Here is a 57,671-nt window from a genome sequence, read left to right on the forward strand (position 1 = left end):
GGGATGTTCTGCTGGCAACTTCCCGGAAGCTTTTCATCCGGAACACCGAACGGTCGTCCGCCAGGATGATCCTGACAGGATGGAAATGAATGCCTGTGATAAGCCTGATGTTGGCTTCGTCCCGTGTATTGGTGATCGTACCGTTCGATAGGGTAGCATCGCTTCTCTGGAACCTGTTGGGTATCCATGCTACGCCCAGGCTGGAAGTGATGAAGTGGGGTTTGGCGGATTTGTAGGAATCCGTTGTTTTTACGACCGTTTCACCGGTCTTTTTATCGGTGATTAGCGGTTCAAGACTGTTCTTCTGCGGCGTCTCGGTGGTAGCGAGCGTTTCATATTGATTTCTGAAAGCTGGTATTGTATCCGCTTGAGCTTTGAATATGGCGGGCGGTAGTATGTATTTGGGATATCCAAAGAATGTGCCTGCTCCGTTCAGGAATTGTATGCGGGCAAGAATCGTATCTGAAACGGCCTGTGTATTTCTGTCGAAGTATTTTGCATGTATCTTCTCCATGATTCCGTTCACCTGAATTCTTAGCTGTTCTGCAGTCTTATAAAACGCCAGTTCTGCTTCCTCGAACAGGAAGAATGTTTCTGAAGTATCGTTCCTGATCTGCTGCTGCATTTCCTCCATGATATCATTCCTTACTTCATAGCAATATGTGCGCATTACTTTCCACATGGAATCTGCAATATTTACTTTGTGTATCAGTCTTCCTCCGGTACCGGTTTCCAGGAGAATGAGCTGGTTCCTTCCTTCATTGTGTACCCGCACACGAAATGACGGCTTGCTTTTAAGAAAAGTAGCTTCGGGTATATGAGGTGCTGCGGCCCCTACGGAGGGAGTAGCAAGGAAGCCTACCCGTATGCTGGATGGCTGAGGGGAAGGAGGACTGCTGATATTTATCATCTGCGTCCATCCCGGCACCGCACTGTTAGCGGCCGTTAATGCTGCTTCCGCAATGCTGCCGATGTTGTCAAGTTCGCTGATCACGCTGGATTTGTCGGGTATCGGGGAGCTGCTTTGCTTTACCTGGAATTGCTGGCCGGCGGCGATATTGTAAGCCATGGCCTCTGCCGTTACATCAGCGGTATAGGTGATTGTTTTGCTATGGGTGCTACCTTTCAGCTTGTTCGCCGCATTATAGGACAACAATAGATATAGGTGGGGCTTCCTGCCGGAGACTACCCGCATCGTGCTGCTGTTGATTGTGTGCAATACTTTCTGACCTGTGGCAGCGCTTTCCTTGTTTCTCGTTTCTTGTGCGCTGTTCTGGGCAGCTTCCCCGAAAAGTTCTTCCCCTTTCCCTTGCAAGCGCAGCAGGCTATCCATCAACCTGTAATTTATTTTCGCTTCGTTCAGTTCGTTCGAGTGGATCATCAACTGTTTGGCAGACTGAACATACGCATTGTAATCCTTCACTTTATTGGTGTCGCCTTTTAGTACCGGCAGCAATGCCTTGTCGGTAAAACCCAGTGGGTTGAGCCGAAGGTCGCCCGCCATATACCAGGTCCAGCAGAGGAGCCATTTTGTCCGCAGTATCCTGATCAGCGTGTTGGCGTAAAATTGTTCGTTAAGCTTTCTGAAGCGGTTCAGCACGTCGTCATCACAGATAAAAGGCCCGTCTTCTTTTTTGACTTCCTTCAGCAAATCCTCGTATTTTTTAGACATGCCGCCAGCGGCGGGTAGTATGTCATCATAGAAAACCCTGGGTCTCATTCCGTCGATCAATGGGGCAATGGTATCCCTGCTGGCGGTGAAATAGGCGCGAATGAACTGCTTTTTCATGTCGGCTACCAGGATGGGAAGCCTGACATTTTCATCTACTGTGGTAATGGTGGTGTCCAGCACAGCTTTTTGATCAAAAGGCAGGGAGATGTCTTTTTTCCCAAAACGGAGGGTGAAAATAGTGCCAAAGAGCTGCTGCGTCAGAAATGCTTTTCCAAGGAGACGGTCAAAATTATGTGGACTGTTTTTCAGGGCTTCCTGGACATCTTCTTCGTCTAGGATATCCGCAAGCGCCCATAGCTGTGCTTTGAGCGTATCCAAGTCGGCCCGGCCATACAGATCGACATAAATATGTAGGGTGGACAGTTGCTTGTTATCGAGTATCTCATAAGCAGCAAGGCATTGCTCTCGCAAGTATTTAAGCAGCGCTTTGTGTGCGGTGTGCGGCGAATCTACGATAACCCGTATGTTGTAGGACCTTTTTTCCATCAGCGCAAACCCCGCAGGAGGAGGCGCTTTGATCTCTCCCTTTTCGTTGATCTGAATAAGGATCAGCGGAGTATCGTTTTTCTGCAACCAGTATTTGCGGGAAGCATCGTGGCCCCGCAATGGGTGGGCTGACTGCGCTGTTACTGTCTTCACGGACAGCCACAACAGCAGCATACATAATACCAATAGCGGTCTATAAGCTGGGATGTGCATATTGTTTATTTGAGGGTAGGGAAACGTCATATATTCAAGGATGCGCGTTATATGCATGAAACATCCTGCTTCTGGTTTTAGAAGATTGAGATCACGTATCCATATGTGCAAGAATTAAGTTTTGTGCGCTCTACATCGCTTTTTTAGATATAAGGAAATAAAAAACATTTATCACCATCTTTTGGGGCTGTCTTCTCTCTGCTGGAACTAGCCGGTCTTTGGAGTGACTTGCTGATCACAATTCTAATAAAGATTTGCCAATTAAACAAATACATGATCCGGTTCCAACTTTTTTAAAGTGAATATTTTGTATTTCAAATCCGCCAGTTTCCAGCTGCAGCTGAATCTGTTCCGCCATGCCTTTCATCCCGGCCACGTTCCCGCCGGGCAGCGACTGGTAGAAAACATATAACAAGCCTCCCGGAGAAAGCAGCTTCCTTATCCGCTGCATTTCCACGCCGGGAGGCTTTTGAAAAATGTTCACGTTGAACCCGAAAATGATATCGTACCGTTGGCGGAGGAGAGGTACGTCTGCAAATCCACCGGTGAGCAGGGCCGCTTTGTTCCCGGCATTCCGGGTTGCAGCCTTCGCGATCATCGCGGCGGACTTGTCTACAGCCGTGATGGAGCCGGTAGTGAGCAGGGGCGCTATCATGGATACCGCGATGCCATGCCCGCAACCGATCTCCAGTACGTGTGCGGCGGGCGGTATGTCCATCACGGACAATGCCCAGCTAAAACGTTCATCAGGAGCCATCATACTGTAAAGAAACGACTTTCTGCGGATGATAGCCGTGATGGACCGTGCTGTCGTACCGGCAACCATGCCCGTAACGGTCACGCCAGCCTGCATGGCCGAAGCGCATCAGGAATACGTTGGACATGAAGAACAGTACGATGGCCAGGATGGCCGCTATTTTTGTGAGGGTCCGCAGCACCGGGCGCTTTGAAAAGGAACCGAACACAAAACCGATAATGAATACCATACAGGCGGCAAAAAGTATCCGTATGATAATGATGAATGCAAATCCCATGATCTTCAGTTTTATTGGTGAGAAAAACATCGTTGCTATCCCAAAACTAAAACACTGTATCGTGCGGAATTTGCCACGTAGACAAGGCGGGGAATTGTTGCGATGAAGCGGGGAATTTACGGGCGGCGGAGCAGGCGGGTCACATTATCTTTATAAAAATCACTCACGGGTATTTCCTTTTCGCCGATGCATACCAGGTCGCGTTTAACAGCCGTGATCCTGCGCACGGCCACGAGGTAGGACTTGTGTGTACGCACGAATGCGCCGGGCGGCAGCGCTTCTTCCGCCGCTTTCATCGTCATTCGTGTAAGCACCGGGTACGGCGCGGAGGAGAGGTGTATCTTGATGTAATCTTTCAATCCTTCAATATATTCAATATCCGATACCACGATCTTCACCAGGGTATATTCCACGTTCACGAAGAAGTACGGCTCTTCCTGCATGGCAGGCTGCTGCTTCAGGCGGAACAGCTCATAAGCTTTGTTGCAGGCTTTGAAGAACCGCTCGAAGGGGAACGGCTTTACGAGGTAGTCCAGCACGTTGAGGTTATACCCTTCGAGGGCGTATTGCTCGTATGCCGTAACGAGGATGACCATGGGAGGATGGGGCAGCGTTTGCAGGAACTGCAGGCCGTTCATGCGGGGCATCTGTATGTCCAGGAACATCAGGTCCACCTGTTCCCGTTGCAGGATGTCCGCCGCTTCCATGGCTGTTTTGCAGGTAGCCACCAGTTCCAGGAACGGCACCTGCGCAATGTTGTCGCTCAGCAGCTCGCGGACCAGCTGTTCATCATCGATAACAATACAACGCATCATCTGGTTTTCAATGTGAGGGTGATATGAAAAAGACCGTCGCGGTCATGGATGATCAGTTTGTGCCTGTTCCTGTATAGCAGTTCCAGCCGGGCTTTCACGTTGGTCAGCCCGATGCCCGAGCTTTCATCTTTGCCGGTGGATTGCGGCTGATACCGGTTGATCACTTCAAAGCGCAGCTCATCGCCGTCAACCGCCAACCGTATGCTGATCTCCGGTTGTGCAATATAGTCTATTCCGTGTTTAAAGGCATTTTCGATGAAAGGGATCAGGAGCATCGGCTCGATCGTATAGGGGTGATCGTTATCGCCGGCGGACAGGTCGCTGTAGATCTCCACGTCACTGCCGAAACGCAGCTTTTGCAGGGCGATGTAGCTTTCGAGGTATCCGATCTCTTTCTGTAGCGGCACTTTTTTCCCCTGGGAATCGTACAGCATGTACCGCATCAGGTCGGAAAGCATGATGAGCGCGGGTTCCAGTCGGTCGGACTTTTTCCTGGCAAGCGCCACGAGGTTCGTCAATACATTGAAAAGAAAATGAGGGTTCACCTGCGAGCGCAGGAATTTCAATTCTGTCTGCAATTGCGCGGCCTGCCGTTCTTTCTGTTCTTTTTCTGCTTTGAACTTGTTGAGCACATTCCGGTAAACGATACTGATGATGAGCGCTCCCACGGAGGGGGCGTAGATAAACCTGGCGGTGCGTTCGTTTATCCTGATGTCCGGGAACCATACCGTTGCCATCAGGGATTTCAGCCCGAAGGAGAGTGCCAGCAGCAACGGGAGCGATAGCAGGTACAGCCACCATAAACGCCGGTTATACAGCTTCGGATAGAGGTAAAAGGCATGGCCGTAAAAAATGCCCATATGTATCAATCCAGATAAAGTGAAAAACAGTCCCGGCACAGGACCTATGCGGTAGTCGCTTTGCGGTGTTGAAATAAAATAGGGAAGCAGCAGGAGAGAGCCCCAGATCAGTACATGCAATGAAATATTGAAATATCGCATCCTCCAATTTAGCAACTTGCGGCCATAAGACCGCAAAGAATAGACAACAGCGGCAAATGTGCAGACATCCCGCGATGGACGTTTCCCATTAATGGACGGCACCCGTCCGGAAATGAACAGGGCTATTTAATATGTTATATTTGATAATATATAAATGTTCAATTCTGATCCATCTGTACACAAAGAGAAATATGGCAGTTTTATTGCACAAAGACCGGAGTGAAACAAATGCATCATGCTGAAGAATTATTTCCTGACCGCTTTTAGAAATCTCAAACGCCGGAAGGCTTACACCCTTGTGAACATTACCGGGCTTACCCTCGGCATTTCCGCTGCCATTCTCATTTTCAGCCTCGTAAAATACCATTTGAGCTTTGATGATTTTCACCAGCAGAAAGACAGGATTTACCGCGTGGTCACGGAAGAGAAGACCGGAAAAACGGGTTGCGGCGCCGGTGTACCGCCCCCGCTGGGCAAGGCTTTCCGGGAAGATTATGCCTTTGCTGAAAAAGTAGCCCGCATCGCCACTTTCGGGGATCTGCCGGTAGCGGCGCCGTTTTCCGGCGATGGCCTGAAGTTCCAGGAAGAGCATGGTGTGTCCTTTGCGGAGCCGGATTTCTTTTCCATTTTTAATTTTCCGCTCCTGCGCGGTGATCAGCAAACCATCCTCACCGAACCGAATACGGCCATTGTTACGGAAAGGATCGCGCAAAAATATTTTGGCGATGCGGACCCCATCGGCCAGGTGATCCGCCTCACCAACCGCTTCGATAACACCCGGCTGGACTTCCGCATCACCGGCATCCTCCGCGATCTGCCCGTTAACACCGACCGCAAACAGGAGATCTACGTTTCCTACGACAACCTCGATGCTTTCCACGGCTCTTTCGATGATACCAACTGGTACCAGACGAGCAGCATCCTGCAATGTTATGTGCTGCTGAAACCCGGCGTGGCGCTGGGCACGGTAGATAACATGCTACCCGCGTTCTCTGAAAAATATTATAACAGGAGCAGGGCCGGCTTCCATTTCAGCTTTCAGCCGCTGCGGGATATTCATTTCAATACGGAGATAGACGGGAAGGTGGACAAACAGAACCTCCTGGCGCTGGCTTTTATTGGTCTGTTCCTGATCATCACGGCCTGCATGAATTTTGTGAACCTTGCTACGGCGCAGGCTTTGGGCCGGTCAAAGGAGATCGGCGTGCGCAAGGTGCTGGGTGGCCGGCGGGCGCAACTCTTCTGGCAGTTCATCGCGGAAACGGCGGTGATCGCTACGGCGGCGCTGGTGCTGGGGCTTATTCTCGCACAGCTGGCCCTGCCGGCGGTGAACCACTATTTTGGGTTGCAGCTGAACATTGATCTGCTGCATGACGCGCAGCTGCTGGCTTTTTTAGCAGTGCTGCTGCTGGTGGTCATATTTTTATCGGGTTCCTATCCCGGCCTTGTGCTGGCAGGCTTTCAGCCCGTGGTGGCCCTTCGCGGGAAATTGACCCAAAAGCACATCGGTGGTTTCCCGCTGAGAAAGGGACTGGTCGTTGCCCAGTTTGCTATTTCGCAATTGCTGATCATCGGCACGCTGGTGATCGCTCACCAGATGCGTTTCGCGAAGCAGGCGGATATGGGATTCCATAAAGAGGCGGTCGTTATGCTGCAGGTGCCGGTGCGTGAATCCGCCACCGTCAGCACCCTACGCGGCCGTCTCGCACAGATCAGCGGCGTGGAAGACGTGAGCTTCTTCGCGGAAGAGCCCGCGGGCAACGAAACCTACAGCGCGCGCATCATCTACGGTGGCCGCAGCAATCCCGAAAACTTCGATATTTACTACAAGGCCGGCGATGACCGGTACGTTCCCACTTTCGGCCTGCAACTGGTCGCCGGACGCAATATGTTTCCCTCGGATACCGGCCGCGAATTTCTGCTGAATGAAACCGCCGTAAAGAAGCTGGACGTTCCCTCGCCGGAAAAAGCGATCGGCCAGCCCGTCCGCATCAACGGCAGAAAAGGTACAGTAGTGGGCGTTGTAAAAGACTTTCACAACAAATCCTTTCACGACGCTATCAACCCGCTGTGCATCATCACCGGTATTAACTGGTATGGCAGATGCGCCGTGAGAATTCATGCCGGCAGCCTGAAACCGGCGCTGGCGGCCATTGAAGAAGCATGGAACGCATCCTTCCCCGATCATGTGTATAAATATGATTTCCTGGACGAGCGGATCGGGCGGTTTTACCAGGAAGACCGGATGCTGCTGAACCTTGTGCAGGTCTTTGCTTTCATTGCGATCGTGATCGGTTGTTTGGGGTTGTATGGACTGGTATCTTTCATGGCGGCGCAAAAGAACAAGGAAGTGGGCATCCGCAAGGTGCTGGGTGCCAGCGTCCGGAGCATTCTCTGGCTGTTCGGCAGGGAATTTACCTGGCTGCTGCTGATCGCCTTTGTGCTGGCCGCGCCGCTGGCATGGTGGGTGATGAACAACTGGTTGCAGAATTTTGCTTACCGCGTGGAGATCGGCGCCGGCATCTTTGGCCTGGCGATACTTATCACATTTGTGGTGGCGGTGATGTCTGTTGGGTACCGGTCGGTGAAAACAGCGCTGATGGACCCGGTGAGATCGCTGCGGACGGAATGATTGGTCCCCGCGCTCATGAAACCGCTCCCGCCTGGAATGCCGTATATCTTTTCACCGCTTTCTCCAATGCTTTGCGTTTGGCGTCGCTCAATGCAATAAAAGGTATTGTAGTGATCCCGTTCTTCGGCGCTTTCTTCCAGCTTCCCGCAATCCTTCCATCTACCACCATGCAGTGATCGAACACGCCGTTCACATGCTCCGGCGGCATCAGCGCTTCGCGGTCTTTATAGCTCATGCCGTATTCATCGTAATCCGGCATGATGAAAGTGGCATTCTTCAGTTTTTTATCGGGACTGATGGGCAGGTAAATATATTCGCGTCCATCGATCATTTTGCGGATGAAGGTGGAAGGCAATTGTGCGGCGCCATCCTGGGCATCTTTAACGGTGAGGCCGGACCAGTAAGCAAAATCCTGTACCGTAGCTGGCCCGCGCGACGTGAAATACCGGTTGACGAACGCGGCCAGCGCGTCTTCACGCGCCAGTGGCTTCACAGCGGGGGCGCGTTCTTCCAGCAGGGCGTAGGTGAATTGTTTCCCTTCCCGCGGGCCGCTGCAAACCAGTCCTTCCAGCTCGGCATAGATCATGATGTAGGCCAGCCGCACGCCGCTTGCAATGATCTTCCCCTTCCGCAGCGCTTCCTGCAGCACGGTGCGCGTGGCATATTGATGGCCTTCGAGCGTTTTAGCGATGATCTTGTGCGCTTTATGGAAGATGCCCGCATCAAGGTCGGCCTGCCGGTAATAGTACGCGCTTAGCTGGTGAATGCGCGGAGCCGTGAGCTGCAGCAGCCAGCGGATATCTTCCGGGCAAACGAAATGCCAGGTAGGGCGCATGACGTGCGTGCGCAGGATCTTGCCTTCATTAAAAGCCTGCTCCACATCCGCATCGCGCAGGCCGGGAACGCGCAGGCCGATGGCCCATTTTGCCTGTGCATATTCCTGCGACTGCATGGCAGTCAGCCATGAAACGATCTGTTCAGGTTTTGTAAAGGCAGTGGCCGCGATCTGCTGGTGATAAAGGCGGTGCAGCAGGATGTCTCCGGGTTTCATATGCTAATACCATCTGTCGGCATGCGCCATTTCATAATCCTGTTTATACTTCTCCGGAATCTTGTTGTTCAGTATGCAGCTTGGTTCCAGGGAAGGGAAAATATCTTCGAAGGTGCGCACTTCATTCATGAAAACGCGGCGGTAGATATGCGAGCGCGTGAGCTTCTTGTAATCCTCTATACCGGCGGCGCCCATCAGCTCCACGAAAGTGCGGAGGGTGTCTTCATGATAATTGGCCACCCGCTGTTTTTTGTCGGAAACCACGAGGCCGATCGTCAGCGCCGGGTCTTGTGTAGCCACGCCGGTAGGACATTTATTGGAATTGCATTGCAGGGCCTGGATGCATCCGAGGGCCATCATCATGGCGCGCGCGCTGTTGCAGGCATCGGCGCCGAGCGCGATGGCGCGGATAAGGTGGAAACCGCTCAATATCTTGCCGGAAGCGATGATCTTGATATGATGACGGATGTTAAAGCCGGTGAGCATGTTATGCACGAATGCCAGTCCGTCCAGCAGGGGAGCGCCCACATGGTTGGAGAATTCCTGCGGCGCCGCGCCGGTACCGCCTTCACCGCCATCCACCGTAATGAAATCCGGATACAGGTCCAGTTCGATCATCGCTTTACAAATACCAATGAACTCGCTTTTCCTGCCGATGCACAGTTTGAAACCTACCGGCTTGCCGCCGGACAGCTCGCGCATTTGCTGCAGGAACAGCACCAGCTCTTTCGGGCTGTTGAACGCGCTGTGGAAGGGCGGGGAGTAAACAGTGGTATTCGGCTTCACGTGGCGGATGGCAGCGATCTCCGGCGTATTTTTCTTTGCGGGCAGAATGCCGCCGTGGCCGGGTTTTGCGCCTTGCGACAATTTCAATTCGATCATTTTGATTTGCGGAAGCGATACTGTTTTGGCGAACACTTCGGGAGAGAAGTTCCCGTCATCATCGCGGCAACCGAAGTACCCGGTGCCCACCTGCCAGATGATATCGCCGTTGTGCTTGAGATGGTAGGGGCTGATGCCGCCTTCCCCGGTGTTGTGGGCAAAGCCACCGATCTTTGCGCCGGCGTTCAGCGCCTCGATGGCGTTGCTGCTCAGGGAGCCGAAGCTCATGGCGGACACGTTGAAGATGCTGGCGGAATAAGGTTGCCTGCAATCCTTGTTGCCGATGGTTACGCGGGGATTATGATCGAGCTTGTGAAAATCTTTGGGAGAAATGGAATGGCTCATCCATTCATATCCTTCTTCATACACGTCCAGCTGCGTGCCGAAGGGCATGGTATCCATTTCCTGCTTGGCGCGCTGGTAAATGGTAGAGCGGTCGATCCGGTTAATAGGGCGCCCGTCGATGTCCGATTCCACGAAATACTGGTACATTTTCGGGCGAAGGGCCTCCATCCAGTACCGCATGCGGCCGAAAACAGGGTAGGTGCGCATGATGGAGTGTTTCGTCTGCATCATATCGTTAATACCCATAATAAAAAGCGCTACAATCATTGCGAGCACTACATACCACCACGGGCTGGCATACCATCCGAGGAGGCTTGTGCCAATGATCCCTATCAGCCCGCTGACAATAAATCCTTTACGCATTGCTAACTTATTTTTTGACCAATGGCAAATGTAGGCAATAAAGCATTACGGCTGTTTAAAGGGGATGATCATTTTGTGACTGTTCTGCCAGATAGATGTGATTGCATTTGTCCGCCAGCTCGTGCAGCATGGCGTCCATATCATTGGTTAACCGTTCGATGAAGCCGAGGAGGCGTTCATTCTCGGGATTGGCGAGGTTTTCCTTGTCCATCAGCGCCATTACGCCAAGCATGGACGCAACGGGCTTCCGCAGGCGGTGGGAGCTGATGTAGGCGACTTCCATGAGCAGCTTGTTCTTTTCCTGCAGCTGCTCCACGATCTTTTTCTTTTCGGTGATATTGGTCTGTATGGTGATGAGGCGCTCCAGTTTCCCGGAAGCATCCATCACGGGCGTGATGTCCATCAGCACCCAGTAGGGCTGGCCCACGCTGCTGTAATTGAGTATTTCCACCACGCAGGGCTGCGCTGTGGCCAGCTTTTCCTGTATTTCCTGCATCGTAGCCTCCTGAGTTTCCGGTCCGTGCAGGAACGTGCTCGGCTGCAGGCCCCGCACTTCTTCCAGGGTATAGCCGGAAAGGTCTTCAAAGCTTTTGTTGACCCATTCTATCCGCGCTTCGGGATCGGAAATGATCACGGGGTTGTGGGTCATGCTGGCGATGAGGGAGAGTTTGCGTATTTCTTCCTGCTGCCTGACCTTGTCTTCCACGTCCATTAACGCTCCGATCAGGCGGAAGGGCTCTCCTTGTTCGTTATAGAGGATATAGCCGCGGCTGACCACATGGCGGTACTGGTCTTTCAGCCCGAGGAGACGGTATTCGGCCTGCCAGCGGCGTTCTTTCCGCCATATGGCTTCCTCGATGGTGCGTATCACTCTTTCCCTGTCTTCCGCGTGGATACGCCCCTGCCAATAGGAAACATCCGCACCCGTACCGCGGAACCCGTAGCATTGCTGCATTTTCTCGTTCCAGGTGATCACATTCGAGGCAAGATCATAATCCCATGTGGCGTCGTTGGTGGCGAGCGACAGCAGATCATACCGTTCCAGCGCTTTTTTGAGCTTCAGCTCGTTTTCCTTGTTCTCTGTTGCATTCCACGCCTGGCAAGCGACGCCGATGATCTTTTCCTGATGTATGATCGGTTCAAAAGACAGCCCAGCATATTTCCATTTTTCGTCGTTGCCCGGAATGACATATTCAAACAGCTGCCGCTCGCCGTTCAGGCATTTCCGGTAATATTCCTCCCAGAACGGCGCGGGTTCGTTGATACCGGTAAAAAGCCCCGAGTGATGCCGGAAAGAATTGTTCAGGGCGATCAGCTGCAATTGCGTATTCACGGCCCATACCATGTTTTCCGTACTGTTGATCATCGCTTTCAGCAACTGTTCCTGTTTGTTCAGCGCTTCATCGGCCATGTATTTATCGGTAATGTCGAATACGCTCACCACTTCCGAAGGATGCTTGTCGTACATCGTTTCAAACGCCTGGATGCGTACGTATATGAGCGTGCCGTCCTTTTTATAATGCCGCCACTGTCCGCCGGAAGTTATGCCACCGCGAAATTCTCCCTGGTTTTGCTGCAGCTTCGGGATATCCTCCGGCGGCCGGATGTCCAGTATCGTCATCCGCAAAAACTCTTCGCGGCTGTAACCGTAGAGGTTGACCGCGGCGTCGTTCACTTCCAGGAAGCGGAAATTTTCTGTGGAGAAGATCCACATAGGCTGCGGGTTCTCGCGGAACATCCGCATGTAGGCCTTCTGCGAAAGCTCCAGCCGCGCCATGTTCCTTTTGATAAGTCCGTACAGGAGGAAACTGGATAGTAAAATGTAGAGGACGCCTTTGAAATGCTGTCCCAGCCACAGCCGGTCGAAAGACATTTTCCAGGGAAGCTCGATTAGCAGTGTATCGGTAGCGAGAATCCATACGATGCCGCATATAGCGTACACTATAACAGTTGTAGTAGGTGTGATCGGTCGTTTCATAAAATGGTTTTTCAGGCTAACCCGCAACCATTCCTGAAAATAGAAAAAATCGCTGATGCTTCAGCGATTTTTTAATGGTAAAAATATTCTACGGTCTGCGCTTCCCATATGGCAGGCACTTCCAGCTTACGGACGAGTTTTTCCAGGGCGGATGCCGGTACTGCTGTTTCGCGGTTTTTATTCTGATGAAGCAGCTGCGCATAGGGTACTTCCACATACACGATCTTCACTTCGGCCTTGTAATCCAGGAAAAGGCTGATCAGCTGGCTCCGCATCTGGCGTGTGGTATTGGTCGCGTTCCATACGAAGCTTTTCTTCTGCCGCAGGAGTTCCCGCGCTTTTTCTTTGGCGGCCTGTATCGCCTGGCCGTTGCCGGTTTTATCGGTTGCGGGCGTTCCGCGTTCCTGCCGGATATCGTCCAGGGAAATCACCGGCAGGTCCGGGAAGTTTTTCCGGACGAAAGTGTCTTTACCGGCGCCGGGAAGCCCGCTCATCAATATCACTGTTGCCGCGGGTACGTCAAAGGGCACGTAATCCGGGTAGCCGTCTTCTTTCTGCACGTAGTGCAAACGGGCCTGGCCGGAAGCGAAGGGGCGGGGCGTGCCCCAGCAGCCATGCTCTTTACAGAACTCCGAGAAGCAGTCGATCCGGTACAAGAGGTCTGCCTGATCATGGCAGGTCCTGCCGAGCACATCGGACCTCGCCAGCAGCGCCAGCCATTCGGTGTTCACTTCCAGGCTGGCGAGAATGGCCGTTTTCAGCGGGTCGCGCCGCTCCAGGAGCCACAGCGGCAGGCTGTGGTGTTTCACCAGGCCGTATATCTGCTCACGGATGGGGAATGGCGCGGGCACATCCCGGTAAAGAATGCCCCGTGCCGTCTGCGCCCCCTTGCGGGCGTGGCCGGCGGAAGTGATCCTGCCGTCCGGTTCGGTGACCGTGGTGCTGCGTTTTTCCACGTCATGAAGGAGGGCCGCGGCCCAGAGGGTTTCACGGTCCTGCGGAGAAAGGGATTGATAAAAGCGGTCCTGCTCCAGCGCCGCCAGCACCATGCGGGTATGCACGTCCACATTCCCTTCGGCATGATGCACCGGGTCCTGCGGAATGCCCCGCATGTCTCTCACCCAGTCGAATTGCTGTTCGAGCTGTTCCCAGGATTTATTGTTGCTGATGGTCCACATAATTACCTCCTTTCATGGTTTAAGCGGGCCCGTTTCCAGTTGCGCGTCCAGTGGGAATCCGTCCGCACGTGCCCGTTGCGGGATCTCCTGAAGGTAACGCCAATAATCGTGCTGAATGCGGTCATCGCTAGTGGTGCCGGGCGAAAAGGGATAGTGATAGGTGCGGCCGTATTTTTGTGAAACAGTTATTTCCCCAGAGCTGCCAGCTATCCAAAAAATCCGGCCAGATACCAAATACCGGTTTTATGAAAGAAAAAGGCATAGCATCTTTGTGTCATCAAAAGAGATTTATCAAACGCTCCTCATCCATTACACCCCAAAATAGTCCGTTTGCACCCCAAAAAGCATCCCGTTGCTGACCCCAAAAAAGAAGGAGCACAATTGACAATGAACGACCCCGTACTGTTAAGGTACGGGGTTTTGTAATTCAGGCTTGAGCTTTGCGGGGAAACTTTCTATCTTTACCCCACACCGGATCACACAATCACGCATCAATCAATGAATGAACAGGCGCTCGTGCAGCAACTTATTTCCGGCGATCCCGCAGCCTTCCGTACGCTTTACGAGCGTTACGCTCCGCGCCTCGCGGCCTTCTCTGCAAAATTTCATGCCAGCAACGCGGAAACGGACGAGATCGTGCAGGAAACATTTATCCGCACCTGGGTGCACCGCCACCGTTTAGATCCCGGCCAGCCTTTTGAAGCATATATTATTACCATCGCAAAGAACCTCATCTATAATCATGTGCGCAAGATCGGGCACCAGCAGAATTATTTCCGGGAAGTCAGCGCCCATGCCGGTAAGCAGGAAGACCCCGCCGTACAGATAAGGGAGCTGCAGGACCTGATCGGCAAAGCCATGCAGCAATTGCCGGAAAAGTGCCGGGCCGTGTTCCGTAAAAGCCGGCTGGAAGGATATACCAATGCACAGATAGCCGAGGAAATGGACATTTCCCGGAGCACCGTAGAAAACCAGCTGAATAAAGCGTTGAAGATCATACGCAAAAACCTCGAAAGCCACGGTTACGGAACCACCCTCGTTACCATCGCTCTCATTATTTTCAAATAATTTTTTTACCCGCGTAGGTGCAAAAGCATACTCAGGTGTATGCTATATGTACCGGCAGAAAATCTAAAACAGCATCTGTGGAAAAGGACCTCTTAAAGCGGTATTTCGAAAACACCGCTTCGTCTGAAGAAATACAAAAGGTGAATTCCTGGCTGGCCGATACTACCAAACGGCCGGAAATACTGGCATGGATAGAATCATACTGGAAAGAGGAGAGGAAGGAAACAGCGCCGGTGCCGGCTTTTGAGGAGATGTTCGGAAAGGCGCTGGCCGCGGAGAAACAGGACAGCAAAATAGTAGCGCTGCGAAAGAGCAGGCGGACATGGACATACGCGGCGGCGGCAAGTTTAGTGTTTTTTGCCGCAGGCATCTGGATGGGCAACTACATGAAGAAGCGCTCGGTGCAGGCTGCCGGCAAATGGGTGCTCAGCAGCGCGCAGACCGGAAAAGGGCAACGCACGCAACTGTTGCTGAGCGATGGCTCTGAAGTGTATCTGAATGCGGAATCGGAGTTGATGTTCCCTTCGGAAGTCACCCTGCATCCCGTCGTATATCTGAAAGGAGAGGCTTATTTCAAGCTGAAAGATACTTCCCGCTCGCTCGTGATCAAAACGAAAGAGATCGTGGCAAGGGCCAAAGGCGGGCAGATCAATGTTTCGGCCTTCCCGTCAGACAGCACCGTTACGGTGTCTGTCGAGAAAGGAAAGGCGGAAATAGACCGCAACCGGGAAACCTGGCCGCTGACGAAGCTCCGGCCCGCAAAGAAAATGGATTCAGCGACAACTGTCATACACGAAATGAAGGACGGCGATCCGCATCCGCTGGTACAACTCCGGAAACCGGTAGTGGTCAGGGAAAACGAGCAGATGACCTTCAACAAGAACAATGGCAGCACCGATGTCAGCCTGCATACAGATGAAGAGATATCTAACTGGAAAGACGGCAAACTGGTCTTTAACCAGGCCGGAGAAAAAGAAATTACGGACAAGCTCAAACGCTGGTACGGCCTGAATGTGATCTTCACCGTACCGCTGGAAACGGACGAACACTATACTGGTGAATTTAAAGATGCAAGCCTGCAGGAGGTCTTGACGGCCATCTGCAACACGATGCACCTTGAATGCAGGATATACAGCGATGTGATATACCTGATCAAAAAGTAACTATTCCCTGCCCACATTACGTGGGACTGCAAAGCGCAGTTTATGGACCGCAAACTGATTGTTTAAAAACGCAGCTAGGAGCTGTGCGGAATCTTATTGCCAATAATTCAATCAAATACTATGCGCTTCAACAACATTTCGATCAACCATTATCTGTCCGGCGCCTTGACGCTGGGCCTGTTCCTTTTCGCGTCCTGCAAGAAAGAGGACAAACGCAGCAACCTTGCGGGGATCACCGAATTCAGCATTCCTTCAACGGGAGTGGAGTTCACGGTAGACCAGACAACCATGAAGATCTTCAACGAAGACAGTCTTGAATTTCAGACCGATGCGTCCGCACTCACGGCCAGTTTCTCCACTGTTGCCGGCGCTACTGTAAAAGTAGGCGCTACTGTTCAGCAATCCGGCACTACCGTTAATGACTACACGAATCCTGTGGTGTATACCGTAACGGCGGAAGACGGGGTTACTTCCCGCCAGTACACCGTGCAGGTGAACGTGGCGAAGCTGGATCCGAAGACCGTATCCTGGCAGAAGTCCGGGGACGCGGGCTTTGGCGCTTTCCATGATGTGAAGGCCGGGTTCTTCAACGACAAGTATTATGCGGTAGCATCCACGATCGGCTCTTTCGGCGCCTTTTCATTTGGCGTATATCAATCTGCGGATGGCGCTGCCTGGACGCGCCTGAAGGCAGCTGACAACAACGGCGATTCCATCCCGATGGCGGAACATGGCGCGCTGGTGACCGGCTTTAATAACAAAATGTGGATACTGGGCGGACATATTCCCGGTAGCGGGTTTAATTTCAGCAAGGTGACCAATAAAGTGTGGAGCTCATCCGACGGGCTTACCTGGACGGCAACCGAACCTGTAAATGCAGCAGACCGCTGGAGCATACGGGAACGCATCAACGCGGTAGTATTCAACGGAAAGCTTTGGGTGATCGGTGGCAGCGGCTACCCCGCATTCGGCAACACCAATTCGAACGGCACGGCTTATAATGATGTGTGGAATACTACAGACGGTAATACGTGGACGAAAGTAACGGACGCCGCCGCATTTACGCCACGTTGCAATCCTTCCGTATTCGTGTATAAAGACAAGATCTGGCTAATTGGTGGGATCGACAATGGTAAAACTTATCTGAACGATGTATGGACCAGCACGGACGGGCTTACCTGGACGGAAGTAACCACCAGCACAGCATTCACCGCACGCCAGGGACACCAGGTGATCGTGCATAACGACCAGATGCTGCTCATTGGCGGAGAAACCGCGGAAGGCACGCAGGCCGATCTTTGGGTTTCGGAAGATGATGGCGTGAACTGGACGAAAACAGAAGCCGGCGACGTGCGCGCACTGCCCGGGAACTACCCGGCCCGCGCTTATTTCAGTGCTTTCGTGAATGACAACGTGATCTGGGTATTCGGCGGTCGTTCAAAGAACGGCAACCAGTACACGAACGTTGCTGAAATATGGAAGGGCGGTCTTAACTAAAACACGGAAACATGCGAAATACATTGGTGCTGGCCCTGCTTTTCCTTGGTGGAAGCCAGGCGCTCCATGCACAACGTGATACAACAATGCGGAAGATCGATGGCACCGTGAAGTCCGCCAAAGACGGCACTGTAGTCCCATTCACCACCGTTAAGATCAAAGGCGCGTCAAGGGGCACCATTACGGACGAGAACGGGAAATTCCAGATACTGGCAAAGCCTTCGGATACGCTGGTGCTGTCTGCTGTGGGATTTCACAAGCTGGAATCCGCCTGCAAGACCTCCCTGCTTACGCTGGCGCTGCCCGTAGATCAGCGCACCTTCAACGAGGTGATGATCATCGGTTACGGTAACGAACGCAAACGCAACATCACCGGCTCCATCGCCTCCATCGATGCAAAGGAGCTGTCCAAATCCCCCGCCTTGTCATTCGACAATGCCATCATCGGCAAAGCGGCAGGGGTGAATATCATTTCCAGCTCCGGCGTGCCGGGGTCTGCTACCGCTATCACCATCCGGGGCCTGAGTACGCTCAACCCGGATGGTAACCAACCGCTCATTGTGATCGACGGCATTCCGGTGTATGGCTCGGGTAAAGACCTGAACAACCGGAATTTTAACAACTCCACTACACCGTCGGTCGGCTTTAACGGTACCTCCGTGGCTGATAACTATACGCCGCCACAGGATTTCGAGAACAATCCGCTGTCCGCCCTCAATCCGGCAGACATCGAATCCATCGAAATACTGAAAGATGCGTATGCTACCGCCATCTATGGTTCCAGGGCCTCCGCGGGGGTAATCCTTGTCACTACCAAAAGAGGTAAAAAAGGCGCGGAATCTTTCAACGTGCGGATGATCACCGGCACCGTGCAGCCCATCGGCAAATACAAACTGCTGAACGGCCCGCAGTACAATGAAGTATATAACAAATACTACAAAGAGCTGGGGCAGAACTATACGTTCAGCGGGCAGGATAATACGGACTGGGTGGATGAGATCACACGCACGGCCATATCGCAGCAGGCGGACGCCTCGCTGTCTGCCGGCGGAGAGAAAGCGCAGTATTATGTCAGCGGATCTTATACCAGCCAGCCTTCGTATGTGATCAATAACGATTACAAGCGGTACAGCGGCCGGGTGAACCTTAATTACCGCCCGTCCCAGGTCTTCCTGGCGGGGATCAGCATGTCCATGAGCTATGTGGACAATTCCTCCATGAATGCCATGCAGATCTACCGCGCGGCTTTGCAAAAAGCGCCGAACCTGCCGGTATTCAATGCGGACGGGAGCTATAATTATGGCCGCGGCACCAATCCTTTTGGCAGCATGGACGTGAACCCTGTTGCGGATGCGCGGCTCAATACCAACCGCCTGAGAACATCGGAAGGGCTGGGTAATATTTTCCTGGAGCTGAAGCCTTTGCAATGGCTGACACTTCGCTCGGAGTTCGGTACGCAGCTTAGCAACGGCGATGCCTACACGCGAAGGGTAAAGCGCCCGAGTGGTTATGGCGATGATGCCGTGAGCTCCATTTCGCAGAACCGGAAGATCGTTACAAACAATACGATCAGCGTGCTGAAAACTACCGGCGATCACTACATCAACGCAGTGGCGGGTCAGAGCTTCGAACATTCCACCGAATCCATTTTGTCGCTCGGCGGCTACGGCTTTTTCAATGATGCGATCAAAAGCATTGCCGCGGCCAATAACAAATATGTGAAAGCCGCGCTTACGCAGCGGTGGGCGCTCAGTTCCTTCTTCGGAAGGCTGAACTACGAGTACCGGAACAAATACCTGGCCGGCGTCACGTACCGGCTCGATGGCTCGTCGCGTTTTTCGCGGAACCGCCGGTATGTGGGCTTCCCGTCGTTCTCCGCGGGGTGGCGCCTTTCAGAAGAACCGTTCCTGAAGGAAAAGAAGTGGCTGGATGACCTGAAGCTGCGTGGCAGCATCGGTTTCACCGGTAACAACAACTCCACTTCCTACTATGGAAGCCAGGGGCAATACCAGCTCAACGACGATAATCTCAGCTACGCGGGAACACCCATCCTTGAAATCCTCCAGCCGGACAATCCCAACCTGAAATGGGAACGGACCCGCTCCATCGACGTGGGCCTGGATGCTACGCTCTTGAACAGCCGCATCAACATCACCCTGGATTATTATCACCGCCGCATTAAGGACATGATCCTCTCCTCCGCCATTCCGCTCTACCAGGGCTGGGTATCGCAGCCGCAGAACATCGGGGATATGATGAACGCCGGCCTGGAATTGACGGTGAGGGCCGAGATCATCCGCCGGAAGGATCTTGCCTGGTCTACCAACTTCAACATCTCCCGCAATACGAACAAGATACTCCGCCTGAACTTCAGCGGCAAGGAAGTGGGCCTGGCCAATGATGCCTGGAAATACATGAAAGCGGGAGAGCCCGCGGCACAGTTTTACCTGTATGACTGGCGGGGAGTAGATCCCATGTCTGGCAATCCGCAGTGGAGCGACAACAAGGGCAACGTCAGCTTTACGCCGCCCGCGTCATTGTTTGCCGTGGTGGAAGACGTAAATGATTTCAGGCGTTCTTACGGCAGCAGCCTGCCAGATTTTTACGGCGGTATGGGGCATACGCTCAACTGGCGCAACTGGGAGCTGGACGCATTCTTCTCTTTCTCCGTGGGGAACAAGATGATCAATGGATCGAGGGCTACACTGCTTACTTATGTAACGGAAGATGCCTTTAACCTCAGCACGGAAATTCTGAACTACTGGCTGGTGCCGGGTCATGAAACGGACATCCCGAAGCTGGTCAACAATTCCGTAACCACTTCGCCCGGCAGCGCCTCGGGCCTCCGGGACTATACCACCAGCAGGACCAACAGCCGCTTCCTGGAAGACGCTTCGTATCTCCGCCTGCGCACCCTGCGCCTGGCCTATACCATCCGTCCGGAAAAGCTGAAGTTCTTACGCTCCCTGCAATTGTTTGCAGCCGGCACCAACCTGTTCACGCTCACCGGCTATTCCGGCCTGGACCCTGAAGTCAATGCCTTTGGGTCTTCCGCTTTGCAGTCGGGGTACGACGAGCTGACCATGCCGCAAACTAAAACGTATCAATTCGGAATCAACGTAGGATTATGAGAAAGTTGTTTTTTATATCGGTGATCTGTTTTATCGGTTGTAACCGGCAACTGGACCTTGCGCCGGAAAATACGCTGACGGACCGTGAGGTGTTCAAAACAGAAGCCGGCACCGAACAGGCGCTGGCTGAGGTTTACTTCAACCTGCTCGATGCGGTGACCAGCAACATCGCCTATGTATACGGCGATTTTACGACGGATAACCTTCGCCACAGCACCTATTACGATATTTACGCCAACGGGCAGAGTACGCCGGACGATGCGGTGATCGCGGACCTGTGGACGGTCTACTTTAAATCCATTAACCTTGCCAACAACGCGATTGCCAACATCCCGGCGTACGCCGCCTACCCGAAGGAAGTGCAGGACCCGCTGGTGGCCGAAGCGCGTTTTATCCGCGCCTATGCTTACCTGGATTTGCTGAAGTTCTTCGGAGACGGTGCGCTGAGCGGACAGATGGAAGGAAGGGGATTGCCTTTGCAGCTTACGCCGTTCAAAGGATATAATACGGGTGAAGTGATCGCCCGTTCCACCAATGCGGCCGTATATGCGCAGATCATCAAGGACCTGGAGGAAAGCATTCCTTTCCTGAAAGACAACCAGTCCAGCGACCTCCGCACACGCTCCCGCGCCACCAAAGGAGGTGCGCGTGCCCTGCTGGCGAGGACCTATCTCTATATGGGACGGATGGAAGAAGCGGCCGCCGCGGCCAGGGAAGTGCTGACGAAAGTGCCGGCCATCTATGAGCTGACATCTTCACTGACCAGTCTTTTTCCCGCCAATCCTAACGGCACCGCACAAACGCTCACGAAAGAATACCTGCTGGCCTTCCCCGTCAGCCACATGACCAGCTCATCCACCAGCATGAATAACAATCTGGGCAACGGGTATTATTTCAAAAGATCGTTCTGGATCAACAGCGGTTTTACGCAGTCTTTCGAAGCGGGAGACAAGCGGGTGAGCGAACTGATGTTCAAAGGTGACCAGGTATATAACCCGGACCATTTCAATGAGCTGACCACCTTCAAGTTCAACAATTCGAATGGCCGGGACAATGTGCCCGTGATCCGGCTGGCCGAGGTGATGCTCACGGCTGCGGAGGCCATTGCGGAAACGGAAGGCGTAACCCAGGACGCCGTGAAATGGCTGAACGATGTACGCAGCCGCTCATTGCCCGATGCAACGCCTTACACCGTTGCAGACTTTGCGGACGCGCAGGCGCTGGTAAACACGATCTTGCAGCAACGCAGATGGGAACTGGCTTTTGAAGGGCATTACCGTTACGACCTGATCCGTACAGGCCGCCCGTTGCAGACGCCGGACCTGGAAGAGAAGCGTAAAGTACTGCCGGTGCCGCAGTCGGAAATAGATATTTCAAACGGGCTGATCCAGCAGAACACAGGCTATCAAAATTAAAAACCACATTATATGTACGCAGTTAGAGGAATTGTAAAATTGGCAGCAGCAGCTATTCTCACGTTATGTTGTTCGGTGACCTATGCACAGCAGTCTGTGCAGTTTGAAGACATCAGCTTTGAAGCCGCCGTGGCTAAGGCCCGGTCAACCGGTAAGCTGGTATTTGTAGATGTCAGGGGCATGAATATTATGCCGGTGACGAAAGAAGTGGAATCAAAAGTATTCACGCAGGATTCCGTGGCCGACTTCTTCAACAAAAATTGCATCAACATCCGGGTGAACATGAATTCCGAAGCCGGAAAGAAGTTCGCACCGCATCTTGCCATGCTCATGTATCCCGTGTATGTGTTCTTTGACAGGGATACCACCCAGATCGATTTTGTAGGCGCCGGCCTTGTAGTAAAGGATCATTCGCTGCTGATGGAAAAAGCGCGGAAAGCGTTGTCGGAAGCGGAAATGCGTGCACGCAATACCCGCTCCATCACCTTTACGAAGGGTTCCTGGAAAGAGGTGCTGGCGAAAGCGAAGAAAGAGAACAAGCTCATCTTCCTGGACGCCTATACCACCTGGTGCCGCCCTTGTATCATGATGGCGAAGAACGTATTTACGCTGGACGAGGTAGCGGATTACTATAACGGCCATTTCATCAATGTATCGATGGATATGGAAAAAGGAGATGGCCCGGCGCTGGTGAAGAAATACAGGATCAAGGCTTATCCGGATTTTCTGTACATCGATGGGGATGGAAAGATCGTTCACCGCAACGGCGGCTATAAGGAAGCGCCGGAGTTCATTGCGGTAGGTAAACAAGCACAGCAAAACAAAAAATAACATGAGAGCATATACGATCATATTTAGCCTGTTGCTGTCGCTCAGCTTCCCGGCAAAGAGCCAGATAGCGTTCAGGGATAGCAGCTGGACGTGGAAAGCCATGCTGGCCGAAGCAAAGCAGCAGAACAAGCTCATCTTCATGGATGCCTACGCCGTATGGTGCGGCCCTTGTAAATGGATGACGAAGAACGTCTTTAGTGTGCCGGAAGTAGGGCAGGTGTTCAACCGTAATTTTATCAATGCTTATATCGATATGGAGAAAGGTGAGGGTGTTGCGCTGCGCAAGCAATACAACATCCGTTTTTACCCCACCTATCTTTTCATTAACGGCGATGGCGAAGTCGTGCATAAGGTGGTAGGGCAGACAGATACGGTTAGCTTCATCCAGCATGGCCTGGATGCGATCAGTCCGAAACGCAACCTGCTTTATCTCAGCCAGCATGCAGCTGAGAACACGCCCGTTTATCTTCAGGCGCTGCAAAATGCGTATGAGCAGGTGGAGGCCGGTAAGGTGGCATTGTCCTGGCTGGAGGCGCAGCCCGCCAATACCTGGATAGAGGCCGCCAACTGGGAGATACTGAAAGAGCATGTCAAAGACGCATCTTCCGCGCCGTTCCTGTACCTCACAGCGCATGCCGCGGACTTCGGCAAACGCTATGGACAGGAGGAGGTGGAGCAGAAGATCTACAGCACTTTCCTGAAATGGCCCCAGCAGTACATCAGTTATCCGGATAAGGGGAAAGCGGTGCTGGATGAGCAGGGGTTCAAAGACTTTCTGGACAAGCTTGAGCAGACCAGCTATGCAAAGAAGGCAGAGGTCAGGGCGAAAGCGAAGCTCACGGTGCACTATTCCCTGCGTGACTGGAATAAATATACGGATGTGGTGAACCGCATGCTGTCAGCAAAGCTCATCCCGATGAACGCCACCGGGGGCGACTGGCTGTACGGTTATGCGCAGAGCATCCACCGTTTCGGCGGCGAAAACAAAAAAGCGCTGAAGGAAGCGACGGCCTGGGCCAAATTGCTGACCACGGATATTCCAGGGTTGAATGCCAACCAGAAAGTGATCTACCTGGACCTCTACGCTAACCTGCTGGAGCAGAAAGGAGATCATGACCTCGCTGCGACCATTCGAAAGAGCATGGATAAGGAGAAGCTGGAAGCGGCCAAGTCGGGCATGTCATTTCAAATGCTTAAACCGATTACACCCACTAAATAAATCATTACTATCCCTCTATGAAAACTTTAAGGCTGCCCCATGTCTCCTGCGGGCAGCCTTTTATTTTTTCTCCGGCTGACGCCCGGCGCTCAGGAGAGGTCAGATATTTCCCAGTAACCGCCTTTGTCGGGGCCTACCCGTTTGATGATTCCCAGGTCCTTCAGCCGGGCCAGCTGCTTTTCCACCGCCCGGGAAGAAATGCCCACTTCTTTTCCAATAGCCGACGCAGATAATCCATTACTCCGGAAGATCACCAGCAGGATTTTCTCCGAACTTTCTCCGAACTTTTCTCCGAACTTTCTCCGAACTTTTCTCCGAACCTGGGGCCATCCACTTTCCTTTACTGGCGTGGTTTTCCCAATATTTTTCAGAGGAATGACCGTTTTGAATATATCGCCTTCTATAAACTGCGGATGTGCACCAGGTGTATATACGCTGCAGTACCTGAATGTGCTCCTGACGCCTGAGCCTAATTCGTCTACCCTTCCCATTTCATTAAAGAATTTTGCAATAACAGGATTTTTAGGGAACGGGGCAAAGTTGGCTGGGTCGATTAACCCGGCTCCGTGGGGCCGGCTCCAGTTTTCGGCATACACCCGGTCTTTTTCAATGATGAGCTTGGCCGGAAAGGCATTTGTAAATTCCCGGTGAATGAGCAGGTTGCTGATCACTTCCCTGAACAGCCTGTCCCGCAGGCTGGTACGATGCTCGCCTTCCTGATAGAATTTATCGGGGAGATGCTTGCCGATAAACGACATTAACCGGTCGTAGCTGTCAACAAGATTGGTCCGAATATCATCCCTGTCATCAAAACGATCCGGATTGCTGATCCTGACGATGGCGTCTGTTTTGTAATGCGGCAGCACATTCATGATGGTTTCGTCTTTTCCGAGAAGTAACGCTGCTGCGAGGGTATAGCCGCTTTTGCCCGTGAGCGGGTCTTTTTTGTACAAGCCTGCTGAACGCAGAAGCTCGTCATCCGACATTTCCATCCAGGGATGACCTGCCCGCTCATGCTCCGCAAGTACCCTTATCCTTTTAAACAGTGCCGGCTTAAAATCCGCAAGTTCCAGGTAAGGGAAGACGTTGTTTTCCGAATAGGTAGTCTGCTTCCGGAGATATAGTTTGGCTACCTGATCGGCATGTTTGGTAATGTCAAAATCCCCGTCATCGTTCCGGTCGAAAATCCGCCCGTTGGTATTATGTACCTGCGAGCTTTCGGGTATGTACAGGTGAATTATTTTGCGGTCATCGATATCGATCACCTCCGGAGACAGATAAAACGGCGGGTTCAGCTTCTGGTGATTGTTGGCATTGGTGACGATATTGTGGATGATGTCCGGTATACAGTTTTCGATCACACCTTCAATGCCGCCGTTATTATTGACGCCAAGGAGCAAATGCCCGCCTCTCCTGTTCAGAAAGGCACAAACGGATTCAAAAGCGTCTTTATTCAATTCGAAGGCGGATGTTTTGAATTCTATTTCCAGTCCTTCACCTTGCTGCAATATTTGCTGTAACTTGTCTGATGTCATCATCTTGCTTTTAACAATGGAACATAATATGGCCAGGGAAACGGATCACAGATCCAGGTCCCGGACCGGGTACAAACACATAAAAGGTGGGGTAGCTTGATGAAGGTAGTTAATTTCGGTACCGTTACAAAATTCCATGTTGTTTTGCGAAGTTCAGCAGTCCTGCCGTGTTCTTCACTTCCAGTTTCCGCAGGATGTTCTTGCGGTGGGTGTTTACGGTGAACTCGCTGATCGACAGCTGATGGCCGATCTCTTTGCTTGTCAGCTCACTGCCCACCATCCTGATGATCTCCACTTCGCGGCGCGTGAGCTGGTATTTTTTCATGAACTCGTCGATGAAGTAGGCGGGCAGCGATGTTTCCGGCTGCAGTAACTCCTCGAAATACTCTTGTCCGGAGAGAATGGCCCGGATGGCGGTCTTTAAGACGGCGGCGGAGCTGTTTTTCAGCAGGTAGCCGTTGGCGCCCAGCTTGCGCACTTCTGCCTGCAGCTGTGGCTGGTTATAGTTCGTCAGTACCAGCACTTTTACATGAGGATGTTGCTTTTTGAGCAGCTCCAGCGTTTTGATGCCGTCGATATGCGGCATGTTCAGGTCCAGTAAAACAATGTCTACCGGCGATACGGCCAGGCGGTCCAGCAACTGGCGGCCGTCGTTGACGGGTGGCAATATTTCCCACTCGCCGGGTTCGTGTAGTACGGCGGTCAGTCCGTCTATGAGTAGCTGGTGGTCGTCTGCAATGATCAGTCGGTGCGGCATAAGCAAATGTGGGTTTAATACAATTCAGTCAATGTTTTTCCCGGTAAGGGGATCTCGATATTAGTCATGGTGCCCTGTTGCAGCTGGCTGTCGATATTCATCCGCCCCTGCAGGTATTCCACCTTGGAGCGCACGCTTCGCAGGAAGTCCGGCCCCATGGCGGCGAGGTCTATGCCCCTGCCATTGTCTTCCGTGATGATGGTGCAGCTGTCTTCCAGCTCTACCAGTTGTATCAGCACGTTGGAAGCACCGGCATGTTTTATGATATTCTGCAACAGTTCCTGTATGATACGGTAAATCGTGTGCTGGTAATTGGATGGATACGACAGCTCATTTTTGAAGCCGACCAGTATCAGTTCTATCTTCATCTTCCCCGAGGCGTTGGCGATCTGCACCATGTCACTGATGGCATGCAGCAGCCCGTATTTTTCGATGGCTACCGGCGTCAGCTGATGACTGATGTTGCGGATCGTGTGACTGACGGTCATCAGCAATCCCCGGGTTTGTTCTATCGCCGGTTCATTCTTTGCAGCGCCGAGGTTCAGCGAGGCGAGGGACAGCATCGAACCGATCTCGTCATGCAAGGTGTCGGCCAGTTGTTTCCGTTGTGCCGCTTCCACGGTGATGATCGTATCTGTCAGCGCTTTTTGCTGTTCGTTCATTTGCAGCAGCACCGCTTCCTTTTCTTTTCTGTAGGTGTTGAAACGTGCGGCCAGCCCGAATGTGATGATGATCATTTCCAGCACCACACCGGTGAATACGCCGAAGTGCGAGAAAAATTCCGGCAGCTTTACCTTACCGAGATGATAAAGGCTTTCGGCGGCCACGAAAGCAAGCAATACAGTGGTGCCGGCCAGGTAGAGGAGGGCGGGCATGTTGCCTTTGCGGATCTTCTGGATCAGTGCGCCGATAATGAAAAAAACACCGATCAATGTAAAAACCGGAATGGTGCTTTGCAGGAGCATGCTGTACCGCTCGAAAACGGTGTAGTCCATCGGCCAGAGGATCAGGGCGAGCGTAACGGCCCAGATGAACTGGAAGCCCCATAATATCTTGCGGTTGCGCCCTTTCGGGTCCAGGCCGATGAAGGCGCTGAGGAATTGTACGCTTACAATGAGGCTGGCTGTGGCAAATGTCAGCCGGGAACGGCTGGCGAAATAAACGGAATCCGGCCACAAATAGTGAAACCCCAACCCCCGGTTCGCCCATATCCAGCCCAGCATACAAAACACGTAAAGTGCGTACCATCCATACACCATCTCCCGCGTGGTGGCGAAAAGGAATATGCCGAAGAGTATGATCAGCAATATAGTGCCGGTGAGTATGCCGTTCATCAACGCCTCCCCGGTCCGGATGTCTTGCAGCTCCTGCATGGTAACGAGCTTCAGCGGGGCCTGCAGGGATTCGAAAGCTTTGTCCACTTTCAGCAGGTACAGCGGGGCCCGCGGTTCCAGCGGGAAAGCGAAAGTATTGTGAATAAGCGGCCGTTGGTAAAAAGGATGGAAATCTCCCGTAACGGCAAGCAATGCGGCCGCACTATCCTTCACCGCATACCATTCCAGGTGGTTGACATGCGCGTTATCCGCTACCAGTATCAGTTCCTTTGGCTGCGGAATAGCACCCAGCGCCACCCAGTACACGGATTCCGTAAAGCCCGGGTTCAGGTAGGAGGGCGCCAGCGGCCGGAATTTCCCCTGCCGGTACGCTTCCAGCGCCTGTGTGGCCGTTGCGTTGCGGGTATGGTCTTCCCACACATGGAAATTACCCCGCTGCGCCAGCGCAGCAGCGGAGGAAAAAAGAAGTAGGATCAGCAAAAGGGACCGCCGCATAGGTATGGTTGTGCTCTTTAGGCCGTCAAGATACATATAATCAGGCAGATATGTATTCGTTAAGCCAAATGGTGGTTCTGTTAAGTGAACGGCAGTTTTGAACAATTTTTGGGGATATTTGGTGTTATATGCGCATCGTAAAGATTGTTCGCCCGGCGGGGTACATTTCACTGCTGCTATTGGTAAAGAGGGTCCGGGCTGAATCGTTACAACAGAAAGTGCCGGGTGGTTTGGGGCTGGAAGCCGTTGTTGTGTTGATCCTGCTGGTAATGACCGTTGCCGCGTGCCTGTACGGCTACCGGCGGTTGCAGCAGCGCGTGCGGGCACAGCAGGAGGAGATCGTGCAGCTGAACCAGCTGCTGAAGCTGAAGATATTGCAGGCCAGGCTTAATCCGCACTTCCTGTTCAATTCCCTCAATGCCTTACAGTATTTTATTGCAAAGGACGATAAAAGGACCTCGCTGCAGTACATCGGGCGGTTCTCCGGTTTCCTGCGGAAAGTGATCGTTTTCGGGGACGAGGTATTCATCCGGCTGAAAGATGAAAGCGATATGATCGGCGAATACCTGCGGCTGGAACAGTACCGCTTCCCGGGGCGCTTTGAATATGAGGTGGAGCTGGATGAGGAAGTGGACCAGACGGGCGTTCCGCCGCTGATCACCCATACGCTGCTGGAAGATGCATTGTACAGGGGCGTGCTGAACCTCCCCCAGGCTACCGCCGGCAGGATTCGTGTAACCCTGAAAGGAACGGATGATGGCGTTATGATCGAGGTGTGGGACAATGGCGGCGACCGCCGGCAATCCGAAAAGCAGGAGCAGATGAAAGGCATTTATGACGGCAAGGAAGACCTCCTCGAAAGAAGGATACAGGTATTCAACCGGCAGCATTCCCGCAAGATCAGCCACCACCTGGAATCCGGCGAAACATGGAACAGGGCGGTACTCGTTATTACCTGAATATTCACCTATTTTAATATTTTTGTCCTTACCTCAAACAATGTATGTATGAAATACAGCGCGCTGATCGTCGAAGATGAAAAACTGAGCCGCGATTTCCTGAATAACCTTGTCCGTGACTTCTGCCCCCAGCTCGAAGTAACCGGTACGGCCGGTTCTGTGGAAGAAGCCGTGGAATTTATCAACCAGCATCACCCCCGCATCGTTTTTATGGACATTGAAATGCAGACAGGCACGGCCTTCGATGTGCTGCAGCAGGTCAGTGACCATCATTTTCATGTGATCTTCACTACGGCATTCGATCATTATGCGATCCAGGCTATCAAATTCAGCGCGGTGGACTACCTGCTGAAACCCATCAACCTCGAAGAGCTGGAACAGGCCGTGGCAAAGGCCGTGAAGCAACTGGGCAGCCAGGGGGAAGATCAGCGGCTGGAAGTGCTGCTGCGCAACTTCAAAAAATCATCGGATGAAGATTACTCCATCAGCCTTTCCACTTCCGACGGCGTGCATTACGTGTCCCTGTCCACCATCATCCGGCTGGAAGCCAAGGGGCCTTACACCACCTTCTTCCTGAAGAACGGCAGCCCCATCATGGTGAGCAAGAACCTGAAGGAGTATGAAATGATCCTTGGCGGGCATGGCTTCTTCCGTATCCACAACTCCTATATCATCAACCTGAAAGAAGTAAAACGCTGGATCAAAACGGACGGCGGTTATGCCGTTATGAGCGATGACGCCATGGTGGCGATCTCTCCGAAGAAAAAAGACGAGTTCATGTTGCTGATGTCTCACCGGACGGTGTAAGCTTTTGCAGTTTCTCCGGTGTGATCCCGCGCAGTTCCTCCACTGCTTTTGCGCAGGTCTGTTTCACCTTTTTAAACGCTTCCAGGATATTGTCGCCGCCCTGTTCGATATGCAGCAGGGCGTCGCTGGTTTCGTTCAGGCCAAAAAGCCCGGTGGACGTACGCAGCGTATGCGCGATCTTGTACATGCCGTCCCGGTTATTATCCAGGATGGCGGTTTCCAGCGCTTGTATGCTCGCAGGGTTCTCCTGCACGAAAGTATGGATCAGGCTCATTACAAAAGCATGATTGCCGCGGGTCTGCTGCAGCAGGTAGCCGAGATCGGTAACCGCCGGTTGCGTGTATTGGGTGATAACGGCTATCACATCCTCTTCCCGAACGGGTTTGGTGAGGTAACCGTTCATGCCTGCCTCGAGGTACCTGTCTTCTTCCTTGCCGAAAACATGCGCGGTAAAGGCCACAACGGGCGTATCCAGCTGCAGCGTTTTTCTTATTTCCACGGTGGTTTCATAACCGTCCATTCCGGGCATGTGAAGGTCCATCAGCACAATGTCTACCTTCGTATTCTTCAGGCATTGCAGCGCTTCCTGCCCGTTGCCGGCCACGCTCACAGTGTAGCCGTTGCGCTTCAGCATGTGGGCCATCAGCTGCCGGTTGATCGCTTCATCTTCCACTACGAGTACATGCTTGTGCCCGTGGCCCGAAACAGGTCTGCGGGAGGCGGCTGGTATCTGCGCCGGCGCGGCTTTTTCAAAAGGCAGGCGGATGATGAAGGTCGTTCCCTTGTTTTCCGCGCTGTTCACGCTGATGGTGCCGCCATGCAGCTCTACCAGCTCCCTTGTGATGGCGAGCCCCAGGCCGGTGCCGCCGTATTTCCGGGTGATGGTGGTGTCCGCCTGCGTAAAACGTTCAAAGATCATCGCCAGGTTTTCCGGTGCAATGCCGATGCCGGTGTCTGTGATGCGGATCTGCACTTTCACCTGTGTGGCGGTCATTTCAACGATGGTGCAGTGGATCTCTATGTCGCCTTCTTCCGTGAATTTGATCGCGTTGCCAATGAGATTCAGCAATATTTGCGTCAGCCGCAGACTGTCGCCCAGCACGGGAAAGCTCAGCCGCGCATCCATATGCGACCGGTATTGCAGGCCCTTGCTCCGCGCCTTGGATTCCAGCATGGTCTGCACATTGCGGAAAAGGTCGGGGAGGAAAACGGCGCTGCAGTCGATATCTATTTTACGGGCGTCCAGCTTGGAGAGGTCCATGATATCGTTGATAATGGCGAGGAGGCTGTTGCCGGAGGTCTGGATGGCGTGCAGGTATTGCTGCTGCTGCGGATCGAGCGGTGTTTTGTACAGCAGGTCGGAATAGCCGATGATGGCGTTCAGCGGCGTTCTGATCTCATGGCTCATGTTCGCCACAAAATCGGATTTCGCCCGCGAGGATTCTTCCGCCAGTATGCGCGCCTTTTCCATTTGTTCCTCCACGATCTTCCGCTGGAAGAAAGTGGGGATAGCCGTAGGCACGCGCTTTACCTGCGCCTGCTGGTATTTTTCAACATGCTTTTCGATCATGTGCGGTGGCGACATAATGAACGTGCAACGCTCATGCCCCTGCGCCGTGCAGCTTACTTCCACCGCCGTCAGTGGAATGCCGAAGCTCTCTTCGCACCATCCGGAGGAATAACCGGCGCTCATGATGCATACCGGCCATTTGGACAAAGCTCCGGCGCGTTTCCAGGCATCCGCTTCAAAGGAATACGGGTGATTGTATACCAGGTAGAAGTTATCGTCAGGCGTTGGGTTGCTTTCCGGCAGAATATCCACGAACGCCCACCCGGCATAGGCAAAGTGCACCGTGCCGGCGGAGAGCTTGGAAATAGGATCGGTGAGCTGCATCTTTTCATGAAATGCTTTCGCGTCGTTCATGCCGATGGCGTGGGAAATATCGAACAGGAAATTGCGCCCGATGCCGAAGGCTTCCGTTTCCCCACGGTCCGCATACAGGCTCAGAATGCTGTCCAGGAAGTCTTTTGACAAAGCGGAGGCGCGCACCAGCACATACCTTTCATCGCTGATCTCGATGGTGCCTTTGGTGGGGTCCATGCGAACGTCGGAAAAATATTGTTTTACGGCGGCCTCTGCTTCTGCGAATAGCGGTTTAAAGTGCTCCGGTACCTGTACCGCGCTGCCGGTTGACCGGACGATCATCTGGTTGCGTAACAGGGCATTCTCTTCTTCCAGCTCCCTTATCTTTTGCTGCAATGCAGCTATGCTGGTGGATTCGTACATACATTAACGGATTAGATCTGGCTGGGGATAAACGTGGACCTGTTTATTACCCCGGGGGCGGTTTTTCTCCAGCAAAATACGATAATCTTTCGGGTTTATGGGCTTGAAAAATTCATAGGGCAGCCAGCGTGTGGCTTTGGTGCGCAGCCCCATGTCCCGCATCAGCTGATCGAGGTGCATGAAGTTGAAAGGCGCCACGCAGGTGCCGCTGAACTCGGACGAAATGGGCCGGCCCTGCCTGCGCCAGCGGGAGATAAAACGCATGTCTTCATCGATGGCTTTGCGGGACGGCAGGTGCAGCTGTCCTTTTGCATATTGCACCATCCAGTTGGCGGCCACTTCGGAAGTAAGGGTGGTGAAGAGGCTGGAATTGAATCCCACGAAGCCGAGCTGCGGCACGTCCGGATGGATGATATTGCGGAACAGGTGGAAGCTGCCGTCCGCACCGATGATTTTGTCCCGGTGGATCTTCTCCAGGAAGGGAAGTCCTTGTGTAAAACCGGTGCCGCATACCACCAGGTCCGGCGTCAGCGTTTCGCCGTTACGCAATATCATGGTGCGGCCTTCGAAGCCTGCAATTTCCGTTTGATGCGCTTTGATGCGGCCGCTTTTTACTTTTTCGTAAAATCCTTCCGGCGCTACGCCCAGGCTGCAGCTGATCTGGTCTTCTATCCGGTGGTTGGGCACCATACCGCAGGCTTTGAGGGAGAATTGCTTTTTCAGCAGCAGCTCTAATCCGCGCCACTGCATCCATACGATCACCCTGCCGGCGGAGTGCAGGAAGCGCTGGAAACCTGTTTTGTACGGCGCGTTGAAGAAGGCTTCGGAGAAGCGGGAAAAGAGCAGGTAGCGCATGTTGATGAGGTTGCCGAAGTAACGCGGCACCTTCCATTGTGCTTTACGGTAGACGAGGGTGCAGTCCCGGCTGCTGTCTACCGCCAGCGTGGCGATGTCCGTTGCGGATTTGGCAAAGCCGATCACAGCTACAGAGCGGTCTTTCAGCAGGGCCTTGTCGTTCACCTGGCTGGAATGCAGCACCTGGCCGCCTGCTTCGCGGTAGGACTGGAGGCCGGGGAACTGGGGAACATACGGCTTGTGAAAAGTGCCGGTGCAGATCACCACATAGTCGAAGCTGATCATATCGTCCAGGTGATGGTCCAGGTCGTGTATCTGCATGTACCACTGGCCGTGATGATATTGCAGGCTGGTCACTTCCGAACGGAAGCGGATGTGCGGCAAGATGCCGAATTGTTTTGCATAGCCGGTAAGGTATGCCTGTACCTGTGCGCCAGAAGGCCATAAGGGATAATCCGCGGGCATGGGATAATCTGAATAAGCATATTCATCGCGGGTGGTTTGCGTGGCCACGCCAAGGTAGGAACGGCTTTGTTCCCATACACCGCCGATGGCGGCTGCCTTTTCAATGATCGTTACGCGGTAACCTTCCTGCAGGAATGCTTTTGCTGTTGCCAGGCCGCTGAGGCCCGCTCCGATAATACCGATGTTTTTCATGACTGGGGTTTTAATGCTGCTAAAGTAGTACGGCTGCCGGCTCCGCAAATGCTGAATTAACGCAGATGCCGTTTCGCTTAACGGAATTCTGATCCGTTAATCCGGATATCCTTTCCGTTAATTCCGCTGTCGATCCGGCGTCTGCCTGCCGCATATTTGTATCCAACTAAAATCATCACCCCAAAATGAAAACAAATTATCAACCCCTCGCTTTTCTGCAACAGGTGATCGCCAACGGCGGTCCGGAAGTAAAAGAATACGATACTTTGAACGGCATCTTCGATCAGCTTTACCGGGATTGCAGTACCGGCCGGCTCAGCGCCGCTGAAATGGCGCAACTGCAAAGCAGCTTCGAAACGGAAGGCATGGAAAATACGCTGCACGGCCATTGCAGGCTGAAGCCTTACGGTTATGCGGGCGATTTTATGATCATCGACAAGATCTACCGCGAGCATGTATCATCCGACCGGCGTTTTGAAAAATGGGATTGCTACTGGAACAATCAGCCTGCCACCAAAGCGGTGAGGAACAGGAAGGATTATTTTATCCGCACAGTGCTCGGCCGTTTGCAAGCTGCCCCGCTGCGCCTGCTGAACGTGGCCAGCGGCCCGGCGCGTGACCTTTCGGAAGTATTCACCCGCATTCCAACAGGCGCATTGCATGCTACCTGCGTGGAAGCGGATGAACAGGCGATCGCTTATGCAACGGGACTTAATGAAGACAATATGCGGCACATCCGTTTCATCCATCAGAATATATTCCGCTTTTCAACGGACGAGCAGTTCGACCTGGTGTGGAGCGCCGGCCTGTTCGATTATTTCGAGGATAGCGTGTTCGTGAAGCTGCTGCGCAAGTTCATCACATGGACGAAGCCCGGCGGCGAAGTGATCATCGGCAATTTCAGCACCGGGAATCCCAGCCGCAGCTGCATGGAGCTGGCGGGGGACTGGTACCTGCATCATCGTTCGGCGGAGTTGCTGGTGGCGATGGCGAAAGAAGCGGGCGCGGCGGAAGATGATATTTATGTTGGGAAGGAGCTGGAAGGTGTGAATCTCTTTCTGCACGTGAAAGTAAGATAGCGCAGCATCTCCGGAGGCCGGTGAAAAAAGTTTTACGGATTTTTCTTCCTTAAAAAGCGGACCATCGCATTGGTGCGGTTCCCGGCGTTGAGCTTCACCCGGTAAGTTTTGTCATCAGCGTAAATGATCATCAGCGCGGTGTTCGGCGGTACACGCCCTTCATTTTCCGCGTACATGATCAGTTCGTTGTCCGCTGTATCGCTGGCTACGAGATCGATGACAAACGGGTTTGCGGTTAAGGGTTGACGGTCCGCAACGAGTTGGCCGTTGAAGTAAACGGAAACGGTATCTCCGTCGATCGTGCCGTTGTCGTAGAGCGCTACGCGGAATTGTGGGCTGGTAAGATGGATGGTTTGAGCGAGGATGTTGCGGCGGCTTTCCGGTTTTTCGGCGGGAGCGACTTTTTTCCTCAACCGCATGGCCCCCGTGAGGCAGCCGTCAGGGTCTTGCCGGGCGGCCATTACATATGCCCCGTTCTCTATTTGCAGCGTGAGGACAGACCGGCCGGTACACCAGTAAAATCCTGGATAGTCAGCGAGCTTCTTATCGCTGATGGGCAGAATGTCTATCGTGATCCTGTCCCCATCGATCTTGCCTGTGATGCGGCCGCGGTAGTAATTATGCTGCGGGTTTTGGAAGAAATGCCCGTAGCTGGTGCCGGAAAACGTCCGCCCCGTTACTTGTTCTATGGTAATGCTGATGTAAGCGCTGTCTTTGATATGGTCTATCTTGTGGATACCTTCCCAGGTACCCGGCAGAAACCGGCTGGATTGTGCGTAGCTGCTGTTCAGCGCCAGCAGCATGAAACACCATAAGCATCGCATGCGGTGAAAATACCAACAAATCATAAGGGCGCCGGCTGAATGCCCGTTAATTCACAAATGATTAACCAAAAAAATCGTTCAGCCGGCCCCGTATGTTGCGCTTAGCCGTACCATTGTTGCAGTGACATGCATGAGCATTCTGCGCTTATCGCTTACCGCTTGCGGTACCCGATGTAGAAGAACAGCGGGAACACCAGCAGCGTTAGTATTGTGGCGGTGATCAACCCGCCGATCACCACAATGGCCAGCGGCCTCGACGTTTCGGAGCCGATGTCGGTAGACAATGCGGCGGGCAGCAATCCAATAGCGGCCATCAGCGCGGTCATCACCACGGGGCGCACCCGCGTCCGTAACCCTGATTTGATCGCATGCTCCATCCGCTCCCGGTTATTCTCCTGCCTGCGGGTAGCCAGCAGATTTTTCTTGAACACCGAGATCAGTATCACGCCATTTTGGATACAGATACCGAACAGCGCAATGAAGCCGATGCCCGCCGAAATGGAAAAATTGGTGCCGGTGATCAGCAATGCCGCAATACCGCCAATGATCGCGAAAGGCACGTTCAGCAATACCATGCCCGCATCCCGGATATTCCCGAACATGATGAAAAGGATCAGGAAGATGATCAGCAGACTGATCGGTACCACCTGCGTCAGCCGTTTGGTAGCCCGTTGCTGGTTCTCGAAATCGCCGGCCCACTTCATTTCATAGCCTTTGTCCAGCTGCACGGCGGCGTTCACTTTCTGCTGCGCCTCCGCGATGGTGCTGCCCATGTCCCGCCCGCGGATGGAAAACTTCACGGCGGTGAAGCGCTCGTTGTCGTCACGGAACACGATGCTTGGACCCGTGAGCGTCCGGATGTCAGCGATGTTCTTGATCGGTACTTTGGTGCCGTGTATGGAAGGAATGAGCAGGTTGCGGATGTTCTCCGCGTTTTCGCGGTACTTGTCCAGGTAGCGCAATCTCAACTGAAATTTTCGTTCTCCTTCATATATCTGCGAAATGGCTTTCCCGCCGATCGCCATTTCTATGGTGGCATTGGCGTCCGCCGTGGTCACGCCGTACAGCGCGAGCTTGTTCTCGTCCAGCTCTATCCGCATTTCCGGCTGGCCAATGTTGCGGATCACGCCAAGATCTTCCACACCTTCAATCCCTTTCATCACTTCATAAACTTCATATGCACGGGCTTCGGTGTAGTTCAGGCTGTCGCCATAGATCTTCACGCAAAGCGAACCCTTCACACCAGACACCGCCTCTTCCACATTGTCCATGATCGGCTGCGAGAAGTTAAGGTTGACGCCGGGTGAGGCCAGCCGCTCCTGCATCTCCGCGATCAGTTCCTCTTTCGTTTTCCCGCTTTTCCATTCTTTTTTCGGGTAGATGTCCACATGAAATTCGATATTATAAAACCCCGTGGCGTCGGTGCCGTCGTTCGGGCGGCCGGTTTGTGACATCACCTGTTTCACTTCCGGAAATTCCCGGATGGTGCGGCGCATCTTGTTGGCGAGGTCCCGCGACTCTTCCAGCGAAATGCTGAGCGGACAGGTGGCGCGGATGTAGATGGCGCCTTCGTCCAGCTCCGGCAGGAACTCGCTGCCCAGGAACCGGAACAGGAAAAGCCCGAAAACCACTGTCACCGCCGATATCATCAGGGTGAACGCTTTCCGGCGGTAGGTGAAAGAAAACATCTTCATCACGCCGTTGGTCACCGCTTCCACGAAGGGATTGTGCCGCTCCCGCACGTTCCTGCGGAGCAGGAGGCTGCTTAACAGGGGCACCAGTGTGAGCGTGAGGATCAATGCGCCGAGCAGGGCGAAGCCCAGCGTCCAGGCCAGGGGCGAGAACATTTTACCTTCTACTTTTTCAAAGGCGAAAATAGGCAGCAGCGCCGCGATGATGATGAGCTTGGAGAAGAATACCGCCTTGCCCAGCTCACCGCCGGTATTCTTGATAATACCCAGCTTGCTCATCCTGTTAAACCGTTCCATCCCCACTTTCTTCGCCTGGTGGTCCAGCAGCACAAAAATCCCTTCCACCATAACGACCGCCCCGTCTATGATAATGCCGAAGTCGATCGCGCCCATCGAGAGCAGGTTGGCGGACATGCCTTTCAGGGTCAGGCAGATGAAGGCGAACAATAACGCCAACGGCACTACGAGCGCTACAATCAGCGTGGTGCGCCAGTCCGCCATGAAGAGAAATACGATCACCGTTACCAGCACAATGCCTTCGAGCATGTTGTGCAGCACGGTATGCGTGGCATATTCTATGAGGGTGCTGCGGTTGTAGAACGTATCTATCTGTACGTCCGGCGGCAGTATTTTTTCATTGAGCTGGTCGATCTTTTCCTGCACACGGCGGATCACTTCGCTGGGGTTCTCGCCTTTGCGCATGACCACGATGCCTTCTACTACGTCGTTGGACAGATCGCGGCCCACCTGACCGAGGCGTGGCAGGGAGGAGATGTCCACTTCCGCGATGTCTTTTACCAGGATGGGCGTGCCGTTGATGTTGTCTACAATGATATTGCCGATCTCCTCGGTGTTGTTCAGCAGGCCGATGCCCCGCACCACGTACGCTTGCGAGTTGTCCACGATCACATCGCCGCCCACGTTGATATTGCTTTTGGATACGGCTTCGTATACGTCCAGCGGCGTGATATCGAAGGAAGCCAGCTTGTGCGGGTTCACTTTGATCTCGTAGGTCTTCACTTCGCCGCCGAAGCTCACCACGTCGCCCACGCCGGGAACGCCGAGCAATCGGCGCTCTACTACCCAGTCCTGCAGCGTCTTCAGCTCCTGCACCGTTTTCGTTTCACTGCGGAGGGTGTAGCGGAATATCTCGCCGGTGGGACCGGTGGGTGGTTGCACATCGGGGTCCGCACCGTCCGGCAGCGCCACGTCGCGCAGCAGGTTGTTCACCTGCTGCCGGGCGAAATAATCCTCCACGCCGTCTTCAAAGATCACTTTGATCACGGACAGGCCAAACACGGTGGTGGAGCGGACGGAGGTCTTTTTCTGCACCGGGTTCATGGCGATCTCCACCGGCACGGTCACGAATTTTTCCACTTCTTCCGCGCTTCTGCCCGGCCATTGGGTGATGATGGTGATCTGTGTATTCGTCACATCCGGGAATGCTTCAATAGGGATGTTTTTGTAGGCCATGCCGCCCCAGATCACAAGCAGGAGCGTGGCCAGGAATATGAAAAGCCTGTTCTTCAGTGAAAAGGCGATGATCTTTTTAATGGCTTTGGTCATTACTGTTTAACATTTAATGCATCATAAATGAATACCTGCGCCTGTGTTACCACCTGTTCCCCTTCCTGCAGCCCCTCAATGAAAGCTTTGTCGCCAATGCGTTTTATAAGACTGATCTCGCGGATGGACAGCGTGGTGTCTTTCTTCACGATCACATACCGTTTGCTGTTATCCATCACCACCGCTTTTGCGGGGATGCAGCATTTTCTGCCCCCTTTGGTGCGGGAGGTGAGGTATACCCGGGCGAACATTTCAGGCTTCAGCTCACGGTCGGGGTTGGGCATGCTGATGCGGACCTTCATGGTGCGGTTGGCGGGGTCCAGCACGTTGTAGATCTTGTCGATACGGCCGGTATATTCCTTGCCGGGATTGGCGAGGGTGGTGACTTTAACCGCGTCACCAAGGTGGATGTTACGGATGTCCGATTCATAGACGCTGGCGATGACCCAAACGGTGGAGAGGTCTGCTATCGTGAAGAGGACGTTGTCATTATCCTGTCTTACTTCCGAATTGCCGGTGATGTTTTTTTCGATGATACTCCCCGTGATGGGGGCTTTTAGCGTATTTCCGCCGCTGATAGCAGACACTTGCTCCGCCTTTATGAGTTCCGACTTTGCTTTATTGTATTCTGTTTGTGCGGACAGCCATTCCTGTTCGGTGACGAGGTTGCTTTCGTATAGTGATTTCCGTGTTTCAAGGTTCTTTTCCGCGATGGCGAGATTGGCCGCGGCGAGAGACTGTTCATTGGTGAAGCCCGCTACTTCGGAGCTTTGTATGACTGCCAGCACCTGTCCCTGTTTCACGGGGTCGCCCAGCTCTACTTTCACGGACTGCACGCGCCCGCTCACGAGGGCGTATACCCGGGCCTGCTTTTGTTCGGTGGGTGTGATCCTCCCGTTCAGCTTGATCACGTCTTCCATTTCTTCAATGGTCACCGGCGCTGTTTGCAGGTGCCGGACGAGGCTGTCGGATACCGGTTTTTCTTCTTTCACGAAGGATGGCGCGGGCGAGGTGCAGGATGATATGGCGGCGAGCATGATGCAGATAGTAAACGATCTCATTTTACAGGCATTAATTGTTGAGCAAATTTTTTCCGATGGCATAGTTCAGGGATTCGATCGCCTGCATTCGTTCATGCTGCACTTCGTTCAGTTGCAGCAGGTTTTCCTTGTAGGATTCATAGAAGTCCGTAAACTCCAGCAGGCTGATATTTTTTTTGATGAAATGATCTGTGACGCTTTGCAGGAGGGCTTCAAATTCGCCGCGGAAGTCCGGGTCCACGGAGCGGAGCATGTTGTCCGCATTCACGGCCCTGGCGAATGCGGTGCGCACTTCATTTTCCACGGTGGCGGTTTGCTGTTCCAGCAGCACTTTGCTTTGCGCGATGCCGGCCCTGGCGGCTTTGATACTGCCCTGGTTGCGGTGGAAGAACGGCAGGTCGAAGGCGATATTGAGCAGGCTGGCGTTTTCGATATAATCGCTGCGTTTGTCGAACATCGCGCCGATGGTCATGTCCGGCACGGCGAGCGATCTTTGCAGGGCATACTGCTGCGTGCTGTGCTGTAGCGCCTGCTGTGCCAGCCGGAGGTCCCGTCGGTTGGTGAATGCGGTGTCCAGCAGGCTTTGCAGGCTGTATGCGCTTACTGGTTGCATGTTGAGGTCCCTTGCATCGGGGATGTACCAGGTATGGTTGTCCTGCAATAATAATTGCAGCTCACCTTCGATGGTATTGAACCGGTTTTGCAGGGTAACCTGTTCCGCTTTGAGGCTGTACAGCAGCGAGCGTATGCGGACCGCGTCGCGCGGCGTTACGATGCCTTTGGCCTGCAGCTCCCGGTAAGTGCGGTCCAGCTGTTCCAGCTGCTGTACCTGTACGTCAAAGGCATGGATGGAGCTTTGCAGGTACCAGGCTTCGTAGAAGTTGCTGCGCAGCGTATAGCCCAGCGTGCGGAGCAGTTCGAAGAACCGGCTTTCCGCCATGGAGGCTTCCGTCTGCGCCAGCTTTATTTGTTTGTTGCGCTTGCCGGCGAGGGTGATCAGCTGCTGTACTTCGATCGTGTACTGGCCGCTGCGGTTGCCAACGTCCGCAAACCTGTTCTGTTCGGGGTTGTAGATGCTTCCGCCGAGGGAAAGGCTGGGATTGTTGTACAGCCTTGCCTGTATCACCTGCGCCTGCGCGATGGAGATGTTATATTTTTCCGCCAGCAGGGCGAGGTTGCGTTGCAGGAATTGTTGTTCTGCCTGTTGCAGGGTGATATGCAAGGTGTCCTGTGCATACAGGCCCGGCGTTAGCAGGAGGCTGATAACGCACAGGGTTATACGAATGCAGTGCATGGTGCTGCTTTTTTCGGGGCGTGGTCAGGTGCCCGTGGTCATGAAGAATGGGTAAAGTTTGCAGAGGAATCCCACATGCGTTCACGAGCCCGCGACTGTGAAGAGCGCGCAAACGTTTACGGGTGAATGCGTGAGAAGGATCAGGCCGCGTCCGGTGGAGGGGACAGGATGTCCAGCGGCATGCTGTAGGGTTTCTGATCGATGCCGGGAGGGTAGATGATCTTCTGGTTGCCGTCCGGTTGCTGTTCCAGCTGTATTTCCGGCGTTACGAGGTATACCTGCATGCCGGACTGGGAGAGGAATCTGGAGGAATTGTTCTTTTCCTCCCGGTCATCCGGCGAGGTGTCTTTACAGCCCATGACGGTCTGCACTAGAAACTCCACGCCGCTGTTGATATGATCGATGATCCGTTCTCCGGCACGATGCGCATTGTGCCCTGTTACCGGCAGGAACATGGCGGTATTCAGGTATAAGGCAAGGAATATATATGCCAGTGTTTTGCGCATGGTGCCAAAGATAGCATTAAATGCCCGCGGGTAGCTTAAAATGGGCTTAAAATGATGTTAAGGCTTTCTTAAACCGAAGTACCAGACCCATGCGATGAAGAAAAGCTGCAAGGGCAGGCGGAACCAGAGGTATGCGGGGCCGGGGCCGTCGTAGGACGCCTTTTGCAGGTCGATGTGATGGATGGCGGCGTAAATATTGGCGGGCGTGATGAGCACGAAGAAGATAATGAGCAGGATGGCGGAGAGCTTTCTGAACTTCGGGATCAGCAGGCCGATGCCGCCGGCTACTTCGAGCAGGCCGGTGAGGTAGACCAGCTCCACCTTGAAAGGGATGAAAGGGGGGATCATCATGGCCATGCCCTGGGGGAACATGACATGTCCCAGTGCGGTGAAGCAAAGCATGGCGCACATGGCGATGCGCCCGCTGAGCGCGAAATTCCAGCGGCGGGTGGTTGCCCGGATGATCAGCAGGGCGGCGGCGAAAGCAACGAGTAATACGATCTCAACCATGAGGGTGTTTATTGTTTGTTTCCGCAAAGTTCAGCAACGCTTCGGCGGCAGAAAATGATGTATGTTAGTTTCCGTGGATGCCGTACAAGTGTGCGACGCAACGGCGGCAGACCAATGATACAAACGCCGGTCTCCCCCAAAATCACTGTTTGCCGTATTGTTTCCGTATCCTGCTGAGGCTTTCCGGCTGAATACCCAGGTAAGATGAGAGGTGCTTGACGGATATCTGCCGCACCAGCGCGGGATGACGCTGCACCAGCTGATGATAGCGCTCTTCGGCGGTGAGGGACAGCAGGGCCATTTCCCTTTCCAGCCGGCGGATATAATTGTATTCCGCCATGCGGCGGCCAATGCGCTCGCCCATATGATGCCGGTCGTAGAACTCGTGGAGGTACTGATGCGGAATGAGGAAAGCTTCGGTGTCGTCGATCGCTTCCGCGTTGATGGGAGAGGGCTTCCGGGTGAGGAAAGAGTAATAGGCGGTCACAAATTCCCCTTCGAAATGAAAGTCTACGGTGAACTCCTTGCCGTCTTTCCGGAAATAGTGGCGGGTGGCGCCTTTGTTCAGGAAATAAATGTAATTCTCCACCTGTCCCTCGCGGCAGAGATAGTCGCCTTTACGGAAATTTTTTGTGATAACGGCTTCGCTGAAGGCATCCCACTCTTCCGCCGGCAGCGGGGCTATGGAGAGGAGGGACTGCTTTAGTGAGAAAAGGTGCTCCATGTGAGGAAGGTACGATTTCCGGGGCTCATTTCCCCCGGCCTCTCGACAGCAAAAAGATGATCAGCCCCACCACAACCGCCACCAGCAGCAACCCCGTCCATACCCCGGCCTTGAATATACCGCCTATCACTTCGCAGCTTGTTAATGTCATGGCAATGGCTGCCAGTAGTAAAAAAGTAACTTGCTTCATAATCGCTGATTTGATGAACAACAGTGCAGGAACATATACTGTGCCGTTTTGGGAATAATGCCGCGGGGCCGGTTCCGGGAAACCTGGCCGGCAACTATATGGGTAGATTATTCTACAAAAGATGTTTAATTTCCGTATATGGAAGTAAAGATCGTTAAAGCCCCGCTGGACGAAGTACGCGCCTTGCGTACCATCTACCTCCATGAGCTGAACGCCCAGTTCGTCTGCAATAAATGTCATGATTACGGATGGGCGGACACGTATCTTTTCCTGCTGGACGGCCAGCGGGTGGGATATGGCGCGGTGTGGGGAACGGACCGGCGGGAGGACCGGGATACGATCTTTGAATACTTTCTGACAAAGCCTTTCCGGCACCTTGCCGATATTATTTTCCCGCAATTCCTGACGCTTACCGGTACATCCTTTATCGAATGCCAGAGCAATGATCTTTTGCTTAGCGCCATGCTATACGCCTATGCCACGAATATCCATGCGGAAGCTATTCTTTTCGAGGACGTAATGGTAACGGACCTGCGCGTTCCCGGTACTGTTTTCCGTAAAAGATCGGCGGATGATGAGACGGGAGATGATGACAGTGATTATGTACTGGTGCTGGATGGGAAGATCGCGGCCAGCGGCGGGCTGATGCTGAATTATAACCTGCCTTACGCGGATATTTACATGAGTGTCAGAGAGCCTTTCCAGGAGAAAGGGCTGGGCGGCCTGATCGTGCAGGAACTGAAAAGGGAGGCTTACGGGATGGGGCGCGTGCCGGCGGCGCGGTGCAATATCAATAACCGCGCTTCAAAGGCTACGTTGCTGAAAGCGGGGTTGCAGCCCTGCGGGTTCCGGCTGAAGGGATCTGTAAAAGCCGGCGGTTAAATGGTGCCGGCTTCGTCATCGCAGACCGGCCGTCTGCAATACAAAATCGGCGCGCCCGCCTACTTCCATCGGCGGTACTTCCACTATCGTATATCCGTACCCGGTATATGCTTCCTTCATCACTTCAAAAGTCGCCACGGCTTCCTCCCAGGTCTGCTTCCGCTCGCTGTCTGTTGCATAGATCTCTTTCCAGGGCGGCAATATAAAAACCAGGGGATGATAGCGGAATGACGTGAGCGCATCCGTCAGCGTTTCTGTCAACGGCAAGCCGGTCAGCCTGACGTATGCCAGTACATCGGGTATGCCGCGGTCAAAAAAAGTAACGGTGCCCTGATCTGCTTGTTTGTACAGGTTTACAGACCCTTCCAGCATCAGTTCCGCATAGCGCGCTTTGTTTTCCCAGGGCAGCGCATCGCCATTTTGCGCCATCTGTTCCTGTATGATCCGCCGCGCCGCTTCCGGCATGCAGCGGTAATTTCTTTTTTCCAGCTCGTGCAGCAAGGTGGTTTTACCCACGCCAGGCCCGCCTGTTATGACATAAAAGTTGTGATGTACCATGAATAAAGTAGTGAGAAACAATGTGAGGAACTGCAAATATAGAAAAAATGTCGCAATCGGCCCCTTGTACTGTCGCAACTGCACACTTGACAATCCGAAAATTGACGATATGTTTGCAGTACATTTTAAACCATCATTTAATTCGTCACATCATGAAAATTTTATTAAAGATCCTCGGCGTTATTGTTGGCCTGATCGTTCTGCTGCTTATCATTGCCCTGTTCGTCAGCAAGGATTACAGCGTGGAACAGGAGATCGTTATCAACAAGCCGAAGCAACAGGTGTATGATTATGTAAAGCTGATGCGTAACCAGGAAAACTATAATGTATGGACCATGGCAGATCCGAACGCGAAGAAGGAGTACAGGGGCACGGACGGTACGGAAGGATTTGTGTATTACTGGAATGGCAATGATGAAGTGGGTGAGGGCGAGCTGGAAATCAAGCAGCTGGTGGAAGGTGAAAAGGTGAACATGGAGCTGCGTTTTAAAAGGCCGATGGAAGGTGTTGGCAAAACCTACATCCATACAGCGTCCGTAACACCGGAGCAAACGAAAGTGATCTGGGGAATGACCGGCTCAACGCCTTATCCGTTCAACCTGATGACGCTGCTTATGAAAGGCAGGTTAGAAAAAGACCTGCAGAAGAGCCTGGTGAACATGAAGAACAATATCGAAAAATAACGGGCCTGCAAAGGCTGGAAAGGGTAAGTGAGGTCTTTCTTCACTTACCCTTTTTTTAGCTAATGCCCTGCTCTTTGTATTTGCTGAGGCAGGCCATCACCACCAGTATAACAGAAAGCGTGGACGCGACCGTACGAATGAGGTTCAGATCGTTCCAGCGCTTTTCAAACCGCTCTCTTGCCTGGGTGATGGCCTCCGTTGAAGCCTGTTGCAGGTCGAATTTGTCCAGCGCTTCATTCAGCGGTATATTTCCCGCGAAGGTTACGCCGATCACGCCTGCCGCATATAGCAGCGATGCCGCGAGCAGGAGCCAGAAATGGATGGAAGGAGCGGGTGTGTAATGCAGCCAGGCGCTGACCGGCAGCAATACCAGGCCGCCGAGAAAACAGATCAGAAATACCGGGTTCTGAATGGCCCGGTTACAGGACTGGAAGGCCGAAATATAGGATGCGTCCGGCAGGCGGCCGAGGCCGGGCGTAACGGAGCAGGACCAGGCGAAGAACAGTCCTGCCATTAACGCGGTAATGGTTGCTGTTATGATCAGCGTGATATTAACGGGTGTAAACATATGGTCAGATGCTTTTGATATATTCCTGAATAGGGAAGGGTTTGCGTTGCAACAGCTTTTCCAGCGTATCGTCCACATGCGCGAATTCCCCCGCTTTGATGCTGTCAGCCATGCTAACGTAGAAATCGATCTCGTGTGAGGGCACTTCATATTTTACCAGTTCTTCGCGGTAGGCTTCATTGGGGATGTCCGTATAGGATGCATCCATTCCTTTTTCAGACCGCATCAGGCCGGCTATGTCCCCGAAGCTGTAAGCCCCGCTGCCGGTGATGTTGTACACGGCATTCTGATGATCTTCCCCGGCCAGTACATTGCTGAGCGCTTCCGCGATATCCGGCCGGTAAGCGAAACTTACTTTGCCGTTCCCGCCGGGATAGTACACCTGGCCGTTTTCCAACGCGCCTCCGATGAACAGGGGAATGGTTTCGAAGTACATGCTGTTCCTGAAAATGGTGTATTGCATGCCGGATGCTTTAATGGCATTTTCCGTGTTCATGCAGGTGCGCGCGGCGAGGAAGTGCGCGTCGTTTCCGGGGTGTAACGTGCTGGTATATACGATATACTGCACGCCCGCGTCTTTTGCGGCTTCTACTACATTGCTTTCCTCCCGCTTGGCCTGTTCTCCGTAGCTGGCGGTGGAGATCTGCAGCACTTTGCTGACCTGGCTGAACGCCTTCCGCAGGGAGGCCGGATCTTTATAGTCCGCTACCCTTACCTGGATGCCGCTGTCCGCATAATCACGGATCTTTGCCGCATCTCTTACCACAGCTACAATGTTGGAAGGATCTGTTTTCTTCAGGAGAAACGAGATCGTCGTTTTGCCCAGGTTTCCGCTGGCGCCTGTAATTGCTATCATAGTTCGTTGATTTTATACCACAAAACTAAAGCGGGGCATAAGCGGAAAATAGAACAAAACCGACAGGCCGGTATTTTTTTAAAGGATCATCTCCGGAAAGTTCTCTACCAGCTCGCTGGAACGCTGCTGGTATTTATTGGGTGTAAATCCTGCGAATTCCTTGAAGGCGCGGATGAAGTGGGACTGGTCCGCATACTCATTTTCAAAAGCGATGTCAGACAGCTTGCCGAACCGGTTATTCCGCAGCTGGCTGAGAGATGCCTGGAAGCGGCAGATCCTTGCGAACAGCTTGGGAGACATGCCAACGCCCTGCTGAAATTTTCGCTCGAAGCTTCTTTCCGTCATGCCCAGCTCTTCCAGCAGCGTCTTCAGCGGAATGTTGCCTCCTGATTCGATGATGCGGGAGAGGGCGTGCGGCAAGAAGGAGCCGTCCTGTTTGTCGTATTTACTGATCTGGTGAAAAATATACGTGTTCAGCACTTCTATCTGGGTGTGAAAGGAGCCGGAATCCAGCAATTGCTGTTCCGACAGGGGGGCGCCCTGTTCTTTCGCGAGTTCGGTCAGGTCCAGGCAGGTGTCTGTAAGCCCGCTGGCGTTGAGGCCGAAAACGGATTGCAGGGCATGGGGGTAGAAATACACGCCGATGGTCCTGAAAGAAGCGGGGGAATGGATATTGGTATGCCGGGTGGTCTGGCCGTACAGGAAAACGGGCGGCAGTTTTTTTTCTTCCTGGTAGAAGCATCCTTTGTCGGATTGCTGGTATATGATGCCGGGGGAGCCGTCCGCGAAGGTCTTGAATGTTTTGGGGGTAATTTCCGCGGTATCGCTTTCCAGTGTCCAGAAGTAGCGGACATGGTTGCGGAGATGCGGGGGGGGTAATATTTTTTGATATTCCATTATATGCAATTTACTGAATTATGCCGGCATTACAACCCTCTCTTTCCCTCCGCCCAATAGGGTTGAGTGCGGATATTGCGTTGCTCCACGCCGCGGGCTTTCAGGATGCTCCGGAATAATTGAATCGATGCCGCGTTGCCGGTAAGATAATATACGAAAGCGCCGGCCGGCAGGCCGGAGTTGTGGAGATTCCGTTCCAGCAGTGCTTCCAGGTGGCGGGCTTTATCTTCCCTGTGCTTGTCGAGCACGTCGGTCGCCAGCCCTATGTCTTCCGGCAGAAAGGCATTGACGGCGTCCAGTTCCATGATGCCGGTATAGAACTGCCGCCGCTGCATGATCTCACTTTCCATCGATTTATACAATCCGATCGTAGTTTCATCCCCAAAGAAGAAATGATAAGGATGATCCCGGTAAAGATGGCGTCCTCTGGGCATCACCATCTTCACCGTGTCACCGGCTGTAAGCCCCGCTACATAGTCGCTGCCGGGCCCATTGCCGTGCAGGTGAAAGATGATCTCACATTTGTTTTCTTCCGGCGAAAAATAAGAAGGCGTATAGTTTCTGAACTCCGTGGCGCTGACGCGGAACGCCACGGCGTAGCCGGTCTTGTGTGTGGCGCCGTGCAGGTCGCCGGAAAAGCATATCTTTTTAACGGAAGGGCTTAGTGATGCCGTATCGCAGACCTTCAGGTGCAGCAGGCGGGATGACATCAGGCTTTCCATGGCGTCGCCCATCCATTTCGGTACGTGTGGCATAGTGTGTTTTTACCATGCAAAGCAACGGCAGCAGGGTGGGATCGGCAATGGAAGAATAGCAGCAACGATTGGACTATTCGCGGTGCTTTTGCCGGAATGCGAGCGGTGGCATGCCGGCGATCTTGTGAAAAAGCCTGGAGAAATACGTATGATCTTCATACCCCAACGCATATGCGATCTCTTTCACGGTAACATCGGTATAGTATAACATCCTCTTGGCTTCGAGGATGATCTCCTGGTGTATCCAGTAGCTGACGGGCATGCCGGTGGTCATCCTGACGGCTTCGTTGAGGTAGGAAGGAGAGATGTTGAGCGTATTGGCGTACGCGGAGGGGCTTTTGATGGTTTTATAGCTGGATTGCAAAAGGCTTTTGAATTGCCGGGTAATGAGCGCGGGTCTTTTAGCGGCCGGCTGTCCGCTTTCCATTTCAGTGGCATAGGCGCGGGCGAACAGGCCGGTCATGGCATCCGCGAGGGAGCGGACCACCTGCTGCCTGAAGGGGCAGCTGTCCGCCTGCAGGAATTCTTTTTCGAGCAGCTGCATGCAGGCGCCAACCCTTTCCATCTCACTGCGCTTCAGCCGCACTGCTTGCAGTTGCGGTAGCTGCAGTTCGAATACCGCGCGGTAATGGTCGCTGATATAGGACGTGTCCATCGCCACGAACCAGGCGCTGGTGTTATGCAGCGCAATACCCTGGTGCACCTGTCCCGGCAGGATGCATAATAGCGCGCCGCCCCTGACCTTCAGTTCGTTAAAATCCAGCATCATCCGGCCCATGCCTTTTTCCAGCAGGATGAAGATGTAATGGTCATCCCGGTGGGCGTTCCGGATGCGCGGGCCGGAAATGCTCTGGTTATCGTACTTCCTGATGAATATGCCCTGCCTCGCTTTTTCGTTGAGGGTATGAACAGGGATAGCGGATATTTTTGACATAGACGCCGATTTCGTTTGCAAAGATCAGATTTTTATGATTATATTTCAGTATGACCCGTTATGTAGCTGTTTGTATGATATAACACTCTTTACCCAAAAATCTTTTTAATCTATGAAAGCACTCTTTATTGCAGCAGCAGTGATGCTGTCATTCGCCTGTAAACGCGAAAACGTATCCGTTACGCCCGAAACCCCCGAAACACTGCAATCTGTTGAAACGGCGGCGGCAACTCCCAGGGAGATCATCATCTGCGATCAGAAGAACGCCCGCATTGTGATGGTAGACGTTGCCAACGGCAATGCCATTACCTGGGAATGGAAAGCCACCGCATCCTACGCCATGATCCGCTCCGGCGCGCAGGGCTGGTTCTCCAACCTCAGCGACGCCAAGCTGGTATACAATGGCAGCTACGTGCTGGCCACGGCTTCCGGCGGCGGTGTGGCGCTCATCAAGGTATCCACGAAGAAGGCGATCTGGTACGATTATGCCGGCGGCAACACGCATTCCGCCGAGCTGCTGCCCAATGGCAATGTAGTCACAGCATCCACTACCGGCGGCTACCTGAAGATCTTTTCGGTGGATTCCTACATTAATGACCAGTCCGCACAAACAGGCCCCATTGCCTTTGAAGACGTGCACAATGTGGTGTGGGACCATCAGCGGCAGGTGTTGTATGCTGCGGGCAAGAACAAGCTGAAGAAGTTCAGCTATAACGGCAGCTGCATGTCGCCGTCCCTCACATTGCTCGCCACCTACACAATGCCGCAGGGCAATGCGCACGATCTCTTCCCGGTGTACGGCAGCACCACGGAGCTTTGGCTCTCCAACTCCAATTATGTTTACAGGTTCAATGTAACAACGGGCGCATTCACGCTGGTGAAGAACCAGAGCAAGGTGAAGTCCGTTTCCTCCGGCCCTTCCGGCTACCCGGTGATCGCGGCGATCGCGAACGGGAATGGCGGCGAAACCTGGCGGACGGACAGGGTGACGGACCTGAATGCGGGCAGCGCTGTATTTACCAATTCATCTTTCGGGTTGTACAAAGCGCGCTGGAAAGTGGTGAATACGTTCAGCTACCCGGCGGGCGACAGCTTTCATGAGTGCACGCACTAGGCGGTTGCGAGGATGGACAAAAACATCCCGGAAATAGCGCTTATATTTATCGTATGCAAACATCTTTCCTGGCAGCGGCGCTGCTGCTGTCCGCTGCCACTATCAAAGCGCAATCTCCGGTTGACAACATCCGCCTGAACCAGGCCGGCTTTTATCCTGCCGCACCGAAAATGGCGGTAGTGACCGCTTCGGAAGATGACCGGTTTATTATTCGTAAAGCCGATGGAAAGACGGTGGTTTTCAGTGGTACACTGGGCGCCGTGCAGCGCTCTCCCTATTCGGGAAAGGAAAGCCGCATGGCCGATTTTTCCGCCTTGCGCGATACCGGCCGCTTTGTGCTGGAAGTGACGGGCGCAGGCCGTTCGCATGTTTTTTCCATCCGCCCGGCTGTGCACGATGCGCTGGCGAAAGCCGCGCTGAAAGGGTTTTACTACCAACGCACCCTCATCCCGCTGAATGCTGCTTATGCGGGGCGGTGGAGCCGTGCGGCGGGGCACCCGGATACCGCTGTGCTGGTACATCCGTCCGCCGCGGGCCCGGGGCGTGTGGCCGGCGCCGTTATATCTTCTCCGGGAGGATGGTACGATGCCGGTGATTATAACAAGTACATCGTGAACTGCGGGATCACCATGGCTACTTTGTTGTCGCTGTACGAGGATTACCCGGCTTATTGCAGAACGATGGGAACGAACATCCCCGAAAGCGGCAACACGTTGCCGGACTTGCTGGATGAAATTTTGTTCAACCTCCGCTGGATGCTGACCATGCAGGACCCTGCCGACGGCGGCGTATATCACAAGCTCACCAACCCCGCATTCGACGGTATGATCATGCCGCACGAAGCGGTCAAAACAAGATATGTTGTACAGAAAAGTACGGCGGCGGCGCTGGACTTTGCCGCGGTGATGGCGCAGGCGGCGAGGGTATTGAAGGCTTTCCCCCGCGAGCTGCCCGGCCTGCCGGACTCCTGCCTGAAAGCCGCGGAGACGGCCTGGCAGTGGGCGCAGCAAAACCCTGTTGTCTATTACGATCAACAGGCCATCAACAATCGTTTTGATCCGGATATCAGTACCGGCGCGTATGGCGATCGCAATGTGCGGGATGAATTCATGTGGGCGGCCTCCGAACTGTTCGTCACCACGCAAAAAAATATCTACCAACCCGACCTGCAACTGCCCATGCAGCTGCCTTCGTGGTCGCAGGTGAGCATGCTCGGGTATTACAGCCTGCTGCGCGCCGGCCATCCTTTGCAGGCACAGCTGGAGAAATGGGTGGAAACGATGGCCGCCGGCGTGGAAACGCAGCCCTATCACACGGTGATGGGCGGTACCGCGCGGGACTTCGTATGGGGCAGCAGCGCCGTTGCCGCTAACCAGGGCATTGCTTTGCTGTACGCCTACCGCTTTACCGGGAAGAAGATCTATCTGCGCCATGCCCTCGGTAACCTGGATTATTTGCTGGGGCGTAATGCAACAGGTTATTCATTTGTGACGGGCATCGGCGGGAAAACGCCCATGCATCTGCATCACCGGCCTTCTATCGCGGACGGCGTTGCGGCCCCGGTACCGGGATTGCTGGCCGGTGGCCCGAACCCGGGGCGCCAGGACGGCTGTAAATACCCGTCCACCGCCGCGGACGAAGCCTATGTAGATGATGATTGCTCCTATGCTTCCAACGAGATCGCGATCAACTGGAACGCGCCGCTGGTATACCTGGCCGCTGCGATAGAGGCCTTGCAGGAGGAGCTTTAGAATATGTTTATCCCGGTGTTCATCAGCAAAAGATAGCAAATGATGAACACGATGGCAAAGGATAAAGACAACGCAAAATAGCGCTGGACGAGATGGCTGCCCTTCCGGAAAGGCATCAGGAAGATGAGGTTGAAGCACCATACCGTCAACGCCACTACGAAATTCAGCATCACAAATACCGCGGTATAGACTATGGCGAAAACGGCCGGCTGCAGCACAATGCCGGAGAACAATCCATATAACGCCCCCATCACCGCGCTTACCGGCACAAACCATAATGCATACCGGAACCCGGCCCGCATGTTGACGGCAAAACTTTTCGACGCCACGCCGCCGGCTATGGTCGATATAGGCCGGTAGCCATTGCGTCGCTGTTTCCGGTAACGCGGCCACCAGATGATAAAGCCGGTAACGAACAGCACCAGCGGCATCAGCCCGCCGATCAGCGCAACGATCTGCGTGGGCCTGCCCCCGAAGCTGCCGTAATGCAGCGACGCCAGCCATCCGAGGTAAGCGTCCCCCGATTCGGGAAAATCATGGCGGCTGTTCAGTAATATCTTACCACTGTATTGATCGATGATGAGCATTTCCCGCTTGCCGTTATGCTGCACATTTTTACCCAGTATGTCCAGCCGGTAGTTGCCGGTACTGTCCACCGGGAGGCTCACCCCGGCGATCTTTCCGTCAGGCATCACTTTGCTGCCGATAGCCACGATGGCTTTCAGCGGGAGGGGTTTGGCATTTTCCGTGTAGGTGGATCTGGCGCCTAACAGTTGCGCCACGCCCTGGGGAGACTGCCCGTCCAGCAAAAAAAGCAGGGCGATCACCAGCGGCGAGAAAGTAAAGCAGATGCCGGTGATGGACAGCAGGCTGACCACCGGCGCGGAATAAAACCCCAGTACGTTGTGCCAGTCGTAATTCTGCCGTTTGAAACCAGCGCTGAATTTCACCGTCAGCACTTCTTTCAGGTATTTCCATTTTTGCGGTATCCATAAACGGAGGCCGCTGATGGTGAGTATCAGCAGGCAAAGCGTGGCCAGCCCCACAATGTATCTGCCCACGGCGGGCACCAGCAGGTTGCGGTGCAGTTCGGTAACGATGTGAATGAACGTGCTTTCATGCAGTCTTTTCCCGCTCAGCTCCACCGTGTACGGGTTGATGAAAAATTCTTCTTCCGTTTTGAAATTGAACAGGCGGTAGGCGAGGTTGGGCTTATTTTCCACGTCGTTCGAAATGTAGTCGAAATGCAGGTCGGGATATTTTTTCCGGATGATCGGTACAATTTCTTCGATAGGCATTTTCTCCTCCTGTTCCATTACGTAGAAGAGTTCGGGGTTCATGGCGCGGTCGATCTCGTCCTGGAAAACGAGGATGCTGCCGGTAACGCCAACAAATGCTACGATGGCGCCTGCAATAATGCCCAGGTATACATGCCATTTGCCAAACCAGCGTTGCTGGTGCTTTGCCCAACGGGGGCGGAGTGATCGTAAAAAGCCCATAAAGGGTAAATGTGGCAAAAAAAACAACAGGGGATTTACGCAAGAGGGAAAATGATTTGCGCAATAGGGAAATATTGGGCTTCATTTGTAACCTGATCCTCATATTGATGACCATATTTCCCGCTTGTTTTGCCATGTTATGGCCGTTTCCCGGTGGCATGGTTTTGGCGCCACTATTGTTTTTATCACCTTAAAATGCAGTGTTATGGCACCCAGAGACAGAGCAATCGGAAATGACGGGCTGGAGCAGGCTGGTTCCAATCTTGGTAACGATTACAGCAGGAACATTACAAGGGAAAAACAGGCGGACGACACATTGAATATCGTTGTGCCGAAGGGAAAGAAGGCAAAGGAGAAAAAAGAAAAAGAGAAGTTTCCTGCACAGAAACCGAAAAAATAATGAAATGAGGGCTGGCCAGGGACCAGCCCTTTTTTTTTATGTCATACGGACAACCTTAGCTGATCTTCTCCAGCCGCATGTCCATTTTGTTTTCCTTCGTTTTGTATTCCATGATCATCAGGAATCCCGGCTTGGCGGGGAGCACCGTTGTATTGCCGGTCTTCTCCTTCAGCAGCAGCTCGTCTTTCCGGAATTTGTTGCCGTTGTATCGGAGGATGTTGTAGTAGCCGCCTTCCTTGCGGGATTTCTTTTTATGATCGATGTAGCAGATGGAGAAATGTTTACGATCGCCCACGCCGGTGGTGAACCGGTAGTCGAAAGAGCGCGTTTCCTGCATCATGTTGGCAAAGTTGTGGGTGCTCACAAAGGTCGTATTCCATCCTTTGGTCTTGTCTTTCTTGTCGTATACATTGGCTCTTGTCAGCTTGTGTTTGTCATTGAACTCCATCACTACCACATCTGTAGCGGAGATCCTGGTCATATAAATGTTGCGGGTCAGCGGAAGCAATACGGTTGACAGTATAAACCCTCCCGGCCAGAAGCTCTTTTTATATCCTTCGCATACGATGAAGGTTTTGCCGTCTGGCCCCGCAATGGCTTCATGCGGGTAGAAGTAGCCCTGTTTCCTGGATTTGCCTTTGGTGTTCGTTTGCAGGTAGCGGTTGATCTCGGCGTACCAGGCATTGTAGGTCCTGTTCTGGATCCTGCCTTTTTTGTCCGCTTTGTAAAAAGCGATGCCTTCGCTGGAATGACGCCGTACTTTCGCATTTTTACGGAAGTAACGGCCCGTTACCAGCACGGTGTCCGTACCGGGTATGAAAGATGCGGCGATCGGCAGCATATTGTATTTTTCGCGGGATTCGTTGATGTCGAACTTTTTCTTTTTGTTATAGATGTTATAGGCGGTGAGCTTCACGGCATATTTGCGGCTGCTCCTTGTTCTCACTGTTTTTACGAGGAACACGCTATCTGTCTGGGCTAGTATTTCCGCGTGGTGCTTGAACCGCTTTTCCATGGGTGACGACAGCTTCCAGGATTTTTTATCCTCCGAATCGTAATAGTTCATCTCGTAGCCATAGATGCCTCTTTCCTTCAATGAATAGATGACGATGTAACCATGCAGGCCGGCATCGTGCAGGCTGATGTTGGCGTGGCCGGGTTTGTGCACCACGTGATCGCTGAGGCCGGGCTTACCAAAACCTTTGCTGTAGTGCCGCACATAGTGCTGCTTCAGCTTGCCGTCAAAACCATAAATGCGTACTTCCGCCTTAAAGGTCAGCGGATGAAAGAACAGGAAGGCCAGCGTGCTGTCGTTGCAGGCTGCTTCCCGTATCTGGATGGAGTTTTCGGCTTCGAACCGTATTTCCTTCACCTTGTTCAGGTTCTCGTCCATCACGTGCACCGTATAGGAATTGGTGTCTTTCGACAGCCGGTCGTTCATTGCGAAAAGGTAATATCCTTTGATCTGATTTTGATGAACGATGTAGCCGTTGTTTTGCAGGGAAGTCTGGTCGAGATCACTGATGCTGAGCTTTCGTTGGGCCGTTGCAGTGAAGGTAATGAGTATGGCGAGGAGTAATAATGTCTGTTTCATGCATCAGGATTTGCTGTAAGTGGAACTTTTGGCGGATTCGCTTTTGAAGGCGGGATAGCTGCCCAGCTGCGCGGCGAACTGGCTGAGGTAGTGGAAAGACAGCTCTGCGTATTCTTCCAGGTACAGGTTCTCGATGAATTGCAGCAGCGTATTGTAGCCGTTGCCATAAGCAGGCGAGGGCAGCTTGATCTTTGTGCCGAGCTTGTGCTGTTTCTGGGCGCTGTAGCAGCCGTTGAGGATCTTTCCTACCTGGGTCACCAGGTAAGGATCATCGGGTGTCTGCTGCAGGAGCAGGATCGTGTAGTACAGGCTGGCGGTGTAGTTATTGGCGGAATAAGCGTACTCAACGATCTCGTAACGGAAGAGCCTTTTCAGCTTTTCGAAGGATGCGGATGTTTTGTTCTCCGGTGTTTTATTAACGGAATACGTGGCTACGGCGGGTTCCAGCAGTTTGATCCTTGCCTGGCAGTCCGGGTGCGTTTTCATGGAATCCTCCAGTTCCTTGTCCCGGCTGAGGTTGGCGTGGCCGCCGAGAAGACCTTCCTGTTTGTTCAGCCAGCGGTCCTGGAAGGGATATTTTTTGGAATCGAACATCTGGCGGAGGCAGGCGTTCATGTTCAGGGAATCTTCATCGATCTTGTCCAGCATCGCCAGTGCGGAGAGCGCCTCCTGCAGATCGAACCCGGTGTTGCGGAGGAATGCGAGGCCGAGGGAGTCCGCTTCCGTTTCATGGTCGCGGCTGTGGCGGCGGGTGTCGAAAACGAGCCCCTGCTGCAGGGCTTCCAGCTTACCGAGCTTGTTGTACCGTGTTTTTTTGATCTGCCGCAGTTCTTTCTGCAGGTCTTTGGATGTGATATCGGTCACATATTTGGCCATTTTCTTTTCGCTGTGTTCCAGGTAATAGTGCGCCAGCTCATGGCAAAGCACAAATGCAGCCTGGCTTTCATTTTCCAGCTTTGAAAAAAGCCCCATGTTGAAGAGGATGATGCCCTGCCCGATGTAGCTCGCGTTCGGGGAAGCGGATCTTGAAAAGTAGCAGCTGATCTGCCGGTCCTTCAATTCCGGGTTGCCAGCTACAACGGCCGCCAGCAGACTGTTCATGTACTTTTGCGCCTCCGGCAGCGTGAATATTTCTTTGTCCTTGAACTTCGACTGGATGTGTTCCCATCTTTGTTCGTAGAGTTTCTCGTAATCTTTTTTGTTTTCGGAGGGGAGGTCTTTTACCATTTGCTTGTACTGCTTTTCGAACTTTCCGGAAAGCGTGCTGAGCGTGGCGGTATTGACGGTGGAGGGTGTGAATGTTTCCTTTGTCTGCGCGTGGGCGGGAAACGTGGCCGTGAGGGTGAGGCACACTGCGGCCAGGTGGAACAAATGATGTCGCATTGTTTTCAGGTAGAGGGATTTAATGTGGGGTAAATATATGAAAATAATTAGTATAGTGTTAGTGTTTCAAGGTTTTATGATACGCTTTGTTCGCTCATCCTTCGCTTTTTCAGTCAATTTTCACTGGCAGAGCGAAGGATAAGCGAAGGATGAGTATAGGATGAGCCAAGGTAATACGTCCTAAAGTAGGTTTACACCCTTGCCGGTAATCCTGGTTACGGTTTACATTGACTTGTGCTATTATGGGTTTCACCCCATGTTTTCATACAACTTGCCACATGTTGCCCCGTTTGGCATTCTGCAGCTGTAATTTCATATCAGATGGAAAGGAGGGGGAAATATGTGGACAGTGAGAGGCTGCGCTCCTATACCCAGGCAACAACAAGATAGTCATGATGTTATCCGTTGCTGAATGCTAGGCCCCACAAACAGACTTTTATTAATCGATCCATTGACAGGGAATTATCCTGAGCTATCTTCATACCAGTTTGCAGGTAATCTTCCTATTGACGTGATAGATTTAGATGGACTGGTTTTTTTTAGAATTCTATATATCATTACATGGAAAAAAGTTTTACGATATTGAGTTATAAATTATAATGACGTCTGAATGAATAATGGTTTTGGAATTCTAGTTAACTGTCTTGGAAGAT

The 57,671-nt window shown here is 53.1% G+C and carries 47 protein-coding genes (1 of these 47 running past the window's edge); 16 read left to right on the forward strand and 31 right to left on the reverse strand.

Annotated elements, in window-relative coordinates:
- The 5 genes from CCY01nite_RS21455 to CCY01nite_RS21475 form a co-directional block, all read right to left on the reverse strand.
- On the reverse strand, positions 1-2,392 hold the 5' portion of the coding sequence (locus CCY01nite_RS21455) for a hypothetical protein (RefSeq protein WP_146866073.1). It extends 239 nt beyond the left edge of the window; the window shows 2,392 of its 2,631 coding nt (coding positions 1-2,392); its start codon is at positions 2,390-2,392; its stop codon lies off the left edge, out of view.
- A 274-nt stretch (positions 2,393-2,666) separates the two neighbouring features.
- A complete protein-coding gene (locus CCY01nite_RS21460) occupies positions 2,667-3,191 on the reverse strand; it encodes a class I SAM-dependent methyltransferase (RefSeq protein ID WP_186831191.1) in 525 nt (174 codons plus the stop codon).
- The gene (locus CCY01nite_RS26665; RefSeq protein ID WP_186831192.1) at positions 3,178-3,465 is read right to left on the reverse strand and encodes a hypothetical protein; all 288 of its coding nucleotides are present in this window, start codon (positions 3,463-3,465) and stop codon (positions 3,178-3,180) included. Before CCY01nite_RS26665 ends, CCY01nite_RS21460 begins: the two co-directional genes overlap by 14 nt.
- A gap of 116 nt (positions 3,466-3,581) precedes the next feature.
- Entirely contained in the window at positions 3,582-4,277 is a 696-nt protein-coding gene (locus CCY01nite_RS21470) for a LytR/AlgR family response regulator transcription factor (RefSeq protein WP_246129999.1), read from the reverse strand.
- Positions 4,277-5,281, reverse strand: a complete 1,005-nt coding sequence (locus CCY01nite_RS21475; protein WP_146866081.1) for a sensor histidine kinase — start codon at positions 5,279-5,281, stop codon at positions 4,277-4,279. Before CCY01nite_RS21475 ends, CCY01nite_RS21470 begins: the two co-directional genes overlap by 1 nt.
- A 235-nt stretch (positions 5,282-5,516) precedes the next feature.
- Between CCY01nite_RS21475 and CCY01nite_RS21480 the strand changes: the two genes are divergently transcribed.
- Positions 5,517-7,913 (forward strand): ABC transporter permease, encoded by a 2,397-nt coding sequence (locus tag CCY01nite_RS21480; RefSeq protein WP_146866083.1) that lies wholly within the window; start codon positions 5,517-5,519, stop codon positions 7,911-7,913.
- Positions 7,914-7,926: 13 nt separating this feature from the next.
- On the opposite strand, the gene CCY01nite_RS21485 is transcribed toward CCY01nite_RS21480, so the two are convergent.
- The 4 genes from CCY01nite_RS21485 to CCY01nite_RS21500 all read right to left on the reverse strand — a co-directional run bounded on the left by CCY01nite_RS21485 (position 7,927) and on the right by CCY01nite_RS21500 (position 13,710).
- Complete coding sequence (locus CCY01nite_RS21485; RefSeq protein WP_146866085.1) at positions 7,927-8,964, reverse strand: winged helix DNA-binding domain-containing protein; 1,038 nt, start codon at positions 8,962-8,964, stop codon at positions 7,927-7,929.
- A 3-nt stretch (positions 8,965-8,967) separates the two neighbouring features.
- Positions 8,968-10,554 carry an FMN-binding glutamate synthase family protein gene (locus CCY01nite_RS21490; protein ID WP_146866087.1) on the reverse strand — a complete coding sequence of 529 codons (1,587 nt, stop codon included), beginning with the start codon at positions 10,552-10,554 and terminating at the stop codon, positions 8,968-8,970.
- Positions 10,555-10,609: 55 nt separating this feature from the next.
- Positions 10,610-12,532 carry a PAS domain-containing protein gene (locus CCY01nite_RS21495; RefSeq protein WP_146866089.1) on the reverse strand — a complete coding sequence of 641 codons (1,923 nt, stop codon included), beginning with the start codon at positions 12,530-12,532 and terminating at the stop codon, positions 10,610-10,612.
- A gap of 71 nt (positions 12,533-12,603) precedes the next feature.
- A complete protein-coding gene (locus CCY01nite_RS21500) occupies positions 12,604-13,710 on the reverse strand; it encodes an AAA family ATPase (RefSeq protein WP_146866091.1) in 1,107 nt (368 codons plus the stop codon).
- A 498-nt stretch (positions 13,711-14,208) separates the two neighbouring features.
- On the opposite strand from CCY01nite_RS21500, the gene CCY01nite_RS21510 reads away from it, so the two are divergent.
- The 7 genes from CCY01nite_RS21510 (at position 14,209) to CCY01nite_RS21540 (ending at position 24,034) form a co-directional block, all read left to right on the forward strand.
- Positions 14,209-14,778 carry an RNA polymerase sigma factor gene (locus tag CCY01nite_RS21510; RefSeq protein WP_146866093.1) on the forward strand — a complete coding sequence of 190 codons (570 nt, stop codon included), beginning with the start codon at positions 14,209-14,211 and terminating at the stop codon, positions 14,776-14,778.
- 77 nt (positions 14,779-14,855) lie between these two features.
- Positions 14,856-15,941: a FecR family protein gene (locus CCY01nite_RS21515; RefSeq protein ID WP_146866095.1), complete on the forward strand. Its 1,086-nt coding sequence runs from the start codon at positions 14,856-14,858 to the stop codon at positions 15,939-15,941.
- 120 nt (positions 15,942-16,061) lie between these two features.
- The gene (locus tag CCY01nite_RS21520; protein ID WP_146866097.1) at positions 16,062-17,438 is read left to right on the forward strand and encodes a Kelch repeat-containing protein; all 1,377 of its coding nucleotides are present in this window, start codon (positions 16,062-16,064) and stop codon (positions 17,436-17,438) included.
- 11 nt (positions 17,439-17,449) lie between these two features.
- Positions 17,450-20,569 (forward strand): SusC/RagA family TonB-linked outer membrane protein, encoded by a 3,120-nt coding sequence (locus CCY01nite_RS21525; RefSeq protein ID WP_146866099.1) that lies wholly within the window; start codon positions 17,450-17,452, stop codon positions 20,567-20,569.
- Positions 20,566-21,984: a RagB/SusD family nutrient uptake outer membrane protein gene (locus tag CCY01nite_RS21530; RefSeq protein ID WP_146866101.1), complete on the forward strand. Its 1,419-nt coding sequence runs from the start codon at positions 20,566-20,568 to the stop codon at positions 21,982-21,984. The genes CCY01nite_RS21525 and CCY01nite_RS21530 overlap by 4 nt, the downstream gene beginning before the upstream one ends.
- Positions 21,985-21,996: 12 nt before the next feature.
- Entirely contained in the window at positions 21,997-22,815 is an 819-nt protein-coding gene (locus CCY01nite_RS26785; RefSeq protein WP_222614463.1) for a thioredoxin fold domain-containing protein, read from the forward strand.
- Between the two features lies 1 nt (position 22,816).
- A complete protein-coding gene (locus tag CCY01nite_RS21540) occupies positions 22,817-24,034 on the forward strand; it encodes a thioredoxin family protein (RefSeq protein ID WP_146866103.1) in 1,218 nt (405 codons plus the stop codon).
- An 89-nt stretch (positions 24,035-24,123) separates the two neighbouring features.
- On the opposite strand, the gene CCY01nite_RS21545 is transcribed toward CCY01nite_RS21540, so the two are convergent.
- The 3 genes from CCY01nite_RS21545 to CCY01nite_RS21555 all read right to left on the reverse strand — a co-directional run bounded on the left by CCY01nite_RS21545 (position 24,124) and on the right by CCY01nite_RS21555 (position 28,155).
- Entirely contained in the window at positions 24,124-25,569 is a 1,446-nt protein-coding gene (locus tag CCY01nite_RS21545) for an RNA-binding domain-containing protein (protein ID WP_146866105.1), read from the reverse strand.
- Positions 25,570-25,693: 124 nt separating this feature from the next.
- A complete protein-coding gene (locus CCY01nite_RS21550; RefSeq protein WP_146866107.1) occupies positions 25,694-26,326 on the reverse strand; it encodes a response regulator in 633 nt (210 codons plus the stop codon).
- Positions 26,327-26,340: 14 nt separating this feature from the next.
- A complete protein-coding gene (locus CCY01nite_RS21555) occupies positions 26,341-28,155 on the reverse strand; it encodes a sensor histidine kinase (RefSeq protein ID WP_186831193.1) in 1,815 nt (604 codons plus the stop codon).
- 128 nt (positions 28,156-28,283) lie between these two features.
- On the opposite strand from CCY01nite_RS21555, the gene CCY01nite_RS21560 reads away from it, so the two are divergent.
- Together CCY01nite_RS21560 and CCY01nite_RS21565 are read left to right on the forward strand one after the other, a co-directional pair.
- Positions 28,284-29,114: a sensor histidine kinase gene (locus CCY01nite_RS21560; RefSeq protein ID WP_146866111.1), complete on the forward strand. Its 831-nt coding sequence runs from the start codon at positions 28,284-28,286 to the stop codon at positions 29,112-29,114.
- Positions 29,115-29,162: 48 nt separating this feature from the next.
- A complete protein-coding gene (locus CCY01nite_RS21565; protein ID WP_146866113.1) occupies positions 29,163-29,921 on the forward strand; it encodes a LytR/AlgR family response regulator transcription factor in 759 nt (252 codons plus the stop codon).
- Here CCY01nite_RS21565 and CCY01nite_RS21570 read toward each other — a convergent pair.
- Positions 29,890-32,208, reverse strand: a complete 2,319-nt coding sequence (locus CCY01nite_RS21570; protein WP_146866115.1) for an ATP-binding protein — start codon at positions 32,206-32,208, stop codon at positions 29,890-29,892. The two genes, CCY01nite_RS21565 and CCY01nite_RS21570, sit on opposite strands and share 32 nt — an antisense overlap.
- 3 nt (positions 32,209-32,211) lie before the next feature.
- Positions 32,212-33,720: a flavin-containing monooxygenase gene (locus CCY01nite_RS21575; RefSeq protein WP_146866117.1), complete on the reverse strand. Its 1,509-nt coding sequence runs from the start codon at positions 33,718-33,720 to the stop codon at positions 32,212-32,214.
- Between the two features lie 185 nt (positions 33,721-33,905).
- On the opposite strand from CCY01nite_RS21575, the gene CCY01nite_RS21580 reads away from it, so the two are divergent.
- On the forward strand, positions 33,906-34,799 hold the full coding sequence (locus CCY01nite_RS21580) for a class I SAM-dependent methyltransferase (protein WP_146866119.1): 894 nt from the start codon (positions 33,906-33,908) through the stop codon (positions 34,797-34,799).
- Between the two features lie 32 nt (positions 34,800-34,831).
- Here the strand turns inward: CCY01nite_RS21580 and CCY01nite_RS21585 are convergent, their stop codons facing one another.
- The 8 genes from CCY01nite_RS21585 to CCY01nite_RS21620 all read right to left on the reverse strand — a co-directional run bounded on the left by CCY01nite_RS21585 (position 34,832) and on the right by CCY01nite_RS21620 (position 43,144).
- A complete protein-coding gene (locus tag CCY01nite_RS21585; RefSeq protein WP_146866121.1) occupies positions 34,832-35,623 on the reverse strand; it encodes a hypothetical protein in 792 nt (263 codons plus the stop codon).
- A 152-nt stretch (positions 35,624-35,775) separates the two neighbouring features.
- Positions 35,776-38,880: an efflux RND transporter permease subunit gene (locus CCY01nite_RS21590; RefSeq protein ID WP_146866123.1), complete on the reverse strand. Its 3,105-nt coding sequence runs from the start codon at positions 38,878-38,880 to the stop codon at positions 35,776-35,778.
- Positions 38,880-39,941: an efflux RND transporter periplasmic adaptor subunit gene (locus CCY01nite_RS21595; protein WP_146866125.1), complete on the reverse strand. Its 1,062-nt coding sequence runs from the start codon at positions 39,939-39,941 to the stop codon at positions 38,880-38,882. Before CCY01nite_RS21595 ends, CCY01nite_RS21590 begins: the two co-directional genes overlap by 1 nt.
- Before the next feature lie 10 nt (positions 39,942-39,951).
- A complete protein-coding gene (locus tag CCY01nite_RS21600) occupies positions 39,952-41,214 on the reverse strand; it encodes a TolC family protein (protein WP_146866127.1) in 1,263 nt (420 codons plus the stop codon).
- A gap of 140 nt (positions 41,215-41,354) precedes the next feature.
- On the reverse strand, positions 41,355-41,720 hold the full coding sequence (locus CCY01nite_RS21605) for a hypothetical protein (protein WP_146866129.1): 366 nt from the start codon (positions 41,718-41,720) through the stop codon (positions 41,355-41,357).
- A gap of 57 nt (positions 41,721-41,777) precedes the next feature.
- On the reverse strand, positions 41,778-42,230 hold the full coding sequence (locus tag CCY01nite_RS21610) for a DoxX family protein (RefSeq protein WP_146866131.1): 453 nt from the start codon (positions 42,228-42,230) through the stop codon (positions 41,778-41,780).
- A gap of 142 nt (positions 42,231-42,372) precedes the next feature.
- A complete protein-coding gene (locus CCY01nite_RS21615) occupies positions 42,373-42,954 on the reverse strand; it encodes a Crp/Fnr family transcriptional regulator (RefSeq protein ID WP_146866133.1) in 582 nt (193 codons plus the stop codon).
- A 25-nt stretch (positions 42,955-42,979) separates the two neighbouring features.
- Entirely contained in the window at positions 42,980-43,144 is a 165-nt protein-coding gene (locus tag CCY01nite_RS21620; RefSeq protein WP_146866135.1) for a phosphatidate cytidylyltransferase, read from the reverse strand.
- 138 nt (positions 43,145-43,282) lie between these two features.
- On the opposite strand from CCY01nite_RS21620, the gene CCY01nite_RS21625 reads away from it, so the two are divergent.
- Complete coding sequence (locus tag CCY01nite_RS21625) at positions 43,283-44,026, forward strand: GNAT family N-acetyltransferase (protein WP_146866137.1); 744 nt, start codon at positions 43,283-43,285, stop codon at positions 44,024-44,026.
- Between the two features lie 15 nt (positions 44,027-44,041).
- On the opposite strand, the gene CCY01nite_RS21630 is transcribed toward CCY01nite_RS21625, so the two are convergent.
- Positions 44,042-44,584 carry an AAA family ATPase gene (locus tag CCY01nite_RS21630; protein ID WP_146866139.1) on the reverse strand — a complete coding sequence of 181 codons (543 nt, stop codon included), beginning with the start codon at positions 44,582-44,584 and terminating at the stop codon, positions 44,042-44,044.
- 152 nt (positions 44,585-44,736) lie between these two features.
- Here CCY01nite_RS21630 and CCY01nite_RS21635 point away from each other — a divergent pair, with 152 nt between their 5' ends.
- Positions 44,737-45,267: an SRPBCC family protein gene (locus CCY01nite_RS21635; protein WP_186831194.1), complete on the forward strand. Its 531-nt coding sequence runs from the start codon at positions 44,737-44,739 to the stop codon at positions 45,265-45,267.
- Between the two features lie 55 nt (positions 45,268-45,322).
- On the opposite strand, the gene CCY01nite_RS21640 is transcribed toward CCY01nite_RS21635, so the two are convergent.
- The 5 genes from CCY01nite_RS21640 to CCY01nite_RS21660 form a co-directional block, all read right to left on the reverse strand.
- The gene (locus CCY01nite_RS21640) at positions 45,323-45,835 is read right to left on the reverse strand and encodes an anthrone oxygenase family protein (protein ID WP_146866143.1); all 513 of its coding nucleotides are present in this window, start codon (positions 45,833-45,835) and stop codon (positions 45,323-45,325) included.
- A 4-nt stretch (positions 45,836-45,839) separates the two neighbouring features.
- Positions 45,840-46,691 (reverse strand): SDR family oxidoreductase, encoded by an 852-nt coding sequence (locus CCY01nite_RS21645; RefSeq protein ID WP_146866145.1) that lies wholly within the window; start codon positions 46,689-46,691, stop codon positions 45,840-45,842.
- Between the two features lie 78 nt (positions 46,692-46,769).
- A complete protein-coding gene (locus tag CCY01nite_RS21650; RefSeq protein WP_146866147.1) occupies positions 46,770-47,588 on the reverse strand; it encodes a helix-turn-helix domain-containing protein in 819 nt (272 codons plus the stop codon).
- A gap of 29 nt (positions 47,589-47,617) precedes the next feature.
- A complete protein-coding gene (locus CCY01nite_RS21655) occupies positions 47,618-48,343 on the reverse strand; it encodes a siderophore-interacting protein (protein ID WP_146866148.1) in 726 nt (241 codons plus the stop codon).
- A 73-nt stretch (positions 48,344-48,416) separates the two neighbouring features.
- Entirely contained in the window at positions 48,417-49,277 is an 861-nt protein-coding gene (locus tag CCY01nite_RS21660) for a helix-turn-helix domain-containing protein (protein WP_146866150.1), read from the reverse strand.
- Between the two features lie 112 nt (positions 49,278-49,389).
- Between CCY01nite_RS21660 and CCY01nite_RS21665 the strand changes: the two genes are divergently transcribed.
- Both CCY01nite_RS21665 and CCY01nite_RS21670 read left to right on the forward strand, forming a co-directional pair.
- On the forward strand, positions 49,390-50,391 hold the full coding sequence (locus tag CCY01nite_RS21665; protein WP_146866152.1) for a DUF6528 family protein: 1,002 nt from the start codon (positions 49,390-49,392) through the stop codon (positions 50,389-50,391).
- A 53-nt stretch (positions 50,392-50,444) separates the two neighbouring features.
- Positions 50,445-52,142 (forward strand): glycoside hydrolase family 9 protein, encoded by a 1,698-nt coding sequence (locus tag CCY01nite_RS21670; protein ID WP_146866154.1) that lies wholly within the window; start codon positions 50,445-50,447, stop codon positions 52,140-52,142.
- Here CCY01nite_RS21670 and CCY01nite_RS21675 read toward each other — a convergent pair.
- A complete protein-coding gene (locus tag CCY01nite_RS21675) occupies positions 52,139-53,641 on the reverse strand; it encodes a PepSY-associated TM helix domain-containing protein (RefSeq protein ID WP_146866156.1) in 1,503 nt (500 codons plus the stop codon). The genes CCY01nite_RS21670 and CCY01nite_RS21675 overlap by 4 nt on opposite strands.
- A gap of 205 nt (positions 53,642-53,846) precedes the next feature.
- Here CCY01nite_RS21675 and CCY01nite_RS21680 point away from each other — a divergent pair, with 205 nt between their 5' ends.
- Complete coding sequence (locus tag CCY01nite_RS21680) at positions 53,847-54,041, forward strand: hypothetical protein (protein WP_146866158.1); 195 nt, start codon at positions 53,847-53,849, stop codon at positions 54,039-54,041.
- A gap of 55 nt (positions 54,042-54,096) precedes the next feature.
- Here the strand turns inward: CCY01nite_RS21680 and CCY01nite_RS21685 are convergent, their stop codons facing one another.
- Both CCY01nite_RS21685 and CCY01nite_RS21690 read right to left on the reverse strand, forming a co-directional pair.
- Entirely contained in the window at positions 54,097-55,635 is a 1,539-nt protein-coding gene (locus tag CCY01nite_RS21685; protein ID WP_146866160.1) for a DUF6770 family protein, read from the reverse strand.
- 3 nt (positions 55,636-55,638) lie between these two features.
- Entirely contained in the window at positions 55,639-57,018 is a 1,380-nt protein-coding gene (locus CCY01nite_RS21690) for a M48 family metalloprotease (RefSeq protein ID WP_146866162.1), read from the reverse strand.
- Between the last annotated feature and the right edge of the window lie 653 nt (positions 57,019-57,671).

Origin of the sequence: Chitinophaga cymbidii (assembly GCF_007992715.1) — a bacterium.
Lineage (GTDB): Bacteria > Bacteroidota > Bacteroidia > Chitinophagales > Chitinophagaceae > Chitinophaga > Chitinophaga cymbidii.

Coding starts and splice junctions, on each gene's coding strand:
- CCY01nite_RS21645 (WP_146866145.1), bottom strand. CDS start 46,691: ATGATAGCAATTACAGGCGCCAGCGGAAACCTGGGCAAAACGACGATC.
- CCY01nite_RS21545 (WP_146866105.1), bottom strand. CDS start 25,569: ATGACATCAGACAAGTTACAGCAAATATTGCAGCAAGGTGAAGGACTG.
- CCY01nite_RS21655 (WP_146866148.1), bottom strand. CDS start 48,343: ATGCCACACGTACCGAAATGGATGGGCGACGCCATGGAAAGCCTGATG.
- CCY01nite_RS21530 (WP_146866101.1), top strand. CDS start 20,566: ATGAGAAAGTTGTTTTTTATATCGGTGATCTGTTTTATCGGTTGTAAC.
- CCY01nite_RS21625 (WP_146866137.1), top strand. CDS start 43,283: ATGGAAGTAAAGATCGTTAAAGCCCCGCTGGACGAAGTACGCGCCTTG.
- CCY01nite_RS21495 (WP_146866089.1), bottom strand. CDS start 12,532: ATGAAACGACCGATCACACCTACTACAACTGTTATAGTGTACGCTATA.
- CCY01nite_RS21485 (WP_146866085.1), bottom strand. CDS start 8,964: ATGAAACCCGGAGACATCCTGCTGCACCGCCTTTATCACCAGCAGATC.
- CCY01nite_RS21460 (WP_186831191.1), bottom strand. CDS start 3,191: ATGATGGCTCCTGATGAACGTTTTAGCTGGGCATTGTCCGTGATGGAC.
- CCY01nite_RS21470 (WP_246129999.1), bottom strand. CDS start 4,277: ATGCGTTGTATTGTTATCGATGATGAACAGCTGGTCCGCGAGCTGCTG.
- CCY01nite_RS21520 (WP_146866097.1), top strand. CDS start 16,062: ATGCGCTTCAACAACATTTCGATCAACCATTATCTGTCCGGCGCCTTG.
- CCY01nite_RS21640 (WP_146866143.1), bottom strand. CDS start 45,835: ATGTTTACACCCGTTAATATCACGCTGATCATAACAGCAACCATTACC.
- CCY01nite_RS21600 (WP_146866127.1), bottom strand. CDS start 41,214: ATGCACTGCATTCGTATAACCCTGTGCGTTATCAGCCTCCTGCTAACG.
- CCY01nite_RS21620 (WP_146866135.1), bottom strand. CDS start 43,144: ATGAAGCAAGTTACTTTTTTACTACTGGCAGCCATTGCCATGACATTA.
- CCY01nite_RS21555 (WP_186831193.1), bottom strand. CDS start 28,155: ATGCGGCGGTCCCTTTTGCTGATCCTACTTCTTTTTTCCTCCGCTGCT.
- CCY01nite_RS21570 (WP_146866115.1), bottom strand. CDS start 32,208: ATGTACGAATCCACCAGCATAGCTGCATTGCAGCAAAAGATAAGGGAG.
- CCY01nite_RS21560 (WP_146866111.1), top strand. CDS start 28,284: ATGCGCATCGTAAAGATTGTTCGCCCGGCGGGGTACATTTCACTGCTG.
- CCY01nite_RS21585 (WP_146866121.1), bottom strand. CDS start 35,623: ATGCGATGCTTATGGTGTTTCATGCTGCTGGCGCTGAACAGCAGCTAC.
- CCY01nite_RS21660 (WP_146866150.1), bottom strand. CDS start 49,277: ATGTCAAAAATATCCGCTATCCCTGTTCATACCCTCAACGAAAAAGCG.
- CCY01nite_RS21480 (WP_146866083.1), top strand. CDS start 5,517: ATGCTGAAGAATTATTTCCTGACCGCTTTTAGAAATCTCAAACGCCGG.
- CCY01nite_RS21500 (WP_146866091.1), bottom strand. CDS start 13,710: ATGTGGACCATCAGCAACAATAAATCCTGGGAACAGCTCGAACAGCAA.
- CCY01nite_RS21670 (WP_146866154.1), top strand. CDS start 50,445: ATGCAAACATCTTTCCTGGCAGCGGCGCTGCTGCTGTCCGCTGCCACT.
- CCY01nite_RS21550 (WP_146866107.1), bottom strand. CDS start 26,326: ATGCCGCACCGACTGATCATTGCAGACGACCACCAGCTACTCATAGAC.
- CCY01nite_RS21580 (WP_146866119.1), top strand. CDS start 33,906: ATGAAAACAAATTATCAACCCCTCGCTTTTCTGCAACAGGTGATCGCC.
- CCY01nite_RS21630 (WP_146866139.1), bottom strand. CDS start 44,584: ATGGTACATCACAACTTTTATGTCATAACAGGCGGGCCTGGCGTGGGT.
- CCY01nite_RS21685 (WP_146866160.1), bottom strand. CDS start 55,635: ATGAAACAGACATTATTACTCCTCGCCATACTCATTACCTTCACTGCA.
- CCY01nite_RS21595 (WP_146866125.1), bottom strand. CDS start 39,941: ATGAGATCGTTTACTATCTGCATCATGCTCGCCGCCATATCATCCTGC.
- CCY01nite_RS21680 (WP_146866158.1), top strand. CDS start 53,847: ATGGCACCCAGAGACAGAGCAATCGGAAATGACGGGCTGGAGCAGGCT.
- CCY01nite_RS21565 (WP_146866113.1), top strand. CDS start 29,163: ATGAAATACAGCGCGCTGATCGTCGAAGATGAAAAACTGAGCCGCGAT.
- CCY01nite_RS21490 (WP_146866087.1), bottom strand. CDS start 10,554: ATGCGTAAAGGATTTATTGTCAGCGGGCTGATAGGGATCATTGGCACA.
- CCY01nite_RS21475 (WP_146866081.1), bottom strand. CDS start 5,281: ATGCGATATTTCAATATTTCATTGCATGTACTGATCTGGGGCTCTCTC.
- CCY01nite_RS21690 (WP_146866162.1), bottom strand. CDS start 57,018: ATGCGACATCATTTGTTCCACCTGGCCGCAGTGTGCCTCACCCTCACG.
- CCY01nite_RS21610 (WP_146866131.1), bottom strand. CDS start 42,230: ATGGTTGAGATCGTATTACTCGTTGCTTTCGCCGCCGCCCTGCTGATC.
- CCY01nite_RS21540 (WP_146866103.1), top strand. CDS start 22,817: ATGAGAGCATATACGATCATATTTAGCCTGTTGCTGTCGCTCAGCTTC.
- CCY01nite_RS26785 (WP_222614463.1), top strand. CDS start 21,997: ATGTACGCAGTTAGAGGAATTGTAAAATTGGCAGCAGCAGCTATTCTC.
- CCY01nite_RS21650 (WP_146866147.1), bottom strand. CDS start 47,588: ATGGAATATCAAAAAATATTACCCCCCCCGCATCTCCGCAACCATGTC.
- CCY01nite_RS21635 (WP_186831194.1), top strand. CDS start 44,737: ATGAAAATTTTATTAAAGATCCTCGGCGTTATTGTTGGCCTGATCGTT.
- CCY01nite_RS21615 (WP_146866133.1), bottom strand. CDS start 42,954: ATGGAGCACCTTTTCTCACTAAAGCAGTCCCTCCTCTCCATAGCCCCG.
- CCY01nite_RS21575 (WP_146866117.1), bottom strand. CDS start 33,720: ATGAAAAACATCGGTATTATCGGAGCGGGCCTCAGCGGCCTGGCAACA.
- CCY01nite_RS21665 (WP_146866152.1), top strand. CDS start 49,390: ATGAAAGCACTCTTTATTGCAGCAGCAGTGATGCTGTCATTCGCCTGT.
- CCY01nite_RS21510 (WP_146866093.1), top strand. CDS start 14,209: ATGAATGAACAGGCGCTCGTGCAGCAACTTATTTCCGGCGATCCCGCA.
- CCY01nite_RS21675 (WP_146866156.1), bottom strand. CDS start 53,641: ATGGGCTTTTTACGATCACTCCGCCCCCGTTGGGCAAAGCACCAGCAA.
- CCY01nite_RS21590 (WP_146866123.1), bottom strand. CDS start 38,880: ATGACCAAAGCCATTAAAAAGATCATCGCCTTTTCACTGAAGAACAGG.
- CCY01nite_RS21525 (WP_146866099.1), top strand. CDS start 17,450: ATGCGAAATACATTGGTGCTGGCCCTGCTTTTCCTTGGTGGAAGCCAG.
- CCY01nite_RS21605 (WP_146866129.1), bottom strand. CDS start 41,720: ATGCGCAAAACACTGGCATATATATTCCTTGCCTTATACCTGAATACC.
- CCY01nite_RS26665 (WP_186831192.1), bottom strand. CDS start 3,465: ATGGGATTTGCATTCATCATTATCATACGGATACTTTTTGCCGCCTGT.